This is a genomic window from Acetobacter orleanensis (genome assembly GCF_001581005.1).
Taxonomy (GTDB): Bacteria; Pseudomonadota; Alphaproteobacteria; order Acetobacterales; family Acetobacteraceae; genus Acetobacter; species Acetobacter orleanensis.
This window is the reverse complement of record NZ_LHZV01000053.1, coordinates 1-57671: the sequence shown is the minus strand read 5'-3', so window position 1 is coordinate 57671 and position 57671 is coordinate 1. Positions and strand designations below refer to the sequence as shown.

Annotated in this window: 50 protein-coding genes and 2 tRNA genes (1 of these 52 running past the window's edge); 13 read left to right on the top strand and 39 right to left on the bottom strand. The window is 58.0% G+C overall.

All coding sequences use genetic code 11. The features are described 5' to 3' along the window. The 5 genes in view from AD949_RS04400 to AD949_RS04380 are tightly spaced (at most 7 nt apart) and all read left to right on the top strand, a layout consistent with a single transcriptional unit that may run on beyond the window. On the top strand, positions 1-1134 hold the 3' portion of the coding sequence (locus tag AD949_RS04400; protein ID WP_052944509.1) for an LptF/LptG family permease. 99 nt of this gene lie to the left of the window's left edge; only the last 1134 of its 1233 coding nucleotides appear in the window; its start codon lies off the left edge, out of view; it ends in the stop codon at positions 1132-1134. After that, positions 1131-2225: an LptF/LptG family permease gene (locus tag AD949_RS04395; RefSeq protein WP_174766772.1), complete on the top strand. Its 1095-nt coding sequence runs from the start codon at positions 1131-1133 to the stop codon at positions 2223-2225. The genes AD949_RS04400 and AD949_RS04395 overlap by 4 nt, the downstream gene beginning before the upstream one ends. Further along, the gene (locus AD949_RS04390; RefSeq protein ID WP_048834925.1) at positions 2222-3025 is read left to right on the top strand and encodes a sterol desaturase family protein; all 804 of its coding nucleotides are present in this window, start codon (positions 2222-2224) and stop codon (positions 3023-3025) included. The genes AD949_RS04395 and AD949_RS04390 overlap by 4 nt, the downstream gene beginning before the upstream one ends. After that, on the top strand, positions 3022-3810 hold the full coding sequence (locus AD949_RS04385) for a nucleotidyltransferase family protein (protein ID WP_048834924.1): 789 nt from the start codon (positions 3022-3024) through the stop codon (positions 3808-3810). Before AD949_RS04390 ends, AD949_RS04385 begins: the two co-directional genes overlap by 4 nt. Before the next feature lie 7 nt (positions 3811-3817). Next, a complete protein-coding gene (locus AD949_RS04380) occupies positions 3818-4903 on the top strand; it encodes a glycosyltransferase family 4 protein (RefSeq protein ID WP_048834923.1) in 1086 nt (361 codons plus the stop codon). Between the two features lie 30 nt (positions 4904-4933). Here AD949_RS04380 and AD949_RS04375 read toward each other — a convergent pair whose 3' ends face one another. Then, positions 4934-5605 carry an HAD family hydrolase gene (locus tag AD949_RS04375; protein WP_048834922.1) on the bottom strand — a complete coding sequence of 224 codons (672 nt, stop codon included), beginning with the start codon at positions 5603-5605 and terminating at the stop codon, positions 4934-4936. A 110-nt stretch (positions 5606-5715) separates the two neighbouring features. On the opposite strand from AD949_RS04375, the gene glmU reads away from it, so the two are divergent. Together glmU and glmS are read left to right on the top strand one after the other, a co-directional pair. Next, on the top strand, positions 5716-7062 hold the full coding sequence (glmU, locus tag AD949_RS04370) for a bifunctional UDP-N-acetylglucosamine diphosphorylase/glucosamine-1-phosphate N-acetyltransferase GlmU (protein WP_048834935.1): 1347 nt from the start codon (positions 5716-5718) through the stop codon (positions 7060-7062). Then, on the top strand, positions 7062-8885 hold the full coding sequence (gene glmS, locus AD949_RS04365; RefSeq protein WP_048834921.1) for a glutamine--fructose-6-phosphate transaminase (isomerizing): 1824 nt from the start codon (positions 7062-7064) through the stop codon (positions 8883-8885). Before glmU ends, glmS begins: the two co-directional genes overlap by 1 nt. Before the next feature lie 92 nt (positions 8886-8977). On the opposite strand, the gene AD949_RS04360 is transcribed toward glmS, so the two are convergent. Together AD949_RS04360 and AD949_RS04355 are read right to left on the bottom strand one after the other, a co-directional pair. Beyond that, positions 8978-9814: a DUF3108 domain-containing protein gene (locus tag AD949_RS04360; protein ID WP_048834920.1), complete on the bottom strand. Its 837-nt coding sequence runs from the start codon at positions 9812-9814 to the stop codon at positions 8978-8980. A gap of 21 nt (positions 9815-9835) precedes the next feature. Then, on the bottom strand, positions 9836-10633 hold the full coding sequence (locus tag AD949_RS04355; RefSeq protein ID WP_048834919.1) for an IclR family transcriptional regulator: 798 nt from the start codon (positions 10631-10633) through the stop codon (positions 9836-9838). A 272-nt stretch (positions 10634-10905) separates the two neighbouring features. Between AD949_RS04355 and AD949_RS04350 the strand changes: the two genes are divergently transcribed. Further along, the gene (locus tag AD949_RS04350) at positions 10906-11397 is read left to right on the top strand and encodes a glutathione peroxidase (protein ID WP_371277378.1); all 492 of its coding nucleotides are present in this window, start codon (positions 10906-10908) and stop codon (positions 11395-11397) included. 66 nt (positions 11398-11463) lie between these two features. Here AD949_RS04350 and AD949_RS04345 read toward each other — a convergent pair whose 3' ends face one another. The 27 genes from AD949_RS04345 to AD949_RS04215 form a co-directional block, all read right to left on the bottom strand. Beyond that, positions 11464-12147: an ABC transporter ATP-binding protein gene (locus tag AD949_RS04345; RefSeq protein ID WP_048834917.1), complete on the bottom strand. Its 684-nt coding sequence runs from the start codon at positions 12145-12147 to the stop codon at positions 11464-11466. After that, a complete protein-coding gene (locus tag AD949_RS04340) occupies positions 12140-13387 on the bottom strand; it encodes a lipoprotein-releasing ABC transporter permease subunit (protein WP_048834934.1) in 1248 nt (415 codons plus the stop codon). The genes AD949_RS04345 and AD949_RS04340 overlap by 8 nt, the downstream gene beginning before the upstream one ends. A gap of 2 nt (positions 13388-13389) precedes the next feature. Continuing rightward, complete coding sequence (gene proS, locus AD949_RS04335; RefSeq protein WP_048834916.1) at positions 13390-14706, bottom strand: proline--tRNA ligase; 1317 nt, start codon at positions 14704-14706, stop codon at positions 13390-13392. A 166-nt stretch (positions 14707-14872) separates the two neighbouring features. Beyond that, positions 14873-16519, bottom strand: coding sequence for a ribonuclease J (locus tag AD949_RS04330; protein WP_048834915.1), 1647 nt, complete (start codon positions 16517-16519; stop codon positions 14873-14875). A gap of 8 nt (positions 16520-16527) precedes the next feature. Continuing rightward, positions 16528-17340, bottom strand: a complete 813-nt coding sequence (locus AD949_RS04325) for a type III pantothenate kinase (RefSeq protein ID WP_048834914.1) — start codon at positions 17338-17340, stop codon at positions 16528-16530. Beyond that, entirely contained in the window at positions 17324-18088 is a 765-nt protein-coding gene (locus tag AD949_RS04320; RefSeq protein WP_048834913.1) for a biotin--[acetyl-CoA-carboxylase] ligase, read from the bottom strand. The genes AD949_RS04325 and AD949_RS04320 overlap by 17 nt, the downstream gene beginning before the upstream one ends. After that, entirely contained in the window at positions 18085-19527 is a 1443-nt protein-coding gene (gene nuoN, locus AD949_RS04315) for an NADH-quinone oxidoreductase subunit NuoN (protein ID WP_048834912.1), read from the bottom strand. The genes AD949_RS04320 and nuoN overlap by 4 nt, the downstream gene beginning before the upstream one ends. A gap of 64 nt (positions 19528-19591) precedes the next feature. Next, positions 19592-21532, bottom strand: coding sequence for an NADH-quinone oxidoreductase subunit L (gene nuoL, locus AD949_RS04310; RefSeq protein ID WP_048834933.1), 1941 nt, complete (start codon positions 21530-21532; stop codon positions 19592-19594). A gap of 8 nt (positions 21533-21540) precedes the next feature. Continuing rightward, on the bottom strand, positions 21541-21864 hold the full coding sequence (gene nuoK / locus AD949_RS04305; protein WP_035373926.1) for an NADH-quinone oxidoreductase subunit NuoK: 324 nt from the start codon (positions 21862-21864) through the stop codon (positions 21541-21543). Then, positions 21861-22577, bottom strand: a complete 717-nt coding sequence (locus tag AD949_RS04300; protein WP_048834911.1) for an NADH-quinone oxidoreductase subunit J — start codon at positions 22575-22577, stop codon at positions 21861-21863. Before AD949_RS04300 ends, nuoK begins: the two co-directional genes overlap by 4 nt. A gap of 36 nt (positions 22578-22613) precedes the next feature. Further along, positions 22614-23102 carry an NADH-quinone oxidoreductase subunit NuoI gene (gene nuoI, locus AD949_RS04295; protein ID WP_048834910.1) on the bottom strand — a complete coding sequence of 163 codons (489 nt, stop codon included), beginning with the start codon at positions 23100-23102 and terminating at the stop codon, positions 22614-22616. Further along, a complete protein-coding gene (nuoH, locus tag AD949_RS04290) occupies positions 23102-24130 on the bottom strand; it encodes an NADH-quinone oxidoreductase subunit NuoH (protein ID WP_048834909.1) in 1029 nt (342 codons plus the stop codon). The genes nuoI and nuoH overlap by 1 nt, the downstream gene beginning before the upstream one ends. A gap of 6 nt (positions 24131-24136) precedes the next feature. Further along, a complete protein-coding gene (nuoG, locus tag AD949_RS04285) occupies positions 24137-26236 on the bottom strand; it encodes an NADH-quinone oxidoreductase subunit NuoG (RefSeq protein ID WP_048834908.1) in 2100 nt (699 codons plus the stop codon). A gap of 5 nt (positions 26237-26241) precedes the next feature. After that, a complete protein-coding gene (nuoF, locus tag AD949_RS04280) occupies positions 26242-27570 on the bottom strand; it encodes an NADH-quinone oxidoreductase subunit NuoF (RefSeq protein ID WP_048834907.1) in 1329 nt (442 codons plus the stop codon). A gap of 11 nt (positions 27571-27581) precedes the next feature. After that, on the bottom strand, positions 27582-28223 hold the full coding sequence (locus tag AD949_RS04275; RefSeq protein WP_048834906.1) for a complex I 24 kDa subunit family protein: 642 nt from the start codon (positions 28221-28223) through the stop codon (positions 27582-27584). After that, a complete protein-coding gene (locus tag AD949_RS04270; protein ID WP_048834905.1) occupies positions 28220-29503 on the bottom strand; it encodes an NADH-quinone oxidoreductase subunit D in 1284 nt (427 codons plus the stop codon). Before AD949_RS04270 ends, AD949_RS04275 begins: the two co-directional genes overlap by 4 nt. After that, a complete protein-coding gene (locus AD949_RS04265; protein WP_048834904.1) occupies positions 29500-30165 on the bottom strand; it encodes an NADH-quinone oxidoreductase subunit C in 666 nt (221 codons plus the stop codon). The genes AD949_RS04270 and AD949_RS04265 overlap by 4 nt, the downstream gene beginning before the upstream one ends. After that, a complete protein-coding gene (locus AD949_RS04260; RefSeq protein ID WP_048834903.1) occupies positions 30158-30721 on the bottom strand; it encodes a NuoB/complex I 20 kDa subunit family protein in 564 nt (187 codons plus the stop codon). The genes AD949_RS04265 and AD949_RS04260 overlap by 8 nt, the downstream gene beginning before the upstream one ends. A gap of 11 nt (positions 30722-30732) precedes the next feature. Continuing rightward, complete coding sequence (locus AD949_RS04255) at positions 30733-31098, bottom strand: NADH-quinone oxidoreductase subunit A (protein ID WP_025827009.1); 366 nt, start codon at positions 31096-31098, stop codon at positions 30733-30735. A 249-nt stretch (positions 31099-31347) separates the two neighbouring features. After that, a tRNA-Val gene (locus AD949_RS04250) sits at positions 31348-31422 on the bottom strand. Positions 31423-31517: 95 nt separating this feature from the next. Further along, positions 31518-31802 (bottom strand): HU family DNA-binding protein, encoded by a 285-nt coding sequence (locus AD949_RS04245; RefSeq protein WP_025827010.1) that lies wholly within the window; start codon positions 31800-31802, stop codon positions 31518-31520. A 142-nt stretch (positions 31803-31944) separates the two neighbouring features. Then, a complete protein-coding gene (gene lon, locus AD949_RS04240) occupies positions 31945-34470 on the bottom strand; it encodes an endopeptidase La (protein WP_371277377.1) in 2526 nt (841 codons plus the stop codon). Positions 34471-34651: 181 nt separating this feature from the next. Continuing rightward, positions 34652-35917: an ATP-dependent Clp protease ATP-binding subunit ClpX gene (gene clpX, locus AD949_RS04235; protein WP_048834901.1), complete on the bottom strand. Its 1266-nt coding sequence runs from the start codon at positions 35915-35917 to the stop codon at positions 34652-34654. A gap of 120 nt (positions 35918-36037) precedes the next feature. Beyond that, on the bottom strand, positions 36038-36700 hold the full coding sequence (locus tag AD949_RS04230; protein ID WP_025827015.1) for an ATP-dependent Clp protease proteolytic subunit: 663 nt from the start codon (positions 36698-36700) through the stop codon (positions 36038-36040). A 169-nt stretch (positions 36701-36869) separates the two neighbouring features. Continuing rightward, complete coding sequence (gene tig, locus AD949_RS04225; RefSeq protein WP_048834900.1) at positions 36870-38204, bottom strand: trigger factor; 1335 nt, start codon at positions 38202-38204, stop codon at positions 36870-36872. A gap of 101 nt (positions 38205-38305) precedes the next feature. Beyond that, positions 38306-38390 (bottom strand) — tRNA-Leu (locus AD949_RS04220). A gap of 31 nt (positions 38391-38421) precedes the next feature. Then, positions 38422-39903, bottom strand: coding sequence for a bifunctional ADP-dependent NAD(P)H-hydrate dehydratase/NAD(P)H-hydrate epimerase (locus tag AD949_RS04215; RefSeq protein WP_048834899.1), 1482 nt, complete (start codon positions 39901-39903; stop codon positions 38422-38424). Between the two features lie 162 nt (positions 39904-40065). Here AD949_RS04215 and AD949_RS04210 point away from each other — a divergent pair, with 162 nt between their 5' ends. The 3 genes from AD949_RS04210 (at position 40066) to AD949_RS04200 (ending at position 44062) form a co-directional block, all read left to right on the top strand. Further along, positions 40066-40521, top strand: coding sequence for a hypothetical protein (locus tag AD949_RS04210; RefSeq protein ID WP_048834898.1), 456 nt, complete (start codon positions 40066-40068; stop codon positions 40519-40521). 305 nt (positions 40522-40826) lie between these two features. Beyond that, positions 40827-42737, top strand: coding sequence for a DEAD/DEAH box helicase (locus AD949_RS04205; RefSeq protein ID WP_174766774.1), 1911 nt, complete (start codon positions 40827-40829; stop codon positions 42735-42737). Continuing rightward, the gene (locus tag AD949_RS04200) at positions 42734-44062 is read left to right on the top strand and encodes a class I SAM-dependent RNA methyltransferase (protein ID WP_048834896.1); all 1329 of its coding nucleotides are present in this window, start codon (positions 42734-42736) and stop codon (positions 44060-44062) included. Before AD949_RS04205 ends, AD949_RS04200 begins: the two co-directional genes overlap by 4 nt. Here AD949_RS04200 and AD949_RS04195 read toward each other — a convergent pair. From AD949_RS04195 to AD949_RS04155, 9 genes are all read right to left on the bottom strand, one after another. Continuing rightward, entirely contained in the window at positions 44010-44378 is a 369-nt protein-coding gene (locus AD949_RS04195) for a HesB/IscA family protein (RefSeq protein WP_048834895.1), read from the bottom strand. The genes AD949_RS04200 and AD949_RS04195 overlap by 53 nt on opposite strands. Before the next feature lie 16 nt (positions 44379-44394). Continuing rightward, on the bottom strand, positions 44395-44997 hold the full coding sequence (locus AD949_RS14275) for an SUF system Fe-S cluster assembly protein (RefSeq protein WP_048834894.1): 603 nt from the start codon (positions 44995-44997) through the stop codon (positions 44395-44397). Further along, positions 44984-45442 carry a Fe-S cluster assembly sulfur transfer protein SufU gene (gene sufU / locus AD949_RS04185; RefSeq protein WP_048834893.1) on the bottom strand — a complete coding sequence of 153 codons (459 nt, stop codon included), beginning with the start codon at positions 45440-45442 and terminating at the stop codon, positions 44984-44986. The genes AD949_RS14275 and sufU overlap by 14 nt, the downstream gene beginning before the upstream one ends. Further along, positions 45439-46692, bottom strand: coding sequence for an aminotransferase class V-fold PLP-dependent enzyme (locus tag AD949_RS04180; RefSeq protein WP_048834892.1), 1254 nt, complete (start codon positions 46690-46692; stop codon positions 45439-45441). Before AD949_RS04180 ends, sufU begins: the two co-directional genes overlap by 4 nt. After that, a complete protein-coding gene (gene sufD, locus AD949_RS04175) occupies positions 46689-47966 on the bottom strand; it encodes a Fe-S cluster assembly protein SufD (RefSeq protein WP_048834891.1) in 1278 nt (425 codons plus the stop codon). Before sufD ends, AD949_RS04180 begins: the two co-directional genes overlap by 4 nt. Next, positions 47963-48739 (bottom strand): Fe-S cluster assembly ATPase SufC, encoded by a 777-nt coding sequence (gene sufC, locus AD949_RS04170; protein WP_048834890.1) that lies wholly within the window; start codon positions 48737-48739, stop codon positions 47963-47965. The genes sufD and sufC overlap by 4 nt, the downstream gene beginning before the upstream one ends. An 11-nt stretch (positions 48740-48750) precedes the next feature. Then, a complete protein-coding gene (sufB, locus tag AD949_RS04165) occupies positions 48751-50241 on the bottom strand; it encodes a Fe-S cluster assembly protein SufB (RefSeq protein ID WP_048834889.1) in 1491 nt (496 codons plus the stop codon). Between the two features lie 3 nt (positions 50242-50244). Then, positions 50245-50709, bottom strand: a complete 465-nt coding sequence (locus AD949_RS04160; RefSeq protein WP_048834888.1) for an SUF system Fe-S cluster assembly regulator — start codon at positions 50707-50709, stop codon at positions 50245-50247. A 104-nt stretch (positions 50710-50813) separates the two neighbouring features. Then, positions 50814-52112 (bottom strand): DUF445 domain-containing protein, encoded by a 1299-nt coding sequence (locus tag AD949_RS04155; RefSeq protein ID WP_048834887.1) that lies wholly within the window; start codon positions 52110-52112, stop codon positions 50814-50816. A gap of 108 nt (positions 52113-52220) precedes the next feature. Here AD949_RS04155 and AD949_RS04150 point away from each other — a divergent pair, with 108 nt between their 5' ends. Beyond that, the gene (locus AD949_RS04150) at positions 52221-55010 is read left to right on the top strand and encodes a phosphoenolpyruvate carboxylase (RefSeq protein WP_048834886.1); all 2790 of its coding nucleotides are present in this window, start codon (positions 52221-52223) and stop codon (positions 55008-55010) included. A 165-nt stretch (positions 55011-55175) separates the two neighbouring features. Continuing rightward, the gene (locus AD949_RS04145) at positions 55176-57335 is read left to right on the top strand and encodes an AsmA family protein (protein ID WP_048834885.1); all 2160 of its coding nucleotides are present in this window, start codon (positions 55176-55178) and stop codon (positions 57333-57335) included. The last annotated feature ends 336 nt before the right edge of the window (positions 57336-57671 follow it).

The window sequence follows — 57671 nt, the reverse complement described above, 5'->3', positions numbered from 1 at the left end:
CCGTTTCTGGTTGCCCTTTCTGTGGTGATGGCAGCACTCCTGCTTGAGCGCCTGCTGGTCCTGTTCAATCTGCTTGCTGCAGGGAACAACCATCTGGGCGTGTTTGTGGAACTGCTGACCACGCTGCTGCCGCATTACCTCGGGCTGGCCATCCCTGCGGCCCTCTGCGTTGGTGTGTTTTCCATTATCCGGCGTATGAGCCAGAATGAAGAGATTGATGCCATTACCAGCAGCGGCGTTTCTCTGGTGCGGATTACCCGCCCGTACATTCTACTGGGAGCGTTACTGAGTTTCACGACATTCCTGCTTTACGGCTTTGTGCAGCCCCATGCGCGGTATGATTTCCGGGCAACATTTTACACGGCCAGCCACACGGGCTGGGCACCCCGGCTGCAATCCAACATGTTTGCCAGCCCCTCTTCCACGCTCACGATTGTGGCCGATAACGTCACACAAGGTGGGTCAGACCTGCATGATGTATTTATCCGCGATACGTCTGACCATCAGGAACGCGATATTACGGCAAAGCACGGACATATCCGTCTGGCATCAGACAGCTCCGCCGTGGAGATTGATCTGGAAGATGGCACCATCCTGACCGACACAGGAAAAGGCGTGCCGACGCTCACCACCTTTAACCATGCGACACGCCTGCTGACGCGCGCCAACCATATCGCGCCCTTCCGTGAACGTGGCGAGGATGAGCGTGAACTCACCTCTCTTGAACTGGTTAGCCGCCTGATCCATCAGGACCCATCCATTTCCCGCCCGCACATGCGCTCAGAAGTGCATTTCCGGCTGGCGCGCAGCCTGACCATTCCCTTTATTCCAGCACTAGCGGCGGCTCTTGCCATCATGCGCAAACGGCAGCGCAACAGCGCGGGGCTGGTTCTGGCCTTTATCATTATGGTGGGGTTCGACCATATGCTCCAGTTCGGGCACAGCATGGTCGCCACAAAAAAAGCGTCGCTGCTGATTATCTGGGGGCCAGCGCTTGTCTTTGTCGTGATGAGTTCTGTGCTGCTGCTGTATAAATCCGGCACCTTCCAGACCCTCAAAGCCCGGTGGAGCAGCAAGCGGAACACCAGCGTACAAAATACCGGCGCACAAAACAGTCAGAAAGCCCTGCCGTGAAAACGCAGTCCACCGCCCCGACCCATGTTCTGCTGCGCTACCTGTCCGGGATGCTGTTCGGCCGCGTTATGTTCAGTTGCGCCATTCTGGTGGGGCTGATGGAAATTCTGGCTCTGCTGGAACAGACCACACCCATTTTGCAGCGGCATCTCGGCGTTACGGGTATTCTGACCTATGCGGGCATGCGGCTGCCATTTCTGGTGGCGGGTGCCCTGCCGCTGAGTGTGCTGATTGGCGCGCTCCTCATGCTTTCGCAAATGACGCTCGCCAGCGAGATGGCCATTCTGCAAGCCTCCGGGCTTTCCATGTGGGGGCTATACAAACGGCTCATTCCCGCAACGTTGCTTATTGGCGTGATGGGTGTGGTGCTGGATGATCAGGTCACCCCACGATCGGAACAGGCTCTGGCCGCATGGTGGAACCGGACGGACCCACACCCGGAAAACGGCCATGCCTTCTGGTTTCATGAAGGCGGTCATATTGGCCGTGTCCAGTATGTTGCCGATGGCGGCAATATGCTCTCCGGCCTTGACCTTTATACCCGCACACCTGACGGCCTGTTGCAGGAAGCCCTGCATGCTGACCGCGCCGATTATACCCATGCCCGTGGCTGGCAGATGCGCACCATTCACCGCATTCAGATAGACGGGAACAAGACAGACAGGTTGCCACCAGAGGATGAGACCATCTGGCAGACCAGTCTGCATCCATGGGACTTCATCCGTCTTTCCGCCGAGAACCCGCCGCTCTCTTCCGGCACCATTATCGGCATGTTGCGGGGGCGGCTGCCATCCGATTCCAGCCCCGGATTCCTGCAGGCGGGGTTGCTGGAACGCTTCCTACGCCCGGCGGCCATGATGGTATTATTGTTGCTTGCCATGCCGGTAATCTATATTCCACCCCGAACAGGCACACGCAGTTGGGTCCCGGTCTGGTGTCTGGGAGCCGGTCTGCTCTTTATTATCGCGCAAGGGCTGCTACGGGCCATGGGCAATGCGGGCTTGCTCCCTCCACCCGTTGCCACCATTCCCGGGTTGATCATTTTCACCCTGGGAGCAGTCACAGCGCTCCTGAGGAACGAGGCAAAATGAGCGGCACTCTGAATAATGCGACCATCCGCACAGGCCGGAGTTTTGATCTTGGCAAGATGAACCTTCGCCAATTGTGGATCGCCTATCTGACATACCCGACCATCCTGCTATATTTTGCGCTGGTTATTGCCAGTGTGACCGCCGCAACATGGTTCTTTGCGGGATGGGGGCCGACTCTGGTTTCCATTGTTGCTGTGATTCTGGTGTATCCGCTGGCTTGGTATCTGCTGCATCGCTACGTTCTGCACGGGCGCACACTTTATAAAATGAAATGGACCGCCTCTTTGTGGAAGCGCATCCATTTTGACCATCATCAGGACCCGCATCTGCTGGATGTTCTGTTTGGCGCGCCTGTCACCACATTGCCGACCATCGGCGCCATTACGCTCCCCATCGGCTATCTGATTGGGGGCTGGGGTGCTGCGGCAACGGCTTTTGGCACCGGTGTCGCCATTACCTGCATTTATGAGTTTTTCCACTGCATCCAGCATCTGAACTACAAGCCGCGCTCGGCATGGATCCAGCGCATGAAAGCGCGGCATGTGCTGCATCACTTCCATGATGAAGATGGTAACTTCGGCATTACCAGCTTTGTGGTGGACCGTATTTTTGGCAGCTACTATCAGGATGCCAAGGCCCGGCCGCGTAGCCCGACGGTGTTTAATCTGGGCTATGACGTGAAGGAAGCAGACCATTATCCGTGGGTAATGGACCTGACAGGCTCCCCCCCGCGTGACCGGCCCGATGGCGCTCGGCCCGAAGCCAAGCTAATGCGCGATAACACCCGAACCGCTGCATGACCACGACACACGGGGCGCTATCCGCCCTTATTCTGGCAGGTACGCGCCCCGGCGCGCCAGACCCCATGGCGCAGGCCAGCGGCGTTTCTCACAAAGCCATTTTACCCGTGGCCGGAACGCCCATGATTCTGCGGGTTATTCAGGCGCTTCAGGCCACACCCGCTATCGGGCGCATTGCTGTCTGTATTGATAACCCGGATGTTCTGGCCGGGTTGTTACCCTCCGGCATTGATATTCTCCCCGCCAGCCCAAGCGGCCCGAGCGCCAGTGTGCTGGCCGGGCTTGCGCAGATGGGCACGCCGCTTCTGGTGACAACAGCCGATAACGCGTTACTACGCCCAGCATGGATTACGGAATTTCTGGACCATTGCAGCCCTCAGGCGGACGTTGCAGCCGCAGTCGCACCCGAAGCGGTTGTTTTGCGGGATGTGCCCGGCACACGTCGCACCTTTATCCGGCTGGCCGATATGGCGTTTTCCGGGTGCAATCTGTTCCTCTTCCGCACGCCCGCGTCCTTGAAAGTTGCCGAACTCTGGCAGCATGTTGAAAAAAACCGCAAACACCCGCTCCGAATAGCATGGCTGCTTGGCCCCGGCATTTTGCTGCGCGCTGTGTGCAAGACACTAACTCGCGCCGCGCTGTGTGCCCGTATTGGCGCACTGAGCGGCACGACGGCTGAACTAGTACTGCTTTCAGACGGCAGGGCTGCTGTGGATGTTGATAAGCCAGCCGATCTGGAGTTGACAGAAAAGCTGATTGCCGCAGAAACCACGGCAAGCCCCTGAACCTGCCATGCGTATTGCCTACATCATCAATTCAACCGAAGGCGGTGGCGCGGCCTTCCCGGTGCCAGCCATTACACGCGTATTCCGCGATGCAGGGCATGAGGTGGCTATTTTCGCGCTAACGCGACGGGACGGCCGGGCCATTAAACCCATGCAGGAAGCCGAGTTGGATGTCCGGGTCCGCGAGGGTGGTCGCAAAGATCATCTTGCCGCACTGCTCTGGCTCAAACGCCAGATGGCTTTATGGCAGCCCACGCATTTATGGACCTCTCTGACGCGCGCGACTCTGCTGGGCCAGATTGTCGGCCAGATGCAGGGCCTCCCGGTTGCCAGTTGGCAGCATTCCGCGCGGCTTCGCCCACCGAATGGCACACTGCTCCGCCTGCGACGCAATGCCTCCTGCCTCTGGGTTGGAGATTCGCAATACGTGACGGACGTCACCCGCCAGCAACTTGATATCCCGGCTGACCGCCTGCTGTGCTGGCCGATTTTCCATGCGCGGGCCAATGCCCTTCAGGCTCGCCCATGGCAACAGGGAGAGCCGGTCCGTCTTGGGTCTTTGGGACGACTGCATCCTGTCAAAGGGTTTGACACGCTTTGTCTCGCCCTCGCCCGACTGAAGCAGGAACAGCGGCTTCCGCCTTTCCATCTGACTGTGGCCGGAGAAGGTGAGGAACGCCCGGCTCTGGAAGCCCTGATTCGGGAGAACGGGTTGCAGGAGCACATCTCCCTCCCCGGCTTTTGTGAGAACACGGGGGCGTTTCTGGCAGCTCAGCACCTTTATCTCCAGCCATCCCACTGGGAAGGCTTCTGTATGGGAGCGCATGAAGCTATGCAGGCCGGGCTACCCGTGATTACCTCTGCGGTGGGAGAGTTGACCCACTCCATCCGCAATGGAGAGACCGGCTGGACCGTTCCGCCCAAAGACCCGGACGCACTGGCCTCAGCCCTCGCAAGCGCTCTTGCTCAACCGGAACAACTTGCCAAGATGGGTCAGGCAGGCCGCGCTTATGTTCTGAACCATTTCAGTGAAGATGCCTTTACCCGCGCGGGCAACGCTGCCCTGCACAGACTGGCCACCCTCACAGCCTGATCTCGCCGCGTCCCAAGTAAAAACAGCGCATCACGCCAGCAGAGCAGCCACTTTCCCCGGCACGTCCGCCATGGAGGCGGCACTGGCGCTTGCCTGTTCCGCAAACGTCGGGTCTCCGTAGCCCCATGCGGCGAACAGGGACTGTGTCCGAGCGCCTTTTGCCGCCAGAAGATCAGGCATCATATCCCCAATCATCACAGTGGACGCGGGGTGCCCCCCGGCCTGTGCAATTGTTCCCAGCAGGTGCGCAGGGTCGGGTTTTCTGACAGGAAAGCTGTCCCCGCCCCCGATGCTGGCGAAAAGCGGGGTCAATTTAAACGCGTCCAAAATGTGCCGCGCGGCAGCTTCGGGCTTGTTGGTACAGACCGCGAGCGTCCACCCCTGTGCGCGTAGCGTCTCTAATGCGCCTTCCGTGCCGGGAAACAGGCGGGAAAGCCGTGTGGCGCGCGGTGTGTACAGGCTGAGAAACTGCGTGACAGTCTCTTCCGGGGTCATGCCGGTGTGTCCCTCCGGGTCAGTCACCCGAATCAACTGCGTCACCAGTGCCTGCACCCCATTGCCAATCATGCCGCGCACAACGGCGTCCGTTACCGGCGGCAGGCTGTGGGACGCCAGAATTTCCCGGACACAGTCGGCAATATCCGGCAAGGAGTCGAGCAAGGTTCCGTCCATATCAAACACCGCCAATCCTGACTGCACCATCTGCTGTTATCCTTCCGTAAATTTTGGAAAAGTTTTATGATACACATATAACGTCTTTCTCTGGACAGACGTTTGACACATGCTTGAGCTTGGCTTACCGCAAGTGGATTATGACGTCTCCTTCCGCATCCCGCCCCGCTACTGCCGTCCTGCTTGCTGCCGGGCTTGGCACCCGTATGAAATCCTCTCGCCCCAAGGCCATGCAGCGCCTAGCAGGCAGGCCTATGCTGGCCCACCTGATTGCCAGCGCGGCAGAGGTTTTTGACAGGCTGGTAATCGTGATCGGCCCCGAAATGGGTGATGTGGCTGAACTGGCCGCGCCCTACCCCGTTGTCATCCAGCATGAACGGCTAGGGACAGCCCACGCGGCCCTTCAGGCGGAAGCCTATTTTGGCGAGGGGGATGTTGCCGTTCTCTATGCCGATAACCCGCTGATTTCCTCTGAAACCCTGACGCGCCTGCTGGAAGCCCGGCATGCGCCGGAGGTTGGGTTAGCCCTGCTCGCCATGCGTCCGGCTGAACCGGGGCGATATGGCCGCGTAATTGCGCAGGACGGGCTGGTGGAGCGGATTGTGGAATGGGCCGATGCCACGCCAGAAGAACGCGCCGTTGACCTCTGCAATGCTGGCGTTCTGTGCGCGGATGCCGCGACCTTCCGCCGTTGGCTGCACAGCGTGAAGAATGACAATGCCAAGGGCGAATTCTATCTGACGGATGTGGTGGATTGCGCGGTGGCCGACGGTGTGCGTGTGCATGCCGTGGAAGCTGCGGAAGACGAACTGCGGGGGATCAATTCCCGCATGGAACTGGCCGAGGCGGAGGCCGCCCTACAAACCCGCCTACGACAGAAAGCCATGGAAAATGGGGTCACACTGGTTGCACCGGAAACGGTTTTCTTCTGTGCGGACACCACACTGGCGCCTGACGTGCTGGTAGAACCTCACGTCGTATTTGGTCCCGGTGTAACGGTGGAGAGTGGGGCTGAAATCCGATCATTCAGCCATTTGGAAGGCTGTACTGTGGGAACGGACGCCATTGTTGGCCCCTATGCCCGCCTGCGCTCTGGCACCAGTCTCGGGACCGGCGCGCGTGTAGGTAATTTTGTCGAGGTGAAAAACACCACGCTGGGTGATGGTGCCAAAGCCAACCACCTGACCTATCTGGGCGATGCCACCATTGGCGCACGCTCCAACATCGGGGCTGGCACCATTACCTGTAACTATGACGGGTTCTTCAAGCATAAAACCATTATTGGTGACCGGGTTTTTGTCGGCTCCAACGCTATTCTGGTCGCCCCTGTCAGCATCGGCACCAATGCGCTGATTGCTGCGGGCAGCGTGATTACCAAAGACGTGCCGGACGATGCCATGGCTTTTGGCCGCCCCCGGCAGGAGAACAAGCCTGAGTTGGGTAAGCGCTTCAAGGAAACTCTGAAAGCCAGAAAGGAAAACGGCTGATGTGTGGCATATGCGGCGTTGTCGGCCTACGACACGCAACCCCGATTGTTTTTGAAGGTCTACGGCGGCTGGAATATCGCGGTTATGATTCCGCCGGGATTGCCACGTTGGTCGATGGGCGGGTTGAACGCCGCCGGGCCGCAGGCAAGCTGGATAATCTGGGCCGCCTACTGGAAGAGCAACCGCTGGCAGGCACGACCGGCATTGGTCACACACGCTGGGCCACGCATGGAGCACCGACCGCCTGCAACGCGCATCCGCATGGCACAGAGCGCGTCGCGATTGTCCATAACGGCATTATTGAAAACTTCGAGGCGCTGCGGCGCGAACTGAGTGCTGTCGGTCAGGTTTGCCAGACGGAAACGGACAGTGAAACCATCGCCCTGATGGTGGACTATTATCTGACACAAGGCTTTACCCCCAAAGACGCAGCCCTCAAAACACTCAATCGCCTTGAAGGCGCTTATGCCGTTGCCATGATTTTCGCGGGCCATGAAGGCCTGATGATTGGCGCATGCCACAGTGCCCCGCTGGCTGTGGGCTATGGCGATGGGGAAATGTTCCTCGGCTCCGACTCCCTTGCCCTCGCCCCGCTCACCCGGCGCATTACCTACATGGAAGACGGGGACTGCGTGGTGATTTCACCCGCAGGGGCCGAGTTCATGACGTTTGACGGCACACCTGTGTTCCGCAAGGAGCAGACAACGGCTCTGGCCGCCGGGTCCATCGGTAAGGACGGCTATCGTCATTACATGGAAAAGGAACTGCACGAGCATCCGCTGGTCATCGGCCAGACGCTTCAGCGCATGGTGGACCCGGCCAGCCGCCGCGTCACGCTGCCGGAGATGCCGTTTGATCTGGCTTCTGTGCCGCGCGCGGTCATCACAGCCTGTGGGTCCGCCTTTTATGCAGGCATGATTGGCCGCTACTGGCTGGAAGGCATTGCCCGTCTGCCGGTGGATATCGATGTCGCCAGTGAGATGCGCTACCGCAATCCGCCGCTGGATGCCGGGTCTCTCGGCTTGCTGATCTCTCAGTCTGGCGAGACGGCGGACACCCTCGCGGCTCTGCGCAGCCTGCGTGAGAAAGCCGTGCATATTCTCTCCGTGCTCAACGTCGAGCACAGCACCATGGCGCGTGAGAGTGACGTTGTGCTGGGCACCGTGGCCGGGCCGGAAATTTCCGTAGCCTCCACCAAAGCCTTTACCGCGCAACTGACGGTACTCGCCTGCCTGACTATCGCAACCGCCCGGGCGCGTGGCACGCTGGACGAGCACGGTGAAGACGCACTGGTGTCCGCCCTACTGGACCTGCCAAGCCGCGCCGCGGAAGTCTTTGCGCAGGCTGAGGCCATCCGCCGTATGGCGCAAGTGGTGGTGGAAGCGCGGGATGTGCTCTATCTGGGCCGGGGCAGCATGTTCCCTGTTGCGATGGAAGGTGCGCTGAAACTCAAGGAAATCACTTACATCCACGCGGAAGCCTATGCCGCGGGTGAGATGAAGCACGGGCCGATTTCCCTGATCGACAGAACAGTGCCGATTGTTGCCAGCGCACCCTTTACGCCGCTGTTTGATAAAACGCTGTCTAATTTGCAGGAAGCCAAAGCGCGTGGTGGCCGCTTGCTGATCTTTACCGATACCAAAGGGGCTGAGCGCGTGTCCGCCATTGCGGAACATATGGTTGTGCTGCCTCATGTGCATGATTTTGTGGCCCCTATCCTGCAAACCATCCCGGTGCAGATGCTGGCGTATGAGGTGGCCGTGCTGAAAGGCACGGATGTGGACCAGCCGCGCAATCTCGCAAAGTCAGTAACGGTCGAATAAGAGGTTCAGTCAGGCGCTCTCATGGTCAGGCGCGGAAAATGCGCCTGACACTCCGTTTAGAGAAACGCGGCTTTTCGCTTATAAAGGCGTCGTCAGGTTTTCTGCTGTGGCGGGCCATCAAGAATGATGGTGATTCGGCCCATCTTCGGGTGATCAATCTCAACTCTGACCACCACAAAACCCGCATCGCCGATTTTTTCAAACCACGCCCGCCCCGGTTGCGGGTTGCGCAATTTGCTGTTCGGGCTGTTGAACTTGAAGCCCTCTGTCTGCTGCACCACGAAATCACACCGCAGCGCATCCTCGCCCCACTCTCGTGGACCGCCGGAGGGAATACGCTGTAGCCCGGCGGAATGCATGGACAGGGTGCTTAGGCGCATCCCGTCAAACATCTTGGCGTGCCCGCCACAGCTCTGCGTGGTGCGCACTTGATGTAATAGGTTCATCAACGCTGCGAGCGTATCAATCGCCCCTTTTTTATCGGCATCCGGCACAGGTTCGCGGTCTGTTTCCGGCGGGTCAAGTCGCGTTACGTCCGGCACATGATCCCGATACGTCAGGGAGACATGCCGATTCCGCTCACGGGACCAGCCCACACTGTCATAAAGAGCGGGTTCCGCAGTCTGTCCGTTAAAGCTGCCCTGTGCGCTGATCTGCAAATTGGTTTTTACGAACAGGCCCAGAAAACCGCCTGTCTTGACATGCGCAGCAACCCCGTACTGCGCATCGCTCAGGCGGTAGGACGCCTGAAGATCCATTACCTTGAAGCCATGTGCGTAAATCCGGTATTGCACCACTGTCTGCGGGATGGTGGCCTCAGCCCAAGCCACGGGGGCAGAACCGCCTGCCAGCATAAAACCAAGACACAAGCTCGGCACGAAATGCCTGACAACGGCAGGCGCAGCAGACAGCAAACGTAAACGCGGCATAAGATTCCTTTTCAAACCAGATCACACAGACTCGGCTTGCGCAGGACGATACCCCAACCGGCGCGAAAGTGCCTGCGCCAATCTCTCCGCCATAAACCCAAGTTCTCGGACATCATAACGGCCCAGTTCCGTCTGCGGCAGGCTAAGGCCCACCCCGGCCACCATCTGACCGGAATGGTCCTTCACGCCAGCCCCAAAGCACCACAAGCCATCATGAATCTGCTCATCATCCACCGCATAACCCCGGTCTCTGATATCCGCGATTTCCCGCACCAGTGTGGTCACAGAGCGGATGCCGTTGGGGGTCAGCGGGTCCGGCCATGAGGAGGCCGGATGGAGCGTAAGCCATTCCCTGAACGCACTATCATCCATGCCTGCCAGCATGGCATTGCCTGTGGCCGTAAATATGGCAGGCAGACGCATGCCGACACGGAAGGACGCGCCCAGCACCGTCGCGCTGTTCCGGCACGCCATATAGACGACCTCCGTATCTTCCAGCACGGTCAGCGTGACCGTAAAGGCGGCGAGGTCTGAAAAGGCCTCCAGAGTCTGGTAAAATTCTGTCACCAGATCCCGCTGCTCCGTCATCCCGCCTGCCCAGTCCATCAGGCGGGTGCCCAGCCGGTACCCCTGCATGACGGTTTTTTCCAAAAGCCCCAGTTCCACCATGACCGCCACCAAGCCGTGGACTGTGCTGCGCGGCAGTTCAAGCTGGCGGGCGATATCCGCCGCAAGCGGCGGGCGCTCCGTGCTTTTGACAAGATCAAGGATGCGCACAGCACGGCGCAGGGCGGGCACGGAATCATGAGCTTTGGACATGCCGGTTCTTATTTTCCTTGTTGACAAAGAGGGGTCTTACCCTCATTATTCCAAATACGGGATCGAGTTCAATATAATGAACAATAAAAATCAGAACTCGATCCTCTCAAGCAGACTATCTGGTGGAAGCCTGACAAGAACCCGGAACAGGGCAGCAGGCTTCCCCCCGGATCATGTTCCGCCTTCTCATTTTCCCCTCCCGACTCGCTCCCCTGGTTGTCTTACGCTACACAGGCAGAGACAAGCCCTGCTATCTGTATTGAAATGAGTGTCTGACCGTGACGACAATCTATGATTTTACGCTCCCAGCCCTTGAAGGTGGGGATATCAATCTGGCTGATTATCGTGGGCGGCCTGTTCTTATTGTTAACACGGCCTCCAAATGCGGTTTCACGCCGCAATATGAGGGGCTGCAAGCCCTATGGTATCAGTTCCGCAGCATGGGTCTGGTTGTTATCGGCGTTCCCAGCAATGATTTTGGTGCGCAGGAACCCGGAACCTCCGCCGAGATCGCCTCCTTTTGCCACCGGAACTATGGGGTCAGCTTTCCCATGGCGGCGCGCAGCCCGGTCAAGGGACCGCAGACCATTCCGCTTTTCCGCTGGCTGGACAAGGAATGTGGTTTTCTGGCCCGCCCGCGCTGGAATTTCTATAAATATCTGACAAATCGGACAGGCCAGCCTGTCGCGTGGTTTTCCAGCGTGACAGCACCGACCTCCGACCGTGTGACCAAAGCGGTGGAACGTGTCATCCTGAACCCCTGATCTGGTTATCCTGCGGCGCAAAACCCCGAGCGATTTACGTCACTCGGAGGCCGTGTCCCAGAGGGTTTAACGCGGAACAATCAGCCCGTCCCGCAGCGTGACCACACGGTCCATGCGGGACAGAAGTTCCTCATTATGGGTAGCAATCAGGGCGGCAAGCCCCTGCCCGCGCACCGCCGCCATGAGTTCCGAGAACACGGCGTCCGCCGTCCGCACGTCGAGGTTGCCGGTCGGTTCATCAGCCAGCAACAGCGACGGAGTGTTGGCCAGCGCACGCGCAATAGCCACGCGCTGCTGCTCCCCACCGGACAACTTGCCCGGCAAGTGGCTAACGCGATGGCCCAGACCGAACATCTCCAGCAGTTTTTCCGCTCTCTGGCGGGCATCTGCCTTGCGCACCCCCGCAATCATCTGCGGCAGCATGACGTTTTCCCGCGCGGTAAATTCTGCCAGCAGATGATGGAACTGATAGACAAACCCAATCTGATCCCGCCGCATCGCTGTCCGCCCAACTTCTGGCAGGCCGTGCGTGCGTTGGCCGCAGATTTCAATCTCGCCCGCGTCGGGTGTATCCAGCAAACCCGCCAGATGCAGCAGGGTGGATTTGCCGGTGCCAGACGGAGCAACGAGCGCCACAATCTCCCCCGCATGCAGGGTGAAATCCACGCCCTGCAAAACAGGCAGAACGCCGTCTTCCCCACTCCGGTAGGTTTTCTTCACGCCACGCAGGCTGAGGGCGACATTACTCATGGCGCAACGCCTCCACAGGATCAGTTTTTGCCGCGCGCCATGACGGATACAGCGTGGCCAGCAGGGAAAGGCTCAGTGCCAACAGAATCACTTCCACCACCTGCCCCCATACCAGTTTGGCGGGCAGATGTTCGAGGTAATACACTTCCGGGTTGAAAAGATTGGTTCCGGTCAGCTTCTGCAAGGCCTGACGAATACGCTCGATATTTTTGCAGAACACCACACCCAGCAGGGTTCCAGCCACGGTGCCTGTCACGCCGACAGACGCCCCACACATCAGGAAGATGCGCATAATGGCCCCCCGGCTCGCCCCGATGGTGCGTAGCACGGCAATATCCCCCGTCTTGTCCTTCACCATCATGATCAGGGAGGAAATGACGTTGAAGGCCGCGACCAGAATAATCAGGGCCAAGATCAGGAACATCACATTCTGTTCCACCTGCACCGCGCCAAACAAGGCGTTATTGGCGTTGGTCCAGTCCAGCACCCGCAGACCGGGTTCCCCCACCGCATTGACAATACGCATTGTGGTTGGGCGGATATTCTGCTCGTCCTTCACCATGATCTGAATCTGGGTCACTTTATCCGGCATCTGGAAATAGACCTGAGCCGCATGCATTGGCAGAAAGACGTAGCTGGAATTGTAGTCGTTCACGCCCGCATCAAAAATGGCCACCACATGATAGGCCCGGACACGCGGCACGGTGCCGAAGGCCGTAGCGGCCCCATCGGGTGAGACCAGCGTGATGCGTGAACCAATGGAAAGCCCGGCGCGATCCGCCAGCGTCACGCCAATGGCAATGGAGTCATCACTGCCAAAATCATCCAGCGTCCCGGCGACCAGAGAGGAACTGACGCCCTTCAGATCCAGCAGCCCCTGCCGGGTCATGCCATGCACAACCCCGCCAGCACTGTAGGACCCTGCGCTCAGCAGGACCTGCCCCTCCACCAGAGGCGTGGCGCTGATAACGCCCGGCACCTTGCGCACCCGTTCCGCCACATCCTCGTAATGGGAAATAGTGCGGCCCGCGCCGTAAATGCTCAGATCACCATTCAGGCCGAGAATACGGCCCATCAGGTCAGCCTGAAACCCGTTCATCACCGCCATGACGATAATGAGGGTCGCAACCCCGAGGGCGATCCCCACGAGCGAGAAAATGGCAATAACGGAAACAAAGCGTTCTCCGCGCCGTGCCCGAAGGTAGCGGCCTGCCACGGCCCGCTCGAAGGGACCAAACATCATCAGTCTGCCAGCACCAGAGCCAGAGCGTCTTCCACGCTCACATCCTTGCGCTCACCCGTTGCACGGCGCTTGAGTTCCACGCGGCCTTCCTTGGCGCTGCGCGGACCCACCACGATCTGCCACGGGTGACCCATCAGATCGGCATCCGCGAATTTTGCACCGGCGCGGTCTGTCCGGTCATCATACAGGAAGGCTTCGCTGTTGGTGTTGTAGATACGCTCGCACAGCGCATCACAGGTTTCATCACCCACCTTCAGATTCACGATCACAGCACGGAATGGGGCAACGGCATCTGGCCAGATAATCCCGGCCTCATCATGGCTGGCTTCGATAATCGCGCCAGCCAGACGGGAGACGCCAATGCCGTAAGACCCCATTTCCGGATAAACCGGCGTGCCTTCTGGCCCGCTGACGGCCACATCCATGGACTGGGTGTATTTGGTGCCAAAATGGAAAATATGGCCGACTTCTACGCCACGCCCTTCCCGACGACGCTCTTCCGGCACGGCATCCCACGCGGCGGTATCGTGCATTTCGTCCGTTGCGGCATAAGGCGTGGTCACGCGGGTATAGAACGCTTCCAACGCCTTCGGGTCTTCCACATTGACGGGTTCATCCAGCCAGTCCTGCTCTTCCAGAGCGGCATCATAAAACACGCCGCTTTCCCCTGTCGGGGCGAGAATCAGAAATTCGTGGCTCAGTTCCCCACCGATCGGCCCTGTATCCGCGCGCATCGGAACAGCGCGGACACCCAGACGCTGGAACGTGCGCAGGTAGGCCAGCAACATGCGGCGATAGGTCGCAACGGCAGAATCATAATCCAGATCGAAGCTGTAGGCGTCTTTCATCAGAAATTCGCGGCCACGCATCACGCCAAACCGCGGACGCATTTCATCACGGAATTTCCACTGGATATGATACAGCACCTGCGGCAGGTCCTTGTAGGACTTCACAGCCTGCCCGAACAGGTCGGTAATCATTTCCTCATTGGTCGGCCCGTACAGCAGTTCGCGCTTATGCCGGTCCTGAATCCGCAGCATTTCCGGGCCGTAGGCGTCATACCGGCCTGAGCGTTTCCAGAGATCAGCGGACTGGAGGGTGGGCATCAGCACTTCCTGCGCACCAATACGGTCCTGCTCTTCCCGCACGATCTGGCTGATATTGCGCAGCACCTTCAGGCCAGCAGGTAGCCACGCATAAATACCGGACGCCGTCTGCCGGATAAGGCCTGCCCGCAGCATGAGACGATGCGAGACGATCTGCGCCTCTGCCGGGTTTTCCTTAAGCGTGGGAAGAAAACTACGCGAAAGACGCATGATGCACTCAGCCTTGTCTGGCAGGTGAGACCACAGGCGGCCTCACTCTGGAATTTTACTCTTTATCTGCTCTAAAACAGTGCGGCGACAAAGAAAACCCGCATCACACAGGTCTTCTTTCAGCCGCCGTTTCTACCCTGCCGAATGCGGGGTAAGGTTCTGCGCGTTAGACGCGCAGAACGTGAACATCCACCAGAGGACGCTTCTGCAATTTGCGGCCAAGTGCACGGCGCAGAGCCGTTTTGGCGGCATCACGGAACGCTTGGTCATCACTCCGCAGTTCATCCGGAATGACGTCAATCGCGTTGGCGAATTCTTCGCGCACGCGCACGCTTTCCAGATCATCCGGGTCCAGCAGGCCGGGGGCGCTGACTTTCGGCTCACCAATCACAAAGCCTTCGTCATCCACCGCAAAGCTGGCAATCACCACACCGTTGAACAGCATCTTGCGGCGGGCGGCCAGAACACCGCCATTCATGGGCAGCAGGCGCCCTGCATCCAGCGCCAGACGGCCACTGGGCGCGGTATCCACCACTTCCACTTTACCCGGTGCAAGACGCAGAATGTCACCGTCTTCCAGCAGGATCGGGGCAATATGCTTTTCCTGAGCCAGAGCGGCATGCGCTGTCAGGTGGCGCCATTCCCCATGGACCGGCACGGCATATTTCGGCCGGACCAGATCATACATGGTGCTGACATCGCCAGCCGTTGCGTGGCCAGAGACATGCACAAACGCTTCACGGTCCGTAATGACCGTAACGCCACGGCGGGACAGGTTATCCTGCACGGCCATAATGGCGCGCTCGTTGCCCGGAATCATGCGGCTGGAATAAATGACCGTATCGCCCTCACCGAGGGAAACATTCGGGTGCATATCCAGAGAAATGCGGGACAGAGCGGAGCGCGGCTCGCCCTGACTGCCTGTGATGATCATGACAAGCTGGTTGTCCGGCACATCATTCACATCCTGCTCAGACAGGAACGGCAGCACGCCGGACAGATACCCGCACTCACGTGCCGCCACATCCAGATTGCGCAGGGAGCGGCCAACCAGCACCACCGTACGGCCTGCAGCTTGCGCCGCCATGGCGATGGTTTCCACACGCGCCACGTTGGAGGCGAAGCAGGTTACGGCAATGCGCCCCTTCATCCCGCTGATGAGGTCCGTCATGCTGCGGCGGACTTCGGCTTCGGACTGGGAGGCACCGGGCTTCATGACATTGGTGCTGTCACACACCAGCGCCAGAACGCCTTCATCCCCAACTTCCTTCAGGCGCTTGATGTCTGTCGGCGGGCCAACCAGCGGGTCCGGGTCCAGCTTCCAGTCCCCTGTATGCACCACGATGCCTTCGGGTGTGCGCAGCACAACGCTCTGCGCTTCCGGCACGGAATGGGTGACGGGAATGAATTCCAGATCAAACGGTCCGACTTCAAACCGGCCGCCGCACGGAATAACGTGAATGGGCACCTGCTGGAGCAGCCGGGCTTCCCCCAGCTTGCGGCGCAGCACGGCCCCAGCAAACGGTGTCACATAGACCGGGCACTGCAACAGCGGCCAGACATGCGCTACGGCACCGATATGGTCTTCATGAGCATGGGTAATAATCAGACCGCACAATTTGTCTTTGCGCTCGGCAATAAAAGTCGGGTCCGGCACCAGAATTTCCGCTTCCGGTGTATCGTTCCCGCTAAAGCCAATACCGCAATCTATCGCCAGCCAAGTTTCCCCAAGGCGATAGAGATTCAGATTCATGCCAATCTCGCCCGTTCCACCCAAAGGCAGAAAGGCCAGACCGCCGTTCTGTTCTGTCATCAGTCAACTTATCCTTCTGTCAAAAAATCTTTTTCGATTGTGAGACGCGGCAAGGGATTCCGCCCCGCCAATATCCGCAGCCCGTTAAGGGTCAGCATTGAATCCACGTGATCAAACACGGTTGTTCCTTCCGAGAAGAGCGGAGCCAGACCGCCAGTTGCGAGCACCTTCATGGTCTGCCCGACTTCCTGCCTGATCCTCTCGACGATCCCCTCGATCAAACCCACATAACCCCAGAACACGCCTGACCGCATGGCGGCTACTGTATTACGCCCGATAACGGAGTCTACCGCCGGGCGCCCAATTCCTATCCGTGGCAGCCGTGCGGCTGCCTGATGCAGAGCCTCAACTGAGAGGTTGATGCCCGGTGCGATCACACCCCCGCAATAACTGCCTTCCGCATCCACCACATCAAAGGTTGTGGCCGTTCCGAAATCAATCACCACCAGCGGGCCACCATACAGATGGTGTGATGCAAGGCCGTTTAACAGGCGGTCCACGCCAACTTCATCCGGATTATCCATTTTAATGGAAAATCCCCAGTCCAGATGGGCGGAGGCCAGAAGGGGTTCAACCGCAAACCACTGGCGGCACAGAGTGCGCAGATGGTAGAGGGCTGCGGGCACCACTGTGCCAATCACAGCGCCTTCAATATCATCCGCCGCAATCCCCTGCATTTTCAGCAGGGCCAGAAGCCAGACCGCATATTCGTCAGACGTACGCTGGGCCTGCATGGTAATGCGCCAGACACCCCGCCATTTTTCGCCATCATGCACGGCAAACACGACATTGGTGTTGCCCGCATCAATGACGAGAAGCAACGTCAGCCCCCTGTTCTGCCAGCAGGATATCCCCTGTTGCGATCGTTTTCATACCCTGTTCCGTGTCAAGCAGAAGCCGTCCATCATCGGCAAGCCCTGCAAACTGGCCCTTTTCATAAGTAGTCCCGCCGTTTACCACAAGAGGCGTGCCAACAGGATGTGCCCGTTTCCGCCATTCTACGCATAAAACGGCAAAACCACCCTCCCGCCAGACGCTACACCAATGCGTCAGTTGTGCAAGAATGGCCCGCGCCACCTCGGCAGGCGGCGGCACCGGCCCACATTGCCCCAGAGAGGCGGCGATCCGGCCAATCTGCTCTTGCTGCGGGGGTTGGCTGAGATTGGCCCCCATGCCGATCACCAGCATAGGCCCCTCCCGCTCAATGAGGATACCGCCAAGTTTCTGGCCATCCAGCAGAATATCATTCGGCCATTTGATCATCAGCCGGTCCCGCGCTGCGGGAACGCTGGTCGCCAGTCCTTCAAAAAACGCTAAAGAGGCGACAAAAGGCCAGCCGCCCAAGGCGTCCTGCCCGGCTTGTTTTGCATCCAGCAAAACGGAAAAGGCGAGGCTCTGCCCGGCATTGGCCCAGTTGCGGCCCCGGCTGCCCCGGCCTTTTGTCTGGCGCAGAGCCAGAAGCGCTAGCCCGTGCGCTTCGCCACCACGAGCCCGCTCTAGACAGACATCGGATGTTGACGTCAGTTCCTCATAACATTCCAGTCGCCACGCCGTATGGCGCTCACTCATCCGCCAAGAGCCAGAGCCGCCTGACGGGCCATGGCCATTAGCGGGCCGAGGGCAAGAATGAAGAAGACCGTCGCCAGCCCCATGCTCCCTGAAACAAACAGCAGGCTGCGCGCGGGCCGGTCCAGCGCCTCCGAAGCGGCATCAAAATACATCACCTTCACCACCCGCAGATAATAATACGCACCAACAACGCTGGAGACTGCCCCGATCACGACCAGAACGTAAAGGCCAGATTGCCATGCGGCGGCAAAAACCATCAGCTTCCCGAAGAAACCGGCCAGCGGGGGGGCTCCGACCATGCTGAACATGAAGATCGCCAATGCCGCCGCCAGACCGGGGTCTGTCCGGCCAAGACCAGCGAGATCAGACAAAGAGGTAACTTCCCGCCCCTTGCGCCGCATAGCGGTAATGACAGCAAACACCCCGGCATTCATCACCAGATAAGCCGCCAGATAAACCAGCGTCGCCCGCACACCGTTGGTGGACGCCGCCGCCAGCCCCATGAGCGCATAGCCCATGTGGCCGATAGAGGAATAGGCCATCAGCCGCTTAATGTTGGTCTGCGGAATGGCCGCAAATGCGCCATACACCATGGAGAGAATGGACAAAGCTTCAATCAGGATTTGCCAGCGCGGTGCCATGGTGCCGAACGGGCCGCTCATCACACGCAGGAACAGCGCGAATGCTGCGAATTTAGGAGCCCCTGCCATATAAGCCGTAATGGGTGTGGGCGCGCCCTGATAAACATCGGGCGTCCACATATGAAACGGCACGACCGAGAGCTTGAAGCTCAGCCCGACCATAATAAAGACAAGGCCCACCATCAGCCCGGACGGCAGAGCGCCTGCCTGCTGAATTGCGGCAATCAGGCCCGTATAGGCCATGGTCCCGGCATATCCATACACCAGAGACATACCATACAGCAGCAGCCCGGACGCCAGAGAGCCCAGAACGAAATATTTCAGCCCGGCCTCGGAGGAGGTCACATCATCCCGTTCCAGCGCGCATAGAATGTAAATAGAGAGCGAGGACAATTCCAGCCCGACAAACAACGTCATCAGGTTGGCGGAAGACGCCATGATCAATGCGCCCAGTGTTGAAAACAGGATCAGCACGGCGGTTTCAAACGGCAGCGGCACACGGTCATTCGTGCGGTAGCTGAGTGTCAGCACAAGAGCCACCACGCCACCCAGCAACGCGAGGATCTTCATGAAGCGGGCAAAGCCGTCATTCACAAATGTGCCTGCATAAGCCACGCCATCAGGGGATACCACAACCAGCGCAGCGCAACCAATAAAAGCGGCCACGGTCAGCATGGTGCAGGAGACAATCCCCTTTCCCTCTCGCTGAAGCACACCAAAAACGAGAATGACCAGCCCAGCCAGCGCCAGTGCGATTTCCGGCAGAGCCAGTGTCCAGTTAACCGATGTCGCGCTCATGGTGTGGCTCTCCATTCAGAACAGGAGGAAACAGAAAAAACAGACCTGATCATTGCAGCCTCCTTCACCCGCAGAGGGCGACGGTCAGCACCACAACCAGACCGGCCAGCATGGTGAACGCATAGAGAGCGATGGACCCGGTTTGCAGACGCACAGCGTCTGACGCGCCGGTGGCAGTGGCCTGCACCAGATCTCGCGGCAGACCTTCCACTGCGCCTTCTTCCCCGTCTTTCCAGAGAGTGCGGGCTATCGCTGCGTAAGGCCGCACAAAAATCCGGTCATACAACTCATCAAAATACCATTTGTTGAGCAGGAACCGATAAATCGGGCCGCAGGAGCGCGCCAGTGCTCCGGGCAGTTCCGGTTTGGCAATGTAGAACACATAAGCCACCGCAATCCCGGCAAAGCCTACCAGTGACGGCAGGAGTGCTATCAGGCCGGGCACGTGTTCAAATGTTTCCATAATGCTGTTACCGGGCGCGTTGAAAATGCTGCCTTGCCAGAAGGCGGCCTGATGGGCCCCCACATAATACGGGGCCAGCGCAACCCCACTTACCACGGCACCAACGGCCAGCAGCACCAGAGGCAGCGCCATGGAAAGCGGACTTTCATGCGCGGCGTCTCTGGCGTGTGCATCCGCCGGAGCCCCGTGGAACACCAGAAAAATCAGACGCCAGCTATAGAAGGCCGTGAGGAAGGCCGTGATGACCCCCAGCGTCCACGCATAATGGCTCATGCCACTATCCGCCGCCCACAGCGTGTTCAGAATAGCGTCTTTCGACCAGTATCCGGCAAAGGGGAACACACCGGCCAGCGCAAGGCTACCAATCCACATGACCGCATAGGTCAGCGGCAGTTTTTTCCACAGACCGCCCATGCGGAACATATTCTGCTCGTCATGCAGCGCATGGATGACCGACCCAGCCCCAAGGAACAGAAGCGCTTTAAAAAATGCATGTGTTGTCAGATGAAAAACAGAAGCCTGATAAGCTCCAACACCTACAGCGGCGAACATATAGCCAAGCTGAGAGCAGGTGGAATACGCAATGCTGCGTTTGATATCCGGCTGCACCATGCCGACAGTCGCTGCAAAAAAACAGGTTGTGGCACCAATAAAAATTACAAACAGGCGGGTATTGGGCGCGACTTCCAGCAACGGAGACATACGCGCCATCAGGAACACACCGGCTGTCACCATCGTTGCGGCGTGAATTAGGGCTGAAACAGGCGTCGGCCCCTCCATGGCGTCAGGCAACCATGTGTGAAGGAACAACTGAGCGGATTTGCCCATTGCGCCGACAAACAGCAGGAAGCTGATAACTTCCACCATGCGGAAAGATTGTCCGAATAGCGTATAGGGTGCGCCTGCAATCTGCGGGACAGCCGCAAAAATATCCTCATACCGTACGGAATGGAACTGAACGTAAATCAGGCCGATCCCCACAAGGAAGAACAGGTCCGCCACGCGGTTAACCACAAACGCCTTGATGGCCGCAGCCGTTGCGGAAGGACGGTCATACCAGTAGCCAATGAGCAGATAACTGGCGAGCCCCACGCCTTCCCACCCAAAAAAGAGCTGAATGAGGTCAGAGGAGGAGACCAGCATAAGCATGGCGAAGGTAAACAGTGAGAGATACGCAAAAAACCGATAAACCGGCATACTCTCATGGCTCATATAGCCAAGGCTGTAACAATGTACCAGCAGCGAGACGCACAGCACCATGGCTGTCATGGTGACAGAGAGCGTATCAAACCGCAGCGTCCATGAGGCATGGAAGCCACCGGCATTAATCCAGTCCGCCAGAGGTACGGTAAAGGGGCCAAACCCGGAGGTCCAGCCGCCACACAGCGCCCCGACCCCGCACAGAGCGGCAACACCCATGCACAGAAGCGTCACAATTTTGGCCAGCGTATCGCCCATCAGGCGGCCACCAAGCCCGGCAACAACCGCACCTGCCAGAGGCAGGGTTACAGCGGCTGCAAACAGGTGAAGATCGGTCTGCATCAGTCCGTTCATCCCTTCATCATCGTAACGTCTTCGACCTGAATCGACCCACGGTTACGGAAATACACCGTGACAATCGCCAGCCCGATCGCGGCTTCCGCCGCGGCAATGGTCAGCACGAAGAGCACCATTACCTGCCCGGACAGATCCGCATGGGCGGAGGAAAACGCAACAAAATTCAGGTTGGCTGCCAGAAGAATGAGTTCCATGGACATCAGGATGATGATGATATTTTTCCGGTTAAGGAAAATACCCAACACCCCCAGCACCAGCAGCGCCGCACTGACTACAAGGTAAGGCCCAAGCCCCACAGGAGCGATTGCCGGTGTCATGCGCCAGTCTCCTCTTTTTCCGCCTCTTTGGGCTGCTCGGCAGCACCATAGGAGCCGGGAACAGCAATTTCGTAATAGGAGGTTCCGGGGCGCAGGAAACCACCCTGCTCCAACACGTTTTCGCCAAGTGGCAGTTGCACAAGCTCCAGCGTATCTTCACGTGTACGTGCATGCTGTTTTTCAATATTCTGCCGCCGCCCGCTGCCCGTCTGCCGCAGGGTGAGCACAATCGCCCCGATCATCGCGACCAGCAGCACCAGCCCGCAGGCCTGAAAAAGCAGTACGTAATGGGTATAAATCAGGGTGCCTAAAGCCGCCGTATTGGTCAGGCCGGGAGCCGCCTGCACACTTCCCCCGGCACCGGCGGGCGCCATGGTCCAGTTGCTGACTGCCATCACCAGTTCCGCAAACAGAATGGCCCCGACGCAGGCCCCAATGGGGGCGTTCCGCTGAAGTCCCTCACGCAACTGGGTGAAATCAATATCCAGCATCATGACGACAAACAGGAACAGCACCGCCACCGCGCCGACATAGACAATGACCAGCAGCATCGCCAGAAATTCAGCCCCGGCAATCAGGAACAGTCCAGCCGCATTGAAAAACGCCAGAATGAGGAAAAGCACCGCATGCACCGGGTTCCGGACACTGATGACCATGACCCCGGACAGCAACAACACCGCGGCAAAAACGTAAAAAACAACCTGCGCCAACATCAGCCAGCCTCCTGCCCCAGCCGGGGCTGCACGGGATTAACGATAGGGGGCATCGTATTCCAGCCGACGGGCCAGCAAGGCTTCCCACCGGTCTCCATTTGCAAGGAGCTTATCCTTGTCATAGAGCAACTCTTCCCGGGTTTCTGTGGCGAATTCGTAATTCGGCCCTTCGACAATAGCATCCACCGGGCAAGCTTCCTCGCACAGCCCGCAATAGATGCATTTTGTCATGTCAATATCGTAGCGCGTGGTGCGGCGAGAGCCGTCATCCCGCTCTTCGGCCTCAATGGTAATGGCTTCCGCCGGGCACGTCGCCTCACACAGCTTGCAGGCAATGCAACGTTCTTCGCCATTCGGGTAACGCCGCAGCGCGTGCTCTCCCCGAAAGCGCGGTGAGAGCGGCCCTTTTTCATACGGGTAGTTCAGCGTGACCTTCGGCTGAAACATCATTTTGAATGTTGTGGCCATACCGCCAACAAGTTCTGTCAGCAGAAATGAGCGGAAAGTGCGTGTTAACGCGCCCATCAGTTTACGCCTCCCACCTGAGGCAACAGGCCCGTCGCCATCAGAAAACCAGCCGTTGCAATCATCCAGACCAGTGACAGCGGCAGAAAAACCTTCCAGCCAAGGCGCATCAACTGGTCATACCGGAAGCGCGGGAACGTCGCCCGGACCCAGATAAAAACAAACAGGCAGAAAAGAATTTTGAAAATCAGCCACAGCGGGCCGGGCACCCACGTAAACGGCGCCAGCCCAAGCGGCGGCAGCCAGCCCCCAAGGAACAGAATACTGATCATGCCTGACATCAGGATCATGTTCGCATATTCCCCAAGGAAGAAGAGACCAAAGGCCAGTGAGGAATATTCCACAAAGAACCCGGCCACGAGTTCACTCTCGCCTTCCGGCAGGTCAAATGGCGCGCGATTGGTTTCCGCCAGTGCCGAGATGAAAAAGACGATAAACATCGGGAACATGGGCACACAGAACCAGATATGGCGCTGCGCCAACACAATATCGTTCAGGTTCAGGCTCCCCACGGCCAGCAGAACCGAGACGATCACCAGTCCGATGGACACTTCGTAGGACACCATCTGCGCCGCAGAGCGCAGACCACCCAGAAAGGCGTAACGGGAGTTCGATGCCCACCCGGCGATCAGAATGCCGTAGACCCCGAGCGAGGAAATGGCGAGAAGATACAGAATACCGACATTGATATCCGCCACAGCCAGACCATTCCCTGTCGGGATGACTGCCCACGCGAGCATGGCTAGAGAAAATGTCAGAAACGGCGCGAATAGAAACAGCGCCCTGTTGGCCCCGGCGGGAATAACCGTTTCTTTCATGATCATCTTGATGGCGTCAGCAAACGCCTGAAGCAGCCCGAACGGACCGTTCACGTTCGGTCCACGGCGGCGCTGCATGGCCGCCATCACCTTGCGTTCCATAAGCGTCAGATACGCCACGGCAATCAGCAATGGCACCAGAACAGCCAGTGTTTCCAGCAGCATCAGAATAATCTGGCCTGCCAGTGTGTGATAAAAAAACTGCGCCATTTGCCCTTACTCCGCCGCCACTGCACGGGTAGGCCCGTAAACCCGGGAACACTCCGCCATCGTCGCGCTGGCCCTGCTTATGGCGTTGGTCAGGTAGTAATCCTGCACAACCGGCCGGAAAGGATTGGCCTCCATGCTGTCCTCCTGCGGGGCGGATACACTCACCACACTGGTAGACGGCACACTCTGCCCTTCAATCCGGGCCTCTGGCCGGGAGATGGCACCAATCCGCCGGAAAACCGGGTTGACCTCCGCCATCCGCTCCCGCACGGCTTCCAGCGTGTCATACGGCAGCGTTTTGCCAACCACTTCTGAAAAAGCGCGAAGAATACGCCAGTCCTCCCGCGCCTCACCGGGTGGGAAGACAGCCCGGAAGCTGCGCTGCACACGACCTTCCGTATTGACATAGGTGCCCGGTTTTTCCGTGTACGCGGCTCCGGGCAGAATAATATCGGCTCGGGCTGCGGCGGCATCCCCATGATGGCCCTGATAAATTACAAAAGTCTCAGCGCCGATTTTATCAACGGGGAAGTCGTCAGCTCCCAGCAGCCAGAGAACGTCAACGCCGCCACGCAGCATCCCGCTGGCAGTCCGTCCACGCGTGCCGGGCAGGAAGCCAAGATCCAGCGCACCAACGCGCGACGCGGCCGTATGCAGAACATTCAGCCCGTTCCAGCCTTCTGCGACAACGCCCGTCTGATCCGCCAGTTTTTTACAGGCATCATAAACAGCCGCCGCGTCAGGCCGCGTCAACGCGCCGTGCCCGAGAATAATCATGGGCCGCTTGGCGTTTTTCAGCGTCTCGGCAAAAGGATGACTACCATCCAGCAGTTTTTCAAGAACGTCCGGTCCATCACCCAGCAATTCCGCCTCATAGGTCGGGTCAGTCTGCGGATGCCCAATCATGGCGATGGGGAAACCACCGCGCCCGGCGTTCAGATAGCGCTTGCGGATGCGGGCATTCAGCACCGGCGCTTCATGCCTTGGGTGGGTTCCCACCAGCAGAAGGGCGTCAGCGTCCTCAATCCCGAGAATACCGCTATTGAACAGATAGCCTTCCCGCGCACTCAGATCATACCACGCATTATCTTGCCGGCAGTCGAGATTGGGGGAGCCAAGAGCGGTCATCAGGTCTTTCAGGGCGCACAGGCTTTCCGCATCACACATATCCCCCGCAATCGCACCAATCTGATAGCCGGACACACCATCCAGACGCCGCGCAAGAGACACAAAAGCCTCCTGCCATGATGCCTGCATCAGCTTGCCATGCACCCGCACCCACGGGCGGTCCAGCCGCCTGCGCTTGAGGCCATCAACTGAAAAACGGCCTTTATCAGACAGCCACTCTTCATTCACCTCATCATTGACGCGGGGCACAATCCGCATCACCTCGCCGCCACGCGCCTGAATCTGAATATTGGTGCCAACCGCATCCATCACATCAATGCTGTCAGTCTTTTTATATTCCCATGAGCGGGCGTGGAATGCGGAGGGTTTGGCCGTCAACGCGCCCACGGGGCAAATATCAATCAGATTGCCGGACAGTTCCGAAGTCAGCGCCTTTTCCACATAGGTTGTGATTTCGGCGTTTTCTCCGCGTGACACCATGCCCAGTTCCGGCGTCCCGGCCACTTCCGTCGTAAACCGTACGCAGCGTGTGCACTGGATGCAGCGCGTCATGACAGTTTTAACCAGCGGGCCGATATCTTTATCCGTAACCGCCCGCTTTGCTTCCTGATAACGGGACACGCCGGAACCGTAGCCGTAAGCCTGATCCTGCAAATCACACTCGCCACCCTGATCACAGATCGGGCAATCAAGCGGATGGTTGATCAGTAGAAACTCCATCACGGCCCGACGGGCACGACGCACCACCTCGGTATCCGTCAGAATTTCCATGCCTTCGGAAACCGGGAACCCACAGGAGGCGACGGGCTTTGGTGCCCGCACCACCTGCACAAGGCACATACGGCAGTTGCCTGCTACAGAAAGCCGCTCATGGTAGCAAAAGCGCGGGATTTCCTTACCTGCGGCTTCACAGGCCTGCAACGCGCTGAAACCGGGCGGCACATCCACGGGTGTGCCATCAACAATTACCCTCACCATCGCTCTTACTCCGCAGCCACGGGCACACCGGACGCCGGGACCTGAACCAGTCCCGTGCCGCCATGCAGTGCTTTATAGTGACGGATGCGTTCTTCCATTTCCGGCCGAAAATGGCGGATCAGCCCCTGAATGGGCCACGCCGCGGCATCACCCAGCGCGCAAATGGTATGCCCTTCCACCTGACGCGTGACCTGCTCCAGCAGATCAATCTCATCCAGTTCAGCCCGGCCCTGCACCATGCGGTCCATCATACGCATCATCCAACCCGTACCTTCACGGCAGGGTGTGCATTGCCCGCAGCTTTCATGTTTGAAAAAGCGTGAAAAACGGGCAATCGCCTCGATAATGTCCGTGGATTTATCCATGACAATCATGCAGCCTGTGCCCAGCCCCGAACGCTCGGCCCGCAGACTGTCATAATCCATCAGCACCGTCTCACACACGGATTTTGGCAAAACCGGCACAGAGCAGCCGCCGGGAATAACGGCCAGAAGGTTGTCCCAGCCACCGCGCACACCGCCGCCGTGCTTTTCAATAATCTCTTTCAGCGGCACGCCCAGTTCTTCTTCAAAAACACAGGGTGTGTTCACATGGCCAGAAATGGCCATCAGTTTGCTGCCGGTGTTATTAGGTCGTCCAAGCCCGGCGAACCAAGCCCCGCCGCGCCGCAGGATGGTGGACGCAACCGCAATGCTTTCCACATTATTCACCGTGGTCGGGCAGCCATACAGGCCCGCGCCGGCAGGGAACGGCGGCTTCATACGCGGCTGGCCCTTTTTGCCTTCCAGACTTTCCAGCAGAGCCGTCTCTTCCCCGCAGATATAGGCCCCTGCCCCACGATGGATGAAGAAATCAAAATCCCAGCCGGAACCGGCTGCATTTTTTCCAATCAATCCCGCGGCATAGGCTTCATCAACCGCAATCTGAAGATGCGCTGCTTCATTGAAAAACTCGCCACGGATGTAAATATAGGCTGCATGAGCACCCATAGCGAAGGACGCAATTAGCGCACTCTCAATCAGCTTATGCGGTTCATGCCTTAAAACTTCACGATCTTTACAGGTACCGGGTTCTGACTCGTCCCCGTTAATCACCAGATAATGCGGCCGCCCGTCTGACTGTTTGGGCATGAAGGACCACTTCAACCCGGTGGGAAAGCCTGCCCCACCACGGCCCCGCAGGCCAGACGCCTTCATTTCCCCAATAATGGCATCCCGCCCTTTTGCCAGAATCTCGGCTGTATTCTGCCAGTCTCCCCGCTTGCGGGCCCCTTCCAGCCGCCAGTCATTCTGGCCGTAGAGGTTGGTGAAGATCCGGTCCTTGTCCTGCAACATGCCCGTTTCTCCTACTTGTTTTCAGCAATGGACGGTTCTGCGTCCACCAGCGTTTTCCGGCCACCTTCCGGCGCAGAGCCGCTACGGTTGATTGTCGGACCGGCTGGTGGGCGCTCTCCCCTGCGCAAGGCATCAATCAACGCAACGGTGCGGGGGCCATCCATATCTTCGTAAAAATCATCATCCACTTGCAGGATGGGTGCATTGGAACAGGCGCCGAGGCACTCCACCTGTGTCAGCGTAAACTGGCCATCCGCGCTGGTTTCACCAAAGGCACCAATACCCGTTGCCCGCTTGCAGGCGGCCACAACGTCATCCGACCCACGCAACCAGCATGGCGTTGTGGTGCAAACCTGCAAATGGTAGCGGCCAACTGGCTTTGTATTGAACATGGTATAAAAAGAAGCCACCTCGTAAACGCGGATAGCCGCCATTTCCAGCCTGCGCGCAATCTCATCCATGGCTACCAATGGCACCCACGCGCTCCCGCTTTCCCGCCCCAACTGCCGCTGGGCGATATAGAGCAGCGGCATGACTGCACTGGCCTTGCGTTCCGTAGGGTATTTGGCAAGCACGGTCACAATTTCCGCTTCGGAAGCACTATCAAACACAAACGTATCTGGCTGTTGCTGGGGCGTCTGGTGTGTGGTCATCGGTCAACCTCCCCGAAAACAAGATCGAGAGACCCCAGAACTGCCACCATATCGGCCAGCATGGAGCGGCGGGTCATTTCATCCAGCGCCTGCAAATGCGCAAAGCCGGTAGGCCGGATTTTACAGCGATAGGGGCGATTGCTGCCATCGGCGACCAGATACACGCCAAACTCCCCTTTCGGGCTCTCCACTGCGGTATAGGTCGCACCCGGCGGCACGTGGTAGCCTTCACTGAACAGCTTGAAGTGGTGAATGAGCGCTTCCATGGACCGCTTCATTTCCGCGCGCGGTGGCGGGCTGAATTTCGGGTCCTGCACCTTGACCGGACCGGGCCGGATCTGGTCCAGACATTGCTCAATAATGCTGACGCTTTCCCGCATTTCCGCAATACGTACGAGGTAGCGATCATAGCAATCGCCATGTCGGGCAACCGGCACGTTGAAGGTCACCTTATGGTAATTGTCATAGGGCTGAGTGCGCCTAAGGTCCCACGGCACGCCGGAGGCCCGCAGACACGGGCCGCTAAAGCCCCATGCCAGAGCCTGCTCAGCCGTGAAAACGCCGATACCGACGGTGCGCTGCTTCCATATCCGGTTTTCGGTCAGCAGATTTTCCAGCTCATCAATCCAAGCTGGAAACTCCTTGGCCCACAGACCAATTTTCTCTTCCAACCCGGCCGGAATATCCCGCGCAACCCCGCCGGGACGGACGTAGTTGGCATGGAAACGTGCGCCAGATGCAGCTTCGTAAAACTCCAGAAGCTTTTCACGTTCTTCATAGCCCCACAGAGCGGGCGTTACGGCACCGCAGTCCAGACCCAGAGCCGTAATATTCAAAATATGGTTTAGAACACGGGTAATCTCTGCAAACAGCACTCTCAACCAACGTGCCCGTTCTGGAGCTTCAATCCCCAGTAGTTTCTCTGTCGCCAGAGCAAAAGCCTGCTCCTCACACATAGGAGAAACGTAATCCAGCCGGTCAAAATACGGCAGGGCTTTCTGATAGGTTTTGTATTCTATCAGCTTTTCTGTGCCACGATGCAAAAGGCCGATATGTGGCACCGTGCGCGCCACAAGCTCGCCTTCCATTTCCAGCACCAGACGCAGCACACCATGAGCGGATGGGTGCTGCGGGCCAAAGTTCAGCGCATGGGAATCAATTTCCAGCGTCTTGCGTTCGCGCGCTTCAACCTGCTGCGTAGGCAACAGGCTTTCTGGAATATCGGTCCGTAGAATATTGTCTGCCTCACGCAGCACGGTGTTTCTATCCGGGTCTGTCATCCGCGTGACCTCTTGATATGTTGCCGGACCTCATGCGCTTTTTCGTCACCCGGCAGGGTCATCATGCCTTCCCAAGGGGAGACAAAGTCAAAATTGCGGAAGTCCTGCACCAATGAGACAGGTTCTTTCACCACTTCCCGCCGCTCTACGTCGTAGCGGACTTCCTCATAACCTGTCAGAGGGAAGTCCTTACGCAGGGGGAAGCCTTCAAACCCGTCATCCGTCAGAATGCGGCGCATGTCTGGATTACCCGAGAACTGCACGCCGAACAGGTCATAACACTCCCGCTCCCACCAGCAGGCAGAGGGCCACAAGCCCGCGACGGATGCCACAGGAGCAGTTTCATCCGTCGTGATAATCACGCGGATCCGCTGGTTATGGGTGACGGACAGCAGATTATAAACCACTTCAAATCGTTCAACGCGACTGGGATAATCGACCCCGCACACATCCATCATCTGCTCAAAGCGACAATGCGGCGCATCGCGCAGATAAGTCATGAGCGGCAAAAGCTGGTCCCGCGTTGTGCGGACAACCAGTTCACCATTTTCCAACCCTGCGGACGAGATACCCGACCATGAGGTGGAAAGAGAGAACGCCAGCGCACCGAGCCGCCCTTGCAGACGCCCCTGCTGTGGGGAGGGGAGAGAAACCTCAGCCACGGAGAATGGTCCCTGTGCGACGGATTTTCTTCTGGAGGAGCATGATGCCGTAAATCAGCGCCTCAGCCGTTGGCGGGCAGCCGGGCACATACACATCCACCGGCACGATGCGGTCGCACCCCCGCACAACGGAATAGGAATAGTGATAATACCCACCCCCGTTGGCGCAGGAGCCCATGGAGATCACCCAACGCGGCTCCGCCATCTGCTCATAAAGCCGACGCAGCACCGGTGCCATTTTGTTGGTGAGTGTGCCGGCGACGATCATCACATCTGACTGGCGTGGGGATCCGCGCGGAATCACGCCCATACGGTCCAGATCATAGCGCGGCATATAAGCGTGGATCATCTCCACGGCACAGCAGGCCAGCCCGAAAGACATAGGCCAGAGGCTACCTGTGCGCCCCCAGTTAACCAACTTGTCCAGATTGGCCACCACGAAGCCTTTTTCGGCAATGGCACCCGTAATACCCCGCACCACGGCATCCTGCTCTGGGCCGGGTGGCAGGGCTTCACGATTCCATAGAATGGTTTCGTCTTGCGAATTTGCAGACATCGGCGGCTCCCTTAATCCCAGTCCAGCGCGCCTTTGCGCCACTCATATAGAAAGCCAATCCCCAGCACGCTCAGAAACCCCAGCATGGAGAGAAACCCGAACAAGCCTATGCGGGAGAGGCTGACAGCCCACGGAAAAAGAAACGCGACCTCAAGGTCGAAAATAATGAAGAGGATTGCGACCAGATAAAACCGCACATCAAACCGACGGCGCGTGTCATCAAAGGCTTCAAAGCCGCATTCATAGGCCGTTACTTTTTCCGGATACGGTTTCTGATGGCCACATAACAGGGCCATACCGAGCATTGCGGCCGCAATCACGACCGAAATTGCACCGAACACCAGAACGGGGGCGTAATCACCAAGAACAGACTGCATCTGTATTCCTTGCATGAGGAAGATCATGAAGATCAAACGTCATGCACAGGAGAGTAGACCCAAGCCACCTCAACAACCATGCCCTAAGGCCAGTATAATGGGCACTTTCCCGTGATTACTCAACAGGATAGCGTGAAACTATCATGAATACGGCCGGGAACTATAGATTTTTGGGAAATTCATAAAAATGAGAGCATCTCACTTAGTGGTGCTCTGCACGGGAACCATAATGACTACGAAAAGAAATTATGGTGGGCGATGACGGGGTCGAACCGCCGGCCCTCTCGGTGTAAACGAGACGCTCTACCTCTGAGCTAATCGCCCGCTGGATGCGTATGTGTCACAAACAGAAGCGGCCGGCAACCCTTCTTGAAGAAGTTTTACCGGCCGAAGCCAAAAACTATCAGTCTGGTAGACTTTTAGCTTACGGCGTCCTTCAGAGCCTTACCCGGCTTGAAGCGTACAGAGGTAGAGGCAGGAATATCAATTTCCTCACCCGTACGCGGGTTACGCCCTTTGGCAGCCTTACGTGAAGCGGTGACAAACGTGCCAAAACCGACCAGACGAACTTCCTGCTTTTTAGAAAGAGCCTTTTCGATTGCACCGAATACGGCGTCAACCACTTCTCCAGCCTTCGCCTTGGGCAGAGCAGCCTCGTCGGCCACTGCCGCTACGAGTTCCTGCTTGTTAAGCGGCTTCTCCATATTACGCCTCTCTTTGTTTATCGTGACTGGAGCGGCGGGCGGCTTTACGTCCGCCTCTCCGCTTCCCGCTCGCACTATGCAGCCGTTTTTCGCCACGTCAACAGAGCAACGGCAAACTTAGGCCACATAGTAAAATTTTCCCTTAGTGCGGCAGGGCTGGGGTTGCGCCAATTCCGTCCGTTGTCGGAACGGATTCCGAAACATCATCCCAATGAATGGCCTGTGGTTTGCGCACCAGTGCGCGGCCAATCACCTCATCCACATGGGATACAGGGATAATTTCCAGATTAGTCTTTACGGAATCAGGGATTTCCGCGAGATCTTTCTCATTGTCCTTGGGTAGGAAAACGGTCTTGATCCCCGCCCGCTGTGCCGCGAGCAGTTTCTCTTTCAAGCCCCCAATCGGCAGCACACGCCCCCGCAGTGTGATCTCACCAGTCATGGCAACATCACGCCGAACGGGGATACCCGTCATGACGCTGACGAGTGCTGTGGCCATGGCAATACCGGCGGAAGGCCCATCTTTAGGAGTCGCACCTTCTGGCACATGCACATGGAAACTCCGCTTTTCAAACAGAGTCGGCGGGATACCAAAGGTCGTGGAGCGGCTGCGGACGTAAGAGAACGCCGCAGAGACGCTTTCCTTCATCACATCACCAAGCTTGCCGGTTTCCACCACAGCGCCTTTACCCGGCACCATGACGCTTTCAATCGTCAGGATTTCCCCGCCGACTTCCGTCCATGCCAGACCGGTGACAATCCCAACCATATCTTCCGCTTCGGTCTCGCCGTAACGGAAACGCTTCACGCCAGCCAGCTTCTCAAGATTGCGCGCGGTAATGGCGACTTTCTTTGCCTTGCCGGTCACAAGCTCTTTCACCACCTTACGGGCAAGATTCGCAATTTCGCGCTCAAGGTTACGCACCCCGGCTTCCCGCGTGTAATAGCGAATCAGATCCCGCAGAGCCTCATCGCTGATCGACCATTCATCCGGCTTGAGACTATGGGCCTCAGCCTGCTTGGCGATCAGATGACGACGGGCAATCTCAACCTTCTCATCTTCCGTATAACCAGACAGACGGATGACTTCCATACGGTCCAGCAACGGTTGCGGCATGTTGAGGCTGTTCGCCGTGGTGACGAACATAACGTCCGACAGATCATAATCCACTTCCAGATAATGATCGGCAAATGTGCCGTTCTGCTCAGGGTCCAGCACTTCCAGCAGAGCAGAGGACGGGTCACCCCGCCAGTCAGCACCCAGCTTGTCAATTTCATCCAGCAGGAACAGTGGGTTGGACACCTTCGCCTTTTTCATCCCCTGAATGATCTTGCCCGGCATGGAGCCGATATAGGTGCGCCGATGCCCGCGAATTTCGGCCTCATCCCGCACACCGCCCAGAGACATACGGACGTAATGACGGCCCGTCGCCTTGGCGATGGAGCGCGCCAGTGAGGTTTTCCCCACGCCCGGCGGGCCGACAAGGCAGAGAATCGGCCCCTTCAGCTTCTGGGAGCGGCTCTGCACCGCCAGATATTCCATAATACGCTCTTTGACTTTCTCCAGAGCGTAATGGTCCGAATCCAGCACGGCTTCCGCTGCAGCAAGGTCATTCTTGACCTTTGTGCGCTTTTTCCACGGAATACCAAGCAGCCAGTCCAGATAGTTTCGCACCACCGTCGATTCAGCAGACATAGCACTCATGCCACGCAGCTTTTTCAGTTCAGCAACCGCCTTTTCCCGCGCTTCCTTGGAAAGCTTGGTTTTGGCAATCCGCTCTTCAATCTCGGTAGTTTCGTCCTTGCCGTCTTCGCCTTCACCCAACTCTTTCTGAATGGCCTTCAACTGCTCGTTCAGATAGTATTCGCGCTGGGTTTTCTCCATCTGGCGCTTCACGCGGTTGCGAATTTTCTTCTCAACCTGAAGCACACCGATTTCTGCTTCAATATGTGCGAAAACCTTCTCAAGCTGCTCCGCGACAGACGGCGCTTCGAGAATTTCCTGCTTTTCGGAAATTTTGAGATTGAGATGGCTGGCAACCGTATCCACCAGCTTGGACAAATCGCTGATCTGGTTCAGGGAAACCAGAACTTCGGATGCGATTTTCTTGTTGAGCTTAATATACTGCTCAAACTGAGAAACGATGGATCGACCCAAGGCTTCGGCTTCCGCGCCGACCGCTGGTTCTTCAACCACATCCTCAATTTCTGCTTCAAAATGCCCGTCAACATCATGCAGGGCTTTCACCCGTGCGCGACGCACACCTTCTACCAGCACCTTAACCGTGCCATCCGGCAGTTTAAGGAGTTGAAGAATGGTAGAGACAGTGCCGAAGCGGTACACATCCTCCACACCCGGATCGTCTTGCGCGGCATCTTTCTGCGCAATCAGCAGAATCTGCCGGTCTTCCCGCGTAACAGATTCCAGCGCCTTGACGGATTTTTCACGACCGACAAACAGCGGCACAATCATATGGGGGAAGACGACAATATCGCGGAGCGGCAGAACGGCGATACGACTGTTACCCTGCGCGACCTTTGTGTCCGGGCTTGCGTTGTCTGCAACCACACTGACTGCGTTTTCGGCCGGAGCGACCGTTTCCGGCGTTTTCGCGGGTGTTTTACGCTTACGTTTTACTGCTGGTTTTTCATTATCAGCCATAACCATGACCTCCTTCAAGGACGATCCAGGCCGGGCACCCGAACTGTGGCATACCCAGACCCGCGAGAACCTGCCAACAGGCTCCCACCATCTACCATGTCGTTACGAACGCCCCATTCTGCAATGGGTTAACCAGAAAACCCGGCCAGCAGGGCTTGCACCCTGCTGGCAGTTGTTTTGCAGTTCTTCAGGCTGACTGTTCCGCCGGAACCGTTTTCCCTTTGCCATAGACATAGACCGGGCTTGTTTTTTCCTCGGCTACGTCACGGTTCACCACCACTTCTTCCACATTATCAAGGCCGGGAAGATCGAACATGGTGTTCATCAGGATGCTTTCCATGATGGACCGCAGGCCACGGGCTCCCGTCTTGCGGGTAATGGCACGATCCGCAATGGCCTTCAGCGCATCATCCGTAAAAGAAAGCTCGGTATCTTCCATCTGGAACAGGCGCTGATACTGCTTGACCAGAGCATTTTTCGGCTCGGTCAGAATACGGATCAGAGCCGCTTCATCCAGATCGCCCAACGTGGCCAGAACTGGCAGACGGCCAATAAATTCCGGGATCAGCCCGAACTTCATCAGATCTTCCGGCTCCACATCGTGCAGGATTTCACCAGTTTTCCGCTCGTCCGGAGACTGAACATCGGCCCCAAAGCCAATGCTGCTCCCCTTGCCACGCGCCGAAATGATTTTATCCAGTCCGGCAAAAGCCCCACCGCAGATAAAGAGCATATTGGTGGTATCCACTTGCAGGAATTCCTGCTGCGGATGCTTACGCCCACCCTGTGGCGGCACAGACGCCACAGTACCTTCCATCAGCTTCAGTAGAGCCTGCTGCACGCCCTCGCCGCTCACGTCACGCGTGATGGAGGGATTGTCAGACTTGCGGGAAATCTTGTCGATTTCGTCGATATAGACAATGCCGCGCTGCGCCCGCTCCACATTGTAGTCAGATGCCTGCAACAGCTTGAGGATGATGTTTTCAACATCCTCACCCACGTAACCGGCTTCGGTCAGCGTGGTAGCATCCGCCATGGTGAACGGGACATCCAGAATACGGGCGAGCGTCTGCGCAAGCAGCGTCTTGCCGGAACCGGTAGGACCAACCAGCAGGATGTTGGACTTTGCCAGTTCAACATCATTACCTTTGGTCGCCTGCGTCAGCCGCTTGTAGTGGTTATGCACCGCAACAGAGAGAACCTTTTTGGCCTCAAACTGCCCGATGACATAATCATCCAGAACCTTGCAGATTTCCTTGGGAGTCGGAACGCCTTCGCGTGACTTCACCAATGTCGTCTTGTGCTCTTCACGGATAATATCCATGCAGAGTTCCACACACTCATCGCAGATAAACACGGTCGGTCCGGCAATAAGCTTGCGTACCTCGTGCTGCGATTTCCCGCAGAAAGAGCAATAGAGCGTGTTTTTGGAATCACCGGACTTTGCGTTCATCAGTCCACTCCTCTGAACGTCCCGGACCTCGCGAAAACAGGCGCCGGGTTATCAACTCTATCTGCCTTGCTGCGGGCAGACCACCCCTGACACTGAACAGGAGAATTTGTGTACACCAGATTAAGGATGGCTTTTATCCTTCTTTCCAGTTTCTGTGGCCTTATGATGACTGATCACCTTATCAACAATCCCGAAAGACTTCGCTTCCTCGGCTGACATATACGTATCGCGCTCCAGCTTCTGCTCAATGTCCTCAAGCGTCTGGCCGGTGTGCTCACGATAGATCTCATTCAGGCGTTGCCGGATAATAAGGATTTCCTTGGCCTGAATTTCAATATCACTGGCCTGCCCCTGTGCGCCGCCGGAGGGCTGATGCACCATCACACGCGCATTAGGCAGAGCAAAGCGACGCCCGGCTTCTCCACCTGCAAGCAGCAGTGAGCCCATGGAGGCTGCCTGACCAATACAGACAGTGCTGACCGGGCTGCGGATGTACTGCATGGTGTCGTAGATTGCGAGACCTGCGGACACAACGCCACCGGGGCTGTTAATATAGAAAGAAATTTCCTTCGTCGGGTTTACGCTTTCCAGATAAAGGAGCTGTGCGGAAATCACAGACGCAACCTGATCATAGACCGGGCCGGTCAGAAAGATAATCCGTTCCTGAAGCAGGCGGGAGTAGATATCAAATGCCCGCTCGCCCCGAGAGGTCTGTTCGACCACCATCGGCACCAAAGCGTTGCTGAAAACCTCAACGGGATCACGATCCCTCATGTCAGTCATTCCCGTAAAAAACCTGCACCATCCCTCCCCTGCTTCCGTCCGGAGACGCAAACTGGTTCAGGCACTCTCCATCAAGATAGAGATAAAGTGGCAAGATGCCACCCCGGAAAAGAAAATCTGCCCCGAAAAAAAGTATCCCGCCGATTTACACCGGCGGGATACGATTTTCTCAGATATCAGCCGGAGGAATATCCGATAACTCTTCCGGAGTGACTTCCTTGTCTTCCACTTTCGCGAGTTCAATCAGATAATCGACAACTTTGTTCTCGAAAATCGGACCGCGAAGGGATTCAACAGCCTGCGGGTTATTCTGGAAGAAGGTGAAGACTTCTTTTTCCTGCCCCTGATACCGCATGGCTTCTGCACGCATAGCGCGACCCAGCTCGTCCTGTGTGACCGTAATGGCGTTCTTGCGGCCGATTTCTGCCAGCAGCAGACCAAGCTTTACGCGGCGTTCGGCGATCTTGCGATAGTCGGCGCGCAGCGTGTCTTCGTCTTTATCCTTGTCTTCGTCGTCAAGCTGACCGGCTTTACGGTCGGCTTCAACGCGCTGCCAGATCTGCTCGAATTCCGCATCAACCATGCCCTGCGGAGCCTGAAAGTCGGTTTTCGTTGCCAGAGCGTCCAGCAGTTCGCGCTTGATGCGCAGACGGGAAAGCTGATCGTATTCGCCTTCAATCTGCTTGCGGACGAGGTCACGCAGCTGATCCAGCGTTTCAAAGCCCAGCAGCTTGGCCAACTCATCATCAATCGGCGCATCAACAGGCTTTTTCAGCTCTTTGACGGTGATGTCAAAGGTTGCTTCCTTGCCAGCCAGTTCTTCCGCGCCGTAGTTTTCCGGGAACGTCACGGTGATGATTTTTTCTTCACCGGGCTTCATGCCCTCAATCTGCTCAGCAAAGCCGGGGATGAAACCTTCGCCGCCGATTTCAACATTGACGTCCTGCGCCGTGCCACCGTCAAACGGTACGCCATCGCGCTTGCCAACGAAATCGACGGAAACAACGTCACCCATCACAGCCGGACGGACGTCCTCAACCGTTTCAAAGGTGCGCTGACGCTTGGCGACATCGGCCAGAATCTTGTCAACAGCTTCATCGCTGGCAACTGCCTTCAGACGTGTCAGAGACAGGTCAGACAGGTCCGGCACAGTGATTTCTGGCAGAATTTCGGTTTCAACCTTAAATTCAAGGTCTTTCCCGTCATCGTCCTGACCGCTCACCAGTTCAACCTGCGGCTGACCAGCCGGACGCAGACCGCGTTCTTCCAGAACGGCGCGCAGCGCGTCGGACACAGCCTGCTCCAGCACTTCGGCGCGCACGGCGTCACCATGACGCTGACGAGCCACGGAAACCGGCACCTTGCCCGGGCGGAAACCTGGAAGAGTCAGGTTAGCGGCAACCTCTTTCAGACGCGCATCGCGCTTTTCTGCAAGCTCTGCTGCCGGAATGGTAATGGTGAAACCACGCTTCAGCCCTTCGGTGAGGGTGTCAGTAACCTGCATCTGCCAGGCCTTCCTTTCGGTACAAACTCAAATTTCCCGCTGCATTGTGCCGAGAGAGGCTGCCGCGGAACAGGACGGGAGCACTAAAAAACCAAAAAACATGGTACGGGCGGAGGGACTTGAACCCCCACGACTTGCGCCACCAGAACCTAAATCTGGCGTGTCTACCAATTCCACCACGCCCGCACGGAAAAACCCCGCCGCAAGTTGCGTGGACTTAGCCCAGAGTGTTGCTCCCGGCAAGAGACCCTCTGCACTTCTGTGCATATTCATGCTGCAAGCGGGTCGCTTTTTCCCGCGCAGGGCCCAAATAACGGTCCAAATCTTCGGCTATCGGCCACGCGCCGGCCTGAATTCCGGCCTCACCATGCAGCCAAACGCCAGCACAAGCGGCATCCCAGACCGGCATTCCGGCAGCCAGCAGAGCCGCAATCACACCAGAGAGCGTATCGCCAGACCCGGCGGTGCCCAATGCGGGACTCGCATGATCATTGATAGCCAACCGCCCGTCTGGCGCTGCAATCAGGGTAGAGGCCCCTTTTAGCACGACAACCGCGTCAAGCTCCGCCGCAGCCGTCCGCACAGCTTCCGGCGGATTCCGGCCCGGCGGACCAAACACTTTGGTAAATTCCCCGATATGCGGCGTGATGACCGACACCCCTTTCAGTTTTTCTGGACACCCGGCCGCAGCGGAAAGCGCGCCAGCATCCGCAAGGACAGATTTTTGCGCAGCCAGTAACATTGGCAGCGTTTGCGCAACCTCGCCTTCCGTCAGGCCCGGCCCGCAGACCCACACAGTGCGTCTTTCATCCTCAAGAAGGGTCTCCAAGGGCCCCTCATCCACCACTAACCCCGGAGCCCCCAACCTGTAAGCAGCCGCGGCCTCTCCAGCGGCAAGCCGCACCAACCCGGCACCCACGGCGCGCGCCCCGCCAGCACAAAGCCGCGCAGCGCCTGGCATGGTGGCTCCCGCACACACACTTACGACACCGCGCGTATATTTATGACTTTCTGGCCCCGGCTCAGGCAGGCACCACAATCCCGGCGCGTTCCGCCATGTTTGCGCGGGAACCCGCGCCAGCGCCTGCTCGGGCATGCCGATGTCCGCCAGCACGAGTTGCCCCATGAAACCTCGGCCCGGATAAAGCAGGTGGCCCGGTTTGAAGCGGCAAAACGTAACTGTCAGGGCAGCGTGCGGTGCATAGCCGCACACTTGCCCTGTCGCACCATCAATGCCGGACGGGATATCGACGGCCACGATTTTGCGGGCTGCCCGCAACAGGTCAGCAGGCAGACCGGAGAGATCCCGGCTCAATCCTGCGCCGAATAGGGCATCAATTACCAGATCGGCCCGCTCTACTTCCGCAAGAGCAAACGGCACCCGCACACCGTCAAACCGCGCCGAAGCCTCTGCGGCTGGAGACCCTACCTGCGGCGGGACCATGGCTGCAACCGCAACCGGCCAGCCTGCTTCCACCAGAAAACGAGCGGCCACAAACCCATCTCCGCCATTATTGCCCGGCCCGCACAACACAAGAACTCGACACGGCCGCATGAAGCGACGCACGGCCCGCGCAACAGCACGGCCCGCATGTTCCATCAGTTCCGTAACGGGCATAAAATGTGAAGCAAGCTGATCCACACGCCCCATTTCATCCGGTGTATAAAGGCTAAGCGGTGAAAGTGGGGATACGGGCATGGAGATCCTCCTAAAGGAAGGGAGCCAGAAGACTGCCGGAAGAATAACTGACTTGCACCCCGGCCCTCCCCTTGGCAATCAGACAGCGTGTCTGGCGCAGTTACAGCAGCCTGAGGCTGCCGTTTCTGTTTTTGAATTCAGTTTTTATCGAGCGGAGTCTGCATGCCTCATTCCATTCTCTGGAGCGTCATCCTCGCTCTGCATATTATCAGCGTCATGTTCTGGGTTGGTGGCACGGCCTACGCCGCCATTATCATGCGCAAAAGTCTCTCCCTGCTGGACGCGACACAGCGCAATTCCGTGCAACTGCAATCTCTAGGTCGCTTTTTCCGGGTACTGATGCATGTCATCCCCACAGCCCTGATTACCGGCTGGCTGATGATCATTCATGAAGGCGGCTTTGCGCAGGCGCCGTGGACCACCAACCTCATGCAGCTTGTCGGTTTGATCATGGCTGCTCTGTATGTGCGGGTGCTTACCGGGCCGTTCCAGAAAGCACGCCGCGCCATCCGTCCGCAGCCTGCCCTGTTCGACTCGATCCGCAACCAGATCCTTGTTATCATGGCGCTGGGTGTGATTGCCGTGCTGGCTGCATCACTGGGCCACCCGTTCCTGTAAAATAAGGCGTAAAGATGGGGAAAGCTTGATTCCGGCGGCAAATGCCTTTAATCGCAGCAAGCGCCTGACCGGCTTCAGCTTCTCTCCCTTCTCCGGCTTCCGGAGCATGGAAAAATCAGGGCCAGTCGGTCCATTCCTAGTGTAACGACTGAAGTATCTCCGAGAGCATATTGATAGCCAAAACGCCCACCCGCCCCCGCAAGACCACGACGCGCAGCCGTACAAAAACGGCAGCCACGGCTGTAGACACAGCTGCAACGGAGACGGGTGCGGAAGCGCTTGAGGTTGCCCCTGCCGAACAGGCAGTGCCACCTAAAAAACCTGTACGGCGGCGGCGCAAGGCTGCTGAACCGACAGACGCTGCTCCGGAAGAGGTCTCAACGAAACAGGCTCCCACCGAGCCCGCAAGTGAAGACGCAGCCGTGGCGGAAGAGGCTCCCAAGCCGAAACGCCGCCGTGCCGCCCCTGCCAAAAAGCCAACCAAAAAGGCTACGACTAAAGCTGCTCCGGCCCCAACCGAAAACGCGACAGACTCTGAGACGCCAGCCGCTGAACCGCTGACGGCCAAAACAGAATCCGTTGAGCCACCCGCGCCCGCTGAGCCTGTAGCCGTGGCGCCCGTAGCAGACGCACCGGCTAAAGATAGCGCAGCCGTAAGCCCGGCACCGGAAAAAGAACTGGTGGTAGAAGTCGATTCCAAAGCGACATTTGCTGACCTGCACCTTTCCGAGCCGATCCTGCGCGCCGTGACGGAAATGGGCTATATCCACCCCACCCCCATTCAGGAACAGGCCATCCCCGCCATTCTGATGGCGAAAGATGTGCTGGGTGTGGCGCAGACCGGCACCGGCAAGACGGCATCCTTCACGCTGCCCATGCTGGAAATTTTATCTGGCTCACGAGCCAGAGCCCGTATGCCGCGCTCCCTGATTCTGGAACCAACGCGGGAACTGGCCCTTCAGGTTGCTGAAAATTTCGTCAATTACGGCAAACATCTCAAACTGACCCATGCTCTGCTGATTGGCGGCGAGAGCATGGCGGACCAGAAAGAAGTATTGAACCGCGGCGTGGACGTGCTGATTGCAACGCCCGGTCGCCTGCTGGATCTGTTTGAGCGTGGCGGGCTGCTGCTGACCCAGACGCGTATTCTGGTGATAGATGAAGCCGACCGCATGCTGGACATGGGCTTCATTCCTGACATTGAAAAAATTGTCGGCCTGCTGCCTGTTAACCGCCAGACACTTTTCTTCTCTGCCACCATGGCTCCTGCCATCCGGCATCTAGCTGATGCATTCCTGAGGACTCCCAAGGAAATCACGGTCAGCCGTGCGTCCTCCGTGGCTACAACCATTACCACTGGTCTGGTGATTGTGGATGAGCACAGCAAGCGTGACACACTCCGCAAGCTGCTGCGTGACCCCACACTGCAGAACGCCATTGTGTTCTGTAACCGCAAGCGGGATGTCGATGTGCTGATGCAATCCCTGCAAAAGCATGGATTTTCAGTCGGCGCGCTGCATGGTGACCTGCCGCAGTCTGTCCGGTTCGCAACGCTTGAAAAATTCAAGAATGGCGAGCTGAAAATTCTGGTCTGCTCCGACGTGGCAGCCCGCGGCATTGATATTGGCGGTCTCTCGCACGTCTTCAATTTCGACCTCCCCTTCCACGCGGAAGATTATGTCCACCGCATTGGCCGCACAGGCCGCGCTGGGAAGGAAGGCCACGCGTACAGTCTGGCGACTCCGTACGACAAAAATCTGGCTGACGCCATTGAGACTCTGACCGGCAAAACAATTCCGCGTCTGGAGTTTGCCGGTATTGAGCAACTGGACTGGTCGGACGAAAAGCGTCCGGCTCATGGCCGACGCAAAGACAAACCCGCTTCGAAAAACCAGAATGGTGGACGTGGCGAGAAAACGGCCAATGCCTCGCAGCAGCATAAACCTGCCGCACCAAAACCAGCTCCGGCTCCCGCTCCCGCAGCACCTGCACCTGCACCTGCACCTGCTGCGCAGCAGGATACGCGCCGTGCACAGGGCCGTCCGCCTCGCCGGGATGAAGTGGCGCCTATGCCTGCTGGTGATGTCGTCGGGTTCGGTAATTCCATGCCTGCCTTCATGCAGTTGCCGCGCCGCACAACCAATCTGGCGGATTTGCCCGTACCGACCGCAGATGTTTCTGTATCTGAAGAAGAGGCCGCAAAGCACTCAACGTGACAGCTCACCCCCCGGAGCAGCACGCTTCAGACCTTCGCGATGTAACAATTACCTATCTTGGCGCACAGGGAGATGGAGCAGCCGTTCTGGCAGATGGCCAGACGCTGCACATCCCCTACACCTTGCCCGGTGAGCGGGTAGAGGCAGAACGCACCGCCTCCGGCAAGTGGATTGCCAAGGAAATTCTCACTGCTTCTCCAGACAGAACCGAGCCACCCTGCCCGCTATTCGGCACGTGTGGCGGCTGCACGCTTCAGCACATGGACCGCGCGGCTTTGCTTGTCTGGAAAACAGACCGGGTTATGGCCGCCCTGAAAAAAGCCGGGTTTTCCGACCTGCCACAGCCGCAGGCCTTTCAGGTTCCTCCGCATAGTCGCCGCCGGGCAGATTTGGCCGTGCGCAGAAATGGCAAAGATATTCTGCTGGGTCTCCATGCGCGTGGCAGCACGGAGAGTGTTGACCTGACAACCTGCCCTGTTCTGCACCCTGCCATTATGGACTGTCTGCCAGCACTGCGGCAGACGCTCAGAAGTCTGGAAGGGCTGTATCGGGCTGGCGATCTGCGGATCAATCTGCTCGAATCGGGGCTAGATATTCTTCTGGTAACGGATGGCCCGCTTTCCACCGTGGACCGCGCCAGACTCGCGGCGTTATCAGCAGAACAGAACATTCCCCGTATCTGCTGGCAAAGACAGGGCGAGCAAGGTCTGCCGGAAACAGCGGCGCAGACGCGCAGCGTGCAGCATACGCTGGCCGGGTTTACAGTCAGCCCGCCAACGGGCGCTTTCTTTCAGGCGACAGCCGAGAGCGAATCGCTCATTCAGCAGGCGGTGCTGGATGCGCTCCCCAAGCTAAACAAGCGTGATATTGTCATTGAGCTTTATGCTGGCTGCGGCACGCTCAGCTTCCCGCTGGCCACCCGCGCGCGGGTTCTAGCCTATGAAGGGTATCAACCTGCGGCAACAGCCCTGAAAAATGCGGCTGGCGGCACCCGGCTGGAAGTCGCCTGCCGGGACCTGAACCGTCAGCCTATTATGGCGAAGGAACTTGCTCAGGCCGGATGCGTGGTGCTGGACCCGCCCCATGCCGGAGCAAAACTGCAAATGGCGCAGCTTACCCTCGGCAAACCGCGCAACGTGATTTATGTCAGTTGTAACCCTGCTGCTTTAACAAAAGACGCCGCAGCCCTGCACGCCGCAGGCTATCGCCTGAACAGCGTGACAGTGATCGACCAGTTCCTGTGGTCAACCGAGGTCGAGGCTGTTTGCAGCTTCAAACATGAAAGCTCTCGCCGCAGCCGCACCGGCCTTTCTCATTCGGGTTGAGGAAAACAAACCCTTCCTCAAGTTCCGTCTGATGATAGTCCATCTGCGTGCCGATCAGGAACAGGGTGGCCTTACGGTCCACCAGCAGCGTCACCCCTTTATCTGAGACGACTTCGTCCCCATCCAGAGGGGTTTCCACAAACTGCATATCGTAGGCTTTGCCGGAGCAGCCTTTGGTTGTCACGCTGATGCGCAGCACGTGCCCGGCATGAGCCGTCTTATACAAATGCTCAAGCCGTTCCGCCGCGGCGTCCGAAAGGCGCATTAACGGGGGCAACGCATTTTTTGTGGGCGGCACAACACTAGTCTGAGACATCGGTCCGTCCTTTCACTTAAAACATATTCAGGGCAAGGCGGGCTTCATCACTCATGCGGGACATATCCCATGGCGGATCCCACACCACCTCGACCTGTGCTGAGGCCACGCCAGAAACTTTCTCCACGGCCTCTTTAACCTGCACCGGCAGTTCCTGCGCGCTGGGGCAGTTAGGGGCCGTGAGGGTCATTTCGATTTTCACCCGGCCATCATCATACAGATCAATTGCATAGATCAGGCCGAGTTCATAAATATTCACCGGAATTTCCGGGTCATGAACCGTTGCGATGGCTTCAATCACGGCGTCTTCCGAAACCGCGCCAGTCGCCTCGTTGCCCGCAGCCACGGATGCTGAAGTCGCACCCGTATCCGCTTCTGCCACGGCATGATCGGTGCCCTCCGCCGTAGCCGCACTGGCACTGGCACTGGCACTGGCACTGGCACTGGCACTGGCACTGGCAGACGCAGCATCATCGGCGTCCGGCGTCCAGCTTTCAAACCGGGCGGTTTCAGCCTCTGCCTGCGGCGCATCAGCGTGCAGGATGTCGGTTGTGGTCATCTGCTCTGTTGTATCCTGTTCCTGCATTTCAGGAGCATGCACCTTTTCAGACAGCGACATGAGAAAGGGCCTCCTTCAAAGCAACCCAAGGCAATTCCGCACACCGAATTCTGGCCCGGTGCGCACGCAGCGGGGCGAATGCTTCCAGCGGCCCCAGTGCGGTTGTATCTGTCGTAGTCTCCGGTGTGCTGGCAGGTTCACCCACCAGCATAGCGGAAAATTTCTGGCTGAGTTCCTGCGCCTGAGCGACGGTCCGCCCTGTCACGCGCTCAGCCATCAAATCGGCTGCGGCAAGACAGATGGCGCAGCCACGGGTGTGATGTCTGATGTCACGGATATGGGTATCCGCCATCACAATATCTACCCGGGTCTTGTCTCCGCACAGCGGATTTTTCCCCTCACCCTGTGCGTCAGCCTGTTCAAGCCGACCAGCATATTGAGGGGTGCGGGCGCGCTCGACAATCAGCCGATCATATAATGCGCCGCTGTCCGCTATGCTGTTCACACAAAGAAGTTCCGGATGCGCACCAGCGTATCCGCCAGCGTGTCAATCTCTTCCGGCAGTGTGTAAACACCAAAACTGGCTCGGGCCGTAGCACTCAGCCCAAGGCGCCGCATAAGCGGTTCCGCGCAATGATGCCCGGCGCGCACGGCAATCCCGTTACGGTCCAGCAAAGTCGCAATATCATGCGGGTGGACATCGTCCATGGTGAAGGAAATCACCCCGCCGCGCTCTTTGGGCTGCCCCACAATCTTGAGGCCCGGCACATCGGCCAGACGCTTCAGCCCATAGGTCGTCAGAGCAGCCTCATGCGCGGTAATGGCATCAAACCCGATGGTCTCAATCCATGAGATAGCGGCGCCAAGACCGATAGTCTCGATAATGGCCGGAGTCCCCGCTTCAAACTTGTGCGGCACATTGGCCCATGTGGATTTTTCAAACGAGACCGTGGAGATCATATCTCCACCACCAAGAAATGGGGGCATGGCCTCCAGCAAATCCTTACGAGCCCAGAGCACGCCAATGCCCGTCGGACCATAGAGTTTGTGGCCGGTAAAGGTGTAAAAATCCGCCCCCAGCGCCTGCACGTCCGTTTTACGATGCACCACAGACTGGCTGCCATCAAACAGAACCTGCGCGCCTGCCGCATGTGCCATATCGGCAATGGTTCTGGCAGGGGTTATCGCCCCAAGCACGTTGGACATATGGGTGACGGCAACCAGCGCCACCTTCCCATCTGCCAGCAGGCCTTGCAGAGCCTCAAGGTCAATATCCCCGGCATCCGTAATGGGAGCCACGCGCAGCTCTATCCCCACGCGGTCCCGCAGCATCTGCCATGGGATCAGATTTGCATGGTGTTCCAATTCGGAAATCACCACAGCCTGTCCGGGTTTGAGTAGGGAGCCGAAGGAATGCGCCACCAGATTGATGGCTTCCGTGCTGTTGCGCGTGAAGATAATTTCGTCACGAGACGGCGCGTTCAGGAACTGCGCCACCTGATCGCGCACGGCCTCATACGCTTCTGTCGTGCGCTCACTCATCCAATACAGGCCACGATGGATGTTGGCGTACTGGGTGCGCATGGTCTCTGCCATGGCGTCAATCACCGCATCCGGCTTTTGGGCGGATGCCGCGCTATCCAGAAAAACCAGCGGACGGTCATGCACTTTTTGCGAGAGGATAGGAAATTGCTTGCGAATGGCTGCAACATCCAGATCCTGCCGGATTTTGTCCTGCATAGAGACTGATGTCATGCGTTCTCTCCTGCAACGGGAAAAGACCGGGCCAGCATCTGCGTGCACAGGGTGCGGGCGGTCTCATCCTCAATCAGACCCAGCGCTTCATCCAGAAAGGCATGGATAAGAATCTGGCGCGCTTCCGCATCTGGCACACCACGGCTGCGCAGATAGAAAAGCTGGTCTTCATCCAACGCGCCAACCGTTGCGCCGTGGCTGCATTTTACGTCATCCGCGTAAATTTCCAGCTCGGGCTTGGCGTCAATTTCCGCGTTTTCGGAGAGTAGAAGCGCCTGATTCATCTGGTAGCCATCTGTCTTCTGGGCGACCCGGTCCACATAGACCTTACCCTGAAAGACACCGCGCGCATGACCATCCAGCACATTCCGCACGGTCTGGCGGGACGTACAATCCGGCGCTGCATGTGTGATCACGCTGGTCACGTCACCAATCTGACGGCTGCCCAGCATCTGTGCGCCATTCACATGCACAATCGCAAAGGGGGCGGCCAGCCGGGCATGAATTTCCTGCCGCGATAGCGCGCCACCCAGACCCAGCACAAAGCTGTCATACGTGCCGCGCTCTGCCACCTGTGCGTAGGTGGTGGCGAGGCAGGCCGCGTCCTGCCCCTCTGCCTGAAGCGTGACATGCCGCAGGTTGGCCTGTGCCGCTACGCTGATTTCCAGCACGGGATTATGCAGATACCGCCCCTGCCCGGCCTGAATGCTAATAAGGGTCAGTTCCGCGCCCTCCTCCAGCGTCACGGAATGACGCGGGTGAAAGGAGACGGACGCATCCGTCTGGCCGAGGGAGACCAGCAGGACATGACCGGCTTTCTTGCCAGCAGGCACGTGCAGTTGCGCACCATCGGTTGCCAGAGCAGCATTCAGGGCTGTCAGCGGATCACGGTCCGGGCAGGACAGCGTGCCGAATGTCTGGGTCTTTGCAAAGAAAGACACCTCGACGTCCGCTGGCGGCACGGAAAATGCCTCGGCATAGCGTCCGTTAACGAACACCAGACGCGGCAAATCTGCCAGTGGGCCAGTGCTCAGCCCGAGATTTTCAAGCTGCGCCTGCACCTGTGCGACATCGTAAATATCAGCCGGAGCCGCCAGCGGGGTTTCCGCAAGAAAACGGAGGCTGGTATAGCGCCATTCCTCAACGCGGCGGTCAGGCAGTCCGCTTTTGTGCAAAGCGCCTATCGCAGCCTTGCGCACTGAGTCTGTCAGCCCGTCCAGACGTGCGCCGAACGGAGCCAGCGTGCCTGATCGATCTTGTGTGATTGCACTCACGCCGCCGCTGCCTCCGCAAGAAACCGTGTGTAGCCTTCACGGTCGATCTGCTGCGCCAGTTCCGGCCCGCCGGAATGGATAATCCGGCCCTGAGCCATTACGTGAATACGGTCCGGCACAAGATAATCCAGCAGGCGCTGGTGATGGGTAATAACCAGTGCTGAGAAGCTGGGTGAGCGCAGGCGGTTTACGCCCTCCGCCACAATCCGCAGGGCATCCACATCCAAGCCGCTATCCGTTTCATCCAGAATGGCGAAGGACGGCTCAAGAAGTGTCATCTGCAACACTTCATTGCGCTTTTTCTCACCACCCGAGAAGCCGACATTCACATTCCGCTTCAGCATGTCCGGGGCCATGGAAAGATCCTTGGCGGCGGCCCGCGCCGTCTTCAGGAAGGCGACGGCATCCAGCTCATCCTGCCCGCGTGCGCGGCGTACGGCGTTAACGGCCGTGCGCAGGAAGTTGGCGTTGTTGACCCCCGGCAGTTCAATGGGGGACTGAAAGGCCAGAAAAAGGCCCGCCGCTGCACGCTCTTCCGGCTCCATGCCCAGCAGGTCCTGCCCCTGAAAGGTCACGCTGCCTGCCGTCACTTCATAATCCTCACGCCCGGCCAGAACGTAGGACAGGGTAGATTTCCCAGACCCGTTCGGCCCCATAATGGCGTGAACCTCACCCGGCGGGATGCTGAGATCCACGCCCTTGAGAATTTCTTTTTCCTGCCCGTCAGCATCAATCCGGGCGCACAGACCGGAGATATCCAAAAACTGGGTCATGTATGCACTCCTTACCCTACGCTGCCTTCAAGGCTGATCTGCAATAATTTCTGAGCTTCCACGGCAAACTCCATGGGCAACTCTTTCAGGACGTCCCGGCAGAAGCCGTTGACGATAAGCCCCACCGCGTCCTCTTCCGACAGGCCACGCTGACGGCAGTAGAAGAGCTGATCTTCCGAGATCTTGGAGGTGGTGGCTTCATGTTCAATCCGCGCGCCCATATTGCGGTTTTCAATATAGGGCACGGTATGCGCGCCGCACTGATCGCCGATCAGCAGGCTGTCGCACTGTGTAAAGTTCCGCGCGCCGGACGCCTTAGGCTGCACACGCACCAGACCGCGATAGGTGCTGTCCGAATGTCCGGCACTGATGGTCTTGGCGATGATGGTCGAGCGGGTATTCCGCCCGATATGGATCATCTTGGTGCCGGTATCTGCCTGCTGGTGATTGTTGGTGACCGCCACGGAATAGAATTCCCCCACGGAACCTTCCCCTTGCAGGATGCAGGACGGATATTTCCATGTAATAGCGGACCCGGTTTCCACCTGTGTCCATGAGATTTTGGAACGCGCGCCACGGCATGCGCCGCGCTTGGTCACAAAATTGTAAATCCCGCCACGACCATTTTCATCGCCGGGATACCAGTTCTGCACCGTGGAATATTTGATGGACGCATCTTCCATCGCCACCAGTTCCACCACAGCCGCATGCAACTGGTTTTCATCCCGCATCGGGGCCGTGCAGCCTTCAAGGTAGGAAACGGACGCGCCGTCTTCCACCACAATCAGCGTCCGCTCAAACTGCCCGGTATTTTTCGCATTGATGCGGAAATAGGTGGAGAGTTCCATCGGGCAGCGCACGCCTTTGGGCACGAACACGAAGGAGCCATCCGTAAAGACGGCCGAGTTCAGCGCGGCGTAGAAATTATCGCCCACCGGCACCACGCTGCCCAGATACTGGCGGACCAGATCCGGATAATCCCGCACGGCTTCGGAAATCGGGCAGAAGATGACGCCCGCTTCTTCCAGCGTTTTACGGAAGGTGGTGACGACGGAAACACTGTCAAACACCGCATCAATCGCGATCGGCGGCCGTGCTGTCTCACCTTCGGGCAGTTCCACGCCAGCCAGCATCGCCTGCTCATGCAGCGGAATGCCGAGCTTTTCATAAGTACGCAGCAGTTCCGGGTCCACTTCTTCAAGGGACTTCGGGCCGGGCTTCTTTTTAGGCGCTGCGTAATAGTGCAGGTCCTGATAATCAATCGGCGGATGAGAGACCTTGGCCCATGTCGGCTCTTTCATGGTCAGCCATGAGCGATAGGCCGCCAGCCGCCATTCCAGCAGCCATTCCGGCTCTTCTTTTCTGGCAGAAATCAGACGAATAGTGTCTTCGTTCAGCCCCTTGGGCGCGACGTCCATGTCAATGTCCGTCTCGAAACCCCATTTGTAGGAAGACTGACCGAGTTTTTCGACTGCTTCACGCGTTTCGGTGACTGCTGGCATTGTTCAAGCCCCTTCGCGTCTTGTGGTGGCGCTCATCAGAGCGTTTTTCTTCATCATGCCTGCGCCGCATGCGCTGTTCTGGCGCATGACCTCCAGAGAAATCCCTTCTAGCGTGTCCCGGATCGCCTTGTTGATGGTGTCCCAGCTCCCGCACATACCGCAGGAGACGCCAGCATCACACTCTCCGCCATCCACACACGCTGTCAGCGCAATCTTGCCATCCACTGCTGTAATCACACTGGCGACAGAAATATCCGCCAGCGAACGCGCCAGCCGATAACCGCCTTTGGCTCCGCGCTGGGACAATACTAGTTTGTTGGAGGACAAAACCTTGAGGATTTTTGCCACCGTGGGTTCCGGCACACCTGTCTCGGCTGCCAGAGCGGGGGACGTTACAACCCCATCCTGTTCGCCAAGATTGACAAGTATGACAACCGCATAGTCCGCAAGACGGGAAAGTTTCAGCATTATCCAGCCATCAGGTGATTGGAGACCAGTTAGGTCCTGTTTCAGACACATGGGACGAAGTGCGCCAAAGGTCAACCCAAAAGCAACGCACCCCAGCCAACGATCTACTGAGCGTTCAACCCGAACAACAGCCGCAGCACTGCAAACAACAGCGCCCCGACCCCAAAGCCCACCAGAGTCCCGTTAAAACGCACAAACTGGAGATCTTTCCCCACCCGCAGCTCCAGTTTTTCCGCAATCTGCACGGCATCCCATCCGGCTACGACCCGTGCGATGAAATCCGCCATGCGTTCCCGCGCAAAAGGAAGCGCTTTAACAATGGCCTTATCTACACTGTCCATAACCCGCTGCCGCATGACCGGGTCTTCCCGCAGTTGCGTGGTAATATGCGTCAACCCCTCCAGCACGAGGCTGGCAATACGGCCATCCGGGTCTTCCACATCTGCTTCCACCAGACGCCGGAAACGCTGCCAGATATCGGCCCACCAACCCACAACACTTTCGTGAGACAACACACCCATAATTGCCTGAGAAATATCACTCCCCCGCTCCGGGTCTGTCTCAATCCGGTCAATCTGGGAGCGGACCCACGCCGTAAACCCTTCCCGCAAGGTCGAGTTCTGGGGGTCAACACGTTCCAACTCTTTGCTGGCAGCCAGCAGCACCCGTGTGGCGATGGAACCACCTATCGCCCAGCCAAGCAGACGCCCGCCCTGCTCTCGCACACGCTCTTCAATCATGGTGCGCAAAGCGCCTTCTCTGGCCTGCAACCCATCCTTGATCTGGCTCAGCAGGAAGGACAGCACTTCCTGATGCCGGTCATCATCCACCAGACTGCGCAGCGCACGCGCCACAATGGGGGCCAGATTGCTGTTTCCCAGCAGGCGCGGGAAAATCTTACCAATCGCGCCGCTGGCCCGACCATCTTCCAGCCGGTCCAATATTTTGGGCATCGAGCCCAGCACGGAGCGCGTCAGCGTCTCACGCGTTGCGGGGTCATCCAGCATATTGGCCAGAAAGGTGGGAATATCCACCTGCTCCAGCACGCGCCCAACCTCTTTTTCCGTAAAGACCTGCCCGGAAACAAAACGCCCCAATGCCCGGCCCAGCCGCTCCTTCTGGGCAGGCAGAATGGCGGTATGGGGAATCGGCAGACCCATCGGGTGGCGGAACAGGGCAACCACGGCAAACCAGTCAGCCAGACCGCCCACAACGCCCGCACGCGCGCCAGCCCGGAACATTTCCAGCCAGAACCCATCCTTTACCCACCCGGCAGCCGGGGCGGCATATCCCGCAACGGTCAGTCCACCCATCCCAACCAGCAAACCTGTTGCTGCGTGCTGGTAGCGTTTGAGGGTCTTCCGGGCGGCAAGATCGCCGTCACTTTCTGGGTATGACGTCATGCACCCTGAATAGCACTCCCTTTCCGCCCTCCCAAGAGTGCGTGACGTGTTGCAGCGAAAGAGCAGACATGAAACTGTACTGCTCAGCGAACGTAAGCGAGTGCACAGATGGATTTTTCTACTCTCCCTCCAAGACTTCAGGCCATTTTTGCACCTATTTTGCAGGACAAAGAGAGCCTGCTGCCGGTGGAAGGCGTGAACCCGGTTCTCTCCACAGCCCGCCATCTGGAGGATGCGCTGGAGGAAGAGCATCTGTCTCTCTCAGATGTGACCAGTCTTGTGCAGACCCTGCGCGATTCCGCTTTCCTTCACCGCGCTAGACGGCTGCACCGCTATGTTGGCGGCACGGAAGATGCCACGACAACCAGCCGGCTGGCCGCGGTGGCGCAACGTGTTATGGCGGCACTCCCCGAACCCACCCCGGACGCTTTTCAGGCGGCTGTCAGCCCGGTGCGGTTTGCTGCGGTATTCACCGCGCACCCCACCTTTGCCGTCAGCAATCCGGTTTATACCGCTCTGGCGGACTGCGCGTCCGAGGCTGTCCTGCCAGACGTAGCCCCATTTTTTGAAACACACCGGCGGGATGAACCGCCCACTTTGGAAGAAGAATTTACCCTCGCCACGCAGGCTATCCTCCGTGCGCGGGATGCCATGGACCAGCTAAACAGTGCGCTTCTGGAAACGGCCCGCGCACATTGGCCGGACGCATGGGCCTCGATTATCCCCCGTCCAGTCATCGCGACGAGTTGGGTGGGCTACGATACGGATGGCCGCACCGATATTGGCTGGTGGGACACCCTACGCCTGCGTCTGCGTATGAAGCTGTTCCAACTGGACAGGCTGGACCAGCAGATTAGTGCAACAGGCCTCAGTGTTCCGGCCCTTACGGACCGACTGCATCAGGCCATTGCCTGCGTTAAGGCGCAAATCAGCGCCACACCGACCGGACCAGATGCGGAAGACGTGGCACGGTTTGCGGAATATCTGGTCAACAACCACGCAGGAGCCCTGCTGAACGCGGATGATCTTGCGGACGCTCTGGACGCTGCCGTGCAGAACGCGCCTCCTGCCACTCGCCTGCCGCTCGCCGTGGCACGGGCAGGTTTTATGGCGCATGGTCTGGCGCTGGCGCACACGCATGTGCGGCTTAACGCCACCCAGATTCATAATTTTGTTCGGCAAAAACTGGATATTCCAGATGACCCGGCCAGCCCGTCTCATCGTCGCGCACTCCTTGACCGCCTGAACGAGGGGCTGGAAACCGTGCAGCCCGTGCCAGTCGATTTCGGCGCGCTGATGAGTGATCCTTCTACTGCTGGCCGCCTGATGATGACGGTCGCGCAGATTACCAAACACATTGATAACAAAACCCCCGTCCGCTTTCTGATTGCTGAAACGGAAACCGGCTACACCCTGCTGGCGGCGCTCTGGACGGCGCTGCATTTTGGGGTGGCGGACAATGTGGAAATCTCTCCGTTGTTTGAAACAGAAGAGGCGCTGAGTAATGGCGACCGTATTGTGGAAGAAGCCCTGCGCTCCCCCACATGGCGGGCTTATGTACAGCGCACCGGGCGCATCAGCTTCCAGTTTGGTTATTCCGATTCCGGCCGCTATGTCGGGCAACTCGCGGCCACGTACCTCATTGAACGTCTGCGCCTGAAAATTCATGACCAACTGGTTCGCTGGAATTTGCAGGACGTGACTGTCATTTTCTTTGATACGCACGGCGAAAGCATCGGGCGCGGTGCGCATCCATTCCGTATGGCGGGGCGGCTCAGCTATCTTTCGCCACGCCATGTCCGCGCGGAATTTGCCCGAACCGGGATTGCCTGCCGGGAGGAAACGGCTTTTCAGGGGGGTGACGGTTATCTGCTGTTCGGCACACCGGCTCTGGCTGGTGCAACGCTCGCCACCATTGCGGAAAATCTGTTCAACCCGCTGCATCAGGAAGGGGACCCGGTGTATGAACAGCCGGTCTTTTCCGCGGATTTCTTCTCCAGCATTTCCGAAGGCATGCAGGCTCTAGTGGAAGACCCCGGTTATGCGGCCCTGCTGGGTGCGTTTGGCCCGGCACTGATTGACCGCACCGGCTCCCGCCCCCCGGCCCGCCAGAGCGCGGAATCGGCCACCAGCACCCGCCTGACGCACCCCAGCCAGCTTCGCGCCATTCCCAATAACGCGATTCTCCAACAGCTCGGCTGGTGCGCCAACACCCTGCAAGGCTTGGGGGCCGCTGTGCGTCGCCACCCGGAAACCTTTGAAATTTTCAACACGTCCAGCCCGCGCTTCCATCGCGCACTGGATTTTGCCCGCCATGCCCTTACCTGCTCGGATGACCGGGTCCTGCAATCCGTCATCAACCTGCTGGACCCCAGCTACTGGCTAGACCGCGCCACGGTAGAGAGCAAAGTCCCGCGCCGCGCGGCCTTCCTTACCCTGATGCACGACTTGGAAAAGCTGAATCTTTCGGCTGATTTGCGCACGATGTTCCGCCGTATTCAGGCAGATCATCTCGCCCTGCGGGAAGCGTGGGAAGACGCTCCGCATGGTGCGCCCCTCAACCGCGCCCTGCACGCCATACGCATTGCGCTGATAGAGCGTATCTGGATTCTGGCCTGCCGCATTCCGTTCTTCATGCCGCGTGGCGGCTTTAACCGGGATATGATGATGCAGCAGATTTTGCGTCTGGAAATCCCGGCTGTCCTGAAGGAAATGGTTCATATTTTCCCATCCGGCACTGTTGCCTCAAACCTTGATTTCCATGAACCACGCGGCCCGCGCGAACAGGGCATCTATGAGCGTGAACATCGGGAAATCTTCATACCTATGCAGCAAATGTTTGCACTCCTGCGTGAAATCAGTGTCGGCGTGATGCACGATATTGGTGCATTTGGCTGAACCCTGCCGCGCTCCGTTGTCAATGCCCCCCGGAACCAAACTCTTCGGGCGGGCGTTGGGTCTTTCAGGACTGACACGGAGTGCGAACTTTTTCATGCCTCACACGACCTATAGAATTTTCATTACCCGCTTTTTTCTAGAACCGGCCTCGTCAGGGGTGTCTTCATGACCGCCGCTCCCGACACGCAACGCGCCAGACACCCCGTTTTAAAAACTCTCGGGGGCGTTGCGCTTGCCGTTCTGTTGCTGATTCTTTTCTGGTCATGGGACTGGTTTGTGCCGCTGGTCAATTCCAAAGCCACAGCCCTCCTCCACCGCAAAACGACCATTGCACACCTGCATGTGCAGCTAGGCCGCGTGACCACCATAAAGGTGGACGCTCTGCGCATTGAACAACCCAAACCGTTTGAAAAAGAAAAAGACCAGTTCGCACAGGCCAAAAGCCTGACCGTTTCAGTGGATGTCTGGTCTTACCTCTGGCACCGCAGGCTACGCCTGCCACTTATTGCGCTGGAGCAGCCGACGGCGGACATTATCGCGCTAAAAAATACTGTTAATAACTACACTTTTACTGAAGATGGGAAACCTGAGAAAAAACCTGAAAAGCAGGAAAACTCTGCTTCAGCCAACTTGCCAGAAATTGGTGAACTGCGGATTACCGACGGTGCCCTGCATGTACGCTACGACCCGCTACAGGCCGACATGCAGATTGCCGTCCAGACCACCCCGCCCAAGGGGAATGACCGTGGCACGCTGCATCTTGATGCAAAAGGCGGTTATGCGCAGCAGCCGATTACGGCCCGCTTTATTGGCGGCGCGTTGCTCTCCTTTGTGACGGACAAAGCGCCTTACCCAGTTGACCTCACTGTGCAGAACGGCCCCACCAATGCCACGCTAAAAGGGGATGTTCTACACCCGATGCGCTTTGCCGGGGCACACCTTAAACTACATTTTGCCGGGCCGGATATGTCCCTGCTCTACCCGCTGACGGGTGTGCCGATTCCCCGGACCCCTGCCTACAGCATTACGGGCAATCTGGACTACAGCCGCAATCATATCCTCTTTAAGGATTTTGAAGGCAAAATGGGCAGCAGTGATATTGGTGGCACCCTTGAGTTGGACCCACACCAGAAGCCCATGAATGTGGAAGCCAACCTGCGCTCCCGGCAGGTTAATCTGGTGGATCTGGGTGGTTTTATCGGCGCCAAACCGACAGAAACTGCAAGCGAGAAAAAACAGGCCGCCAACAGCACAACCGTTCTGCCCGATACACCCATCAACATTCCGCGCCTGAACGCCATTAACGCGCATGTGACGTATCGTGGCGCCCATATCGAAAACAAGAAGCTACCGCTTGATAAGATCGATACTGAATTCTTCATCACCAATGGAGAAATCAACCTCAAACGCCTGAACTTTGCAGTCGGCAACGGCACATTGGCCAGCACCGCAACACTCAAGCCTGATGGCTCATTATTTGATACGTCCGCACGAATTGATTTCGCGCGGATTGATCTGGCTCGCGTGATGCAGGCGACGGCCAATTCCAAAGCGCGTGGTATTATTGGCGGTCACATGACGCTGAAAGCCAAAGGAAATTCCATAGCGAGCCTGATGGCTGCTGGGAATGGTGGCCTGACACTGGTGCTAGATCAGGGTGGCGACATTACCGCCATTCTGCCGGATATTATGGGCCTGCAACTTGGCAACGCCATTCTGACAGCTCTTGGCCTGCCGTCTCATACAGACATCAAATGCTTTATTGCCGATATGCCGTTAAAGAACGGCATTGTCTCAACCAACACGCTCCTGCTGGAAACAGGTGAGGCCCGGACGCTTGGGCGGGGCACTATCAACTTCAAAACCAATACGCTCGACTACGCCCTCACCACCCGCTCACAGAACCCGACCATTGCCTCCCTGCCCGGTGCCTTTCACATTAGTGGCCTCATAAAATCCCCCACCGTGCTACCCGGTGCTGAAATTCTGGGGCGTGCCGCTGCCGCAGCCGGTTTGGGTTTTGTCTTCCCGCCTCTGGCGCTTCTGCCTACCATTCAGTTCGGCGTGGGGGATCATTCCCTCTGCACCCGTGCTGTGCAGGCGGTTAACAGCAATCCCGCCGCAGGCATCGCACCCGGTGCACTTTCTCATGCCGTTGGCACCAAACGCAGCGTTGCGCCGGCCACCACACGCAACAGCGTAAAATCCAGCCAAAAGACAAAGCCGGGTAAATCTACTGGCAAACCTGCCGCAGCCCATACGCAAGAAGGCCGTATGACCCCGGCTGAAGTCCGGGCCGCGTGGGCCGCTAAACTAAAAAAATAGACCCTACCCTGCATGATGGTAAGCAAGACAATCCGGCAATGCCCGGTTGTCTTGCAGTGCCCCCCTGACGCCCTACCGACTCCCTTGTGACTGTCAGACACTCTCCCCGCCTAAGAGGCCTTAAAAAGGGCTACGGCGGACGTTGAGACGCTTCCCTCATCTATTCTCGGCTGGCTCTGAGTATGTCTTTCGATGGATACGGTCAAAAAGAAGCTCTGTCCGGTTGCCTCAGCCCAAGCGATCTGAACTTTCAGTTTAATCACCAGCACACTCGGGCCGCTGTGGTATCCGCATTCAACATTGGCACTTGGCACTTGGCACTTGGCACTTGGCACT

Coding starts and splice junctions, on each gene's coding strand:
- AD949_RS04390 (WP_048834925.1), top strand. CDS start 2,222: ATGAGCGGCACTCTGAATAATGCGACCATCCGCACAGGCCGGAGTTTT.
- AD949_RS04385 (WP_048834924.1), top strand. CDS start 3,022: ATGACCACGACACACGGGGCGCTATCCGCCCTTATTCTGGCAGGTACG.
- AD949_RS04380 (WP_048834923.1), top strand. CDS start 3,818: ATGCGTATTGCCTACATCATCAATTCAACCGAAGGCGGTGGCGCGGCC.
- AD949_RS04375 (WP_048834922.1), bottom strand. CDS start 5,605: ATGGTGCAGTCAGGATTGGCGGTGTTTGATATGGACGGAACCTTGCTC.
- glmU (WP_048834935.1), top strand. CDS start 5,716: ATGACGTCTCCTTCCGCATCCCGCCCCGCTACTGCCGTCCTGCTTGCT.
- glmS (WP_048834921.1), top strand. CDS start 7,062: ATGTGTGGCATATGCGGCGTTGTCGGCCTACGACACGCAACCCCGATT.
- AD949_RS04360 (WP_048834920.1), bottom strand. CDS start 9,814: ATGCCGCGTTTACGTTTGCTGTCTGCTGCGCCTGCCGTTGTCAGGCAT.
- AD949_RS04355 (WP_048834919.1), bottom strand. CDS start 10,633: ATGTCCAAAGCTCATGATTCCGTGCCCGCCCTGCGCCGTGCTGTGCGC.
- AD949_RS04345 (WP_048834917.1), bottom strand. CDS start 12,147: ATGAGTAATGTCGCCCTCAGCCTGCGTGGCGTGAAGAAAACCTACCGG.
- AD949_RS04340 (WP_048834934.1), bottom strand. CDS start 13,387: ATGTTTGGTCCCTTCGAGCGGGCCGTGGCAGGCCGCTACCTTCGGGCA.
- proS (WP_048834916.1), bottom strand. CDS start 14,706: ATGCGTCTTTCGCGTAGTTTTCTTCCCACGCTTAAGGAAAACCCGGCA.
- AD949_RS04330 (WP_048834915.1), bottom strand. CDS start 16,519: ATGACAGAACAGAACGGCGGTCTGGCCTTTCTGCCTTTGGGTGGAACG.
- AD949_RS04320 (WP_048834913.1), bottom strand. CDS start 18,088: ATGAGTGAGCGCCATACGGCGTGGCGACTGGAATGTTATGAGGAACTG.
- nuoN (WP_048834912.1), bottom strand. CDS start 19,527: ATGAGCGCGACATCGGTTAACTGGACACTGGCTCTGCCGGAAATCGCA.
- nuoL (WP_048834933.1), bottom strand. CDS start 21,532: ATGCAGACCGATCTTCACCTGTTTGCAGCCGCTGTAACCCTGCCTCTG.
- nuoK (WP_035373926.1), bottom strand. CDS start 21,864: ATGACACCGGCAATCGCTCCTGTGGGGCTTGGGCCTTACCTTGTAGTC.
- AD949_RS04300 (WP_048834911.1), bottom strand. CDS start 22,577: ATGTTGGCGCAGGTTGTTTTTTACGTTTTTGCCGCGGTGTTGTTGCTG.
- nuoI (WP_048834910.1), bottom strand. CDS start 23,102: ATGGGCGCGTTAACACGCACTTTCCGCTCATTTCTGCTGACAGAACTT.
- nuoH (WP_048834909.1), bottom strand. CDS start 24,130: ATGGCGCAGTTTTTTTATCACACACTGGCAGGCCAGATTATTCTGATG.
- nuoG (WP_048834908.1), bottom strand. CDS start 26,236: ATGGTGAGGGTAATTGTTGATGGCACACCCGTGGATGTGCCGCCCGGT.
- nuoF (WP_048834907.1), bottom strand. CDS start 27,570: ATGTTGCAGGACAAGGACCGGATCTTCACCAACCTCTACGGCCAGAAT.
- AD949_RS04275 (WP_048834906.1), bottom strand. CDS start 28,223: ATGACCACACACCAGACGCCCCAGCAACAGCCAGATACGTTTGTGTTT.
- AD949_RS04270 (WP_048834905.1), bottom strand. CDS start 29,503: ATGACAGACCCGGATAGAAACACCGTGCTGCGTGAGGCAGACAATATT.
- AD949_RS04260 (WP_048834903.1), bottom strand. CDS start 30,721: ATGTCTGCAAATTCGCAAGACGAAACCATTCTATGGAATCGTGAAGCC.
- AD949_RS04255 (WP_025827009.1), bottom strand. CDS start 31,098: ATGCAGTCTGTTCTTGGTGATTACGCCCCCGTTCTGGTGTTCGGTGCA.
- AD949_RS04245 (WP_025827010.1), bottom strand. CDS start 31,802: ATGGAGAAGCCGCTTAACAAGCAGGAACTCGTAGCGGCAGTGGCCGAC.
- lon (WP_371277377.1), bottom strand. CDS start 34,470: ATGGTTATGGCTGATAATGAAAAACCAGCAGTAAAACGTAAGCGTAAA.
- clpX (WP_048834901.1), bottom strand. CDS start 35,917: ATGAACGCAAAGTCCGGTGATTCCAAAAACACGCTCTATTGCTCTTTC.
- AD949_RS04230 (WP_025827015.1), bottom strand. CDS start 36,700: ATGACTGACATGAGGGATCGTGATCCCGTTGAGGTTTTCAGCAACGCT.
- tig (WP_048834900.1), bottom strand. CDS start 38,204: ATGCAGGTTACTGACACCCTCACCGAAGGGCTGAAGCGTGGTTTCACC.
- AD949_RS04215 (WP_048834899.1), bottom strand. CDS start 39,903: ATGCCCGTATCCCCACTTTCACCGCTTAGCCTTTATACACCGGATGAA.
- AD949_RS04210 (WP_048834898.1), top strand. CDS start 40,066: ATGCCTCATTCCATTCTCTGGAGCGTCATCCTCGCTCTGCATATTATC.
- AD949_RS04195 (WP_048834895.1), bottom strand. CDS start 44,378: ATGTCTCAGACTAGTGTTGTGCCGCCCACAAAAAATGCGTTGCCCCCG.
- AD949_RS14275 (WP_048834894.1), bottom strand. CDS start 44,997: ATGTCGCTGTCTGAAAAGGTGCATGCTCCTGAAATGCAGGAACAGGAT.
- AD949_RS04180 (WP_048834892.1), bottom strand. CDS start 46,692: ATGACATCAGTCTCTATGCAGGACAAAATCCGGCAGGATCTGGATGTT.
- sufC (WP_048834890.1), bottom strand. CDS start 48,739: ATGACCCAGTTTTTGGATATCTCCGGTCTGTGCGCCCGGATTGATGCT.
- sufB (WP_048834889.1), bottom strand. CDS start 50,241: ATGCCAGCAGTCACCGAAACGCGTGAAGCAGTCGAAAAACTCGGTCAG.
- AD949_RS04160 (WP_048834888.1), bottom strand. CDS start 50,709: ATGCTGAAACTTTCCCGTCTTGCGGACTATGCGGTTGTCATACTTGTC.
- AD949_RS04155 (WP_048834887.1), bottom strand. CDS start 52,112: ATGACGTCATACCCAGAAAGTGACGGCGATCTTGCCGCCCGGAAGACC.
- AD949_RS04150 (WP_048834886.1), top strand. CDS start 52,221: ATGGATTTTTCTACTCTCCCTCCAAGACTTCAGGCCATTTTTGCACCT.
- AD949_RS04145 (WP_048834885.1), top strand. CDS start 55,176: ATGACCGCCGCTCCCGACACGCAACGCGCCAGACACCCCGTTTTAAAA.